The organism is Porticoccus sp., assembly GCF_041592135.1.
GTDB lineage: Bacteria > Pseudomonadota > Gammaproteobacteria > Pseudomonadales > Porticoccaceae > Porticoccus.
The window spans coordinates 1-57,070 of the sequence record NZ_JBFHQR010000001.1 but is presented as its reverse complement, the minus strand read 5'-3'; the positions used below and the strand labels follow the sequence as shown (position 1 = coordinate 57,070).

The following is a 57,070-nucleotide window of genomic DNA, read 5'->3' as shown; positions in this document are numbered from 1 at the left end:
ACAATCTTGTCGAGTTCGCGTTTCTGCAAATCCCGGGGAATGGCGTAGATGGTGCGGGCATCGAGCAGCGGTACCACCGCGCGCTCTTCCACGTTGGTGAACAGGGCAATCTTCTTGCGCTGTCCTTCGTCCAGCTCCACTTCGGAACGACACAGCAGAATATCCGGCATCAGGCCAATAGAGCGCAGTTCCTTGACGGAGTGCTGGGTCGGCTTGGTCTTGGTCTCACCGGCGGTGGCAATGTAGGGCACCAGGGTGAGGTGAATCAGGATGGAACGGCTGGAACCCAGTTCCAGTTTCAACTGGCGCACCGCCTCCAGAAAGGGCTGGGATTCAATATCCCCCACCGTGCCGCCGATTTCGACGATGGCCACATCGTAGCCCTCGCCACCGGCCAGCACCCGACGTTTGATTTCGTCGGTCACATGGGGAATCACCTGCACGGTGCCGCCCAGGTAATCGCCGCGGCGCTCTTTGCGCAAAATGGTTTCGTAAATCTTGCCACTGGTGAAATTATTGAGCTTGCTCATCTTCGATGAGAGGAAGCGCTCGTAGTGGCCCAGGTCGAGATCCGTTTCAGCACCGTCTTCCGTCACGAACACTTCACCGTGCTGGAAAGGACTCATGGTGCCCGGATCGACATTCAGATACGGATCCAGTTTGAGGATGGTAACACTCAGTCCGTGGGCCTCAAGAATCGTGCCGAGTGAGGCCGAAGCGATACCCTTCCCCAAAGAAGATACAACACCGCCCGTAACAAAAATATAACGCGTCATCTAGACCCTTCCGAACACTTTGAAGACTACTTTGAAAAATGCCGAACCCACACCTCATGAAAGGTATGTTATTGATAAATCATGCAAACTTGGCTACGGGTTAGAACAACTGCAGACCGGCGCCCATCCACTTCAAGATGGGATGTCAGACTACCAGAAAGCTGCTGTGCGCTCAATGCGAATTACTCGGGAAATGACCATTCAATGACAGTGCCGGACTGAGCCGGAGCGGCGGCAAAACCTTCACAAATCCACAGATCCGCCACGACAGCCAACGCGCCATCAACGTAAATCAGCGGCACCCGATCCCGCAACCAGGGTTCCAGACCGTATTCCAGGAATAACTTTTTCAGTGTGTTGGAGCCACTGCGCCCCAGTGGTTTGCAGCGCTCACCGCCCCGCCGATAACGAATTTCCACCTTGGCGTCGGCGGGGAAAAACACCCCCCTTCCGGGCACAACACTGACCTCCAGTCGACTGCCATCCGGCAACACAAGCGGCCCGGAGGGGTCCCAGGCAATCGTTTCGGAAGGCGGCATTGGCGTCTCACCAGACCTCGGCAGCAAGTAAAGGCGCCGCCGGAACCGCCGCAGCTGTGCCCCACTCCAGCTGACCAGCGGTTCAGCATCCTCCCTGGCGGGTAACAACTCATTCAGGATTGCATCCACCGCCCGATGTCCCGGACGGGGCAGATGGTGATGGCCGGGCCAATAATGCAGCAGATTGGCCTGACGCAGTTCGTCGAGCCCCTGCAATGCCTCCAGGTCGACACTCCAGCCGAGCCGCTCGGGGCGCTCGCAGACCCCCATCAGGTCCTGTGCCGCCAGCATGGCCACCAACTGTTCATTGTCCCGGCATCGCGAAGCGCTGTGGGCAATCCGGCTGGCGTAATCGGGCCAGCGCTCTGCCAGCGGAGGCAGCAGCCGATGGCGAATGAAATTGCGATCAAATGCCGTTTCGTCGTTGCTTTCATCCTCCACCCAGACCAACTCATGTTGTTCGGCATAGGCTTGTAATTCCCGGCGCGTGAAATTGAGCAACGGGCGCAGCAGTTCGCCCGCGCCCAGCGCACGGCTGACGGGAATACCGGCAAGGCCGCGGGGTCCACTGCCCCGCAACAGCCGGTAGAGGACTGTTTCCGCCTGGTCATCGGCGTGGTGCCCCAGCAACAACAGTGAAGAGGGCTGCAGGTATTGTTCAAACACCTGGTAACGGGCCGCCCTGGCCGCGTCTTCGAGACCTCGCCCCGCAACGTTGACTGACACCTTTTCCAGCGACAGATCGACGCCCAGATCCCGACAGCGCGCCAGGCAGTGCTGTTGCCATTGCTCGGCATGGGGAGATAATTGATGATTGATATGGATAGGCGTTACGCCCCCTGACCCCAGTAACCTCACCAGGGCGTGCAGCAGCACATGGGAATCGAGACCTCCGCTATACCCCACATAACAGCGCTCTGCGCAGTGCAACCTGGGGAGGAACGGAGCCAGAGAGTCGGGAGTAAAGGCCATAAATACCGGTGGAGCAGAGATGCTGGTAAAGTACCGGTTAACACCACCTATGGCAAGGAAACGCTCCAGGCAAAATGTCGTCCGGATACTGAGGCCACAAAGTCAAAACAAGTCGCCAACCGGTGCCGCCATATAATGGCCAATCGGTCGGAAACACTGATAAACAGTGCGCTTATGAGACGTAATCGACATTTCAGTGTCTATACTTCTAAGCAAAGGGACATGGCGGGAACGCGTTGGTTAGCCTGAAAATCTAACAGCCTATCGGCGCCGTAATAAATGATGTACTCAGCCCGGAGGTGTCGATGTCCACAATTAAGTTCGACACGGTAGAAGATACAACCACCAAGCGTGGCGCGTTAACTCTTGAAGGATTGCAGGAGGAGAACGACTTTTACCGTGGCAAAGGTGGCATCAGTGAAGAAAACCGAGCCTATGGCTTCAAGCCCGCTTTCTACGATATGGAAAGCGGCACTGTCTACGACTCCAAATTCGCCAACGGCCACGAAGCCCCCATGCACGTGCTGGATGGGCTGCCGAACGATGTGGTGGCATCTCGGCTCTCCGACGGCAAGGTAACTGCAGTCCGCCCCGGCATCATTTCCGGTTTTGTACAACGGGGTCATTTTTATACCCGGGAACAGGCGGCGCTGGCTACCGCGCAAATGCGCGACCGCACCCAGATGCTCAGCAACCCACAGCAACACAACCAGTTGCTGGCCGCCTGGGAAAAATTTCTGGTAGACGAGGAATACCCGGGCGACTTCATCAGGCCGGTAGTGGGGGATTCCTGGCGCAGGTGTTACGAATCCCAGACCGACCCGGAATTGCAATATGCGCCCCTTCTCTCCGACTCGGATCAACTGGAACATCGCCGGGTTATTCAGGCGGACTTACTGAAAGCCGCCCACCCGATATTACAGAGGGCGTCACAGGTCCTGTTTCGTACCGACAGCCTGATCCTGCTGGCCGATGCAGAGGGTCTGATTCTCGATGTCAAGGCAGATGAAGGGGTGCTCAGCCAAGCCCGGGACATCAACCTTGTACAGGGGGGCGTATGGGATGAGAAAACCGCCGGCACCAACGCTGTCGGTACCGCCCTGGCAGCGGCCGAACCGGTGCAACTCTACGGTGCGGAACACTTTTGCGCCGGGATCAAGCACTGGACCTGCTCCGCGGATGTAATCCGCGATCCCCACGACGGCAAGGTGCTGGGCGCCGTGGATCTGTCGGGCCTGACAGACACCTACCAAAGCAATGCGCTCGATTTTGCCATCATGGCAGCCAGGTTGATTGAATCCAATCTGGCCAAAGACTATTTCCATTCGCGCCAACAGGTGATCGAAGCCACCCGCACCATGTTCCTCGGCTGGAAAACAGAGGGGCTGCTGGCTTTCGATCGTCGGGGCAGACTGGTGCGCGCCAACCAACAGGCCCACCCCACCCTCAAACTACTGGGCGCCGATTTGGTGTTGAGTCCACAGTGCCGACTGCCGGCGCTGGATCTGGAACTGCCCCTGTCCAAAGCCAATATGCCAGTCTGGCTCGAAAAACAACTGACGCTGCCCATCGAGCTGCACCACAACATAGTGGGAACTCTGGTGGTCTTGTCCGCGCAGCACTGAAATGGTTGGGCCCCGTGGAAGCGCCCTGGGCAAGGGTTAACCTATCAGGAATTGCCGTAATTCATCAGCCGCTGATAGCGCTTCTCAAGCAATTCATCAAGGGGCACCGCCTGCAGTTGGTCAAGCTGAGCTGACAAGCGCTCGCGCAGGGTGGCGGCCATGGCATCAATATCCCGGTGGGCGCCGCCGAGGGGTTCCGGGATAGTCTCATCGATAATGCCCAAATCCAGCAGCACGGAAGAGGTCACGCCCATGGCTTCAGCGGCATCCGGTGCTTTTTCCGTGGTCTTCCAGATGATATTGGCACAGCCCTCCGGCGAGATCACAAAATACGTGGCGTACTGCAGCATATTCAGATAGTCACCCACGCCAATGGCCAGTGCGCCACCGGAACTGCCTTCACCGATCACCGTACAGATAATGGGGGTTCTGAGCCGCGACATCACCGCCAGGTTCTGAGCAATCGCCTCGCTGATGCCCCGCTCCTCGGAATCGATGCCGGGATAAGCCCCGGGCGTGTCGATCAGGGTCAACACCGGCATTTTGAAGCGCTCGGCCATTTCCATCAGGCGCATGGCCTTGCGATAACCTTCCGGCTTGGGCATACCGAAATTGCGAAAGACTTTTTCGTTAACCCCACGGCCCTTTTCCTCGCCGATGATCATCACCGGCTTGCCATTGAGTCGGGCAACGCCACCGACGATGGCCCTGTCATCGCCAAAGTGACGATCGCCGTGCAGCTCTTCGAAATCCGTGAACACTCGTCTGATGTAATCCATTGAATACGGGCGTTGCGGGTGGCGGGCCACCTGGACAATTTGCCAGGGCGTCAGGTCAGAATAGAGTTTTTCTGTCAGCTTTTGACTCTTATCCCGCAGTTTCACCACCTCGTCGGTAATATTCACTTCATTGTCGTTACCGACCAGTTGCAGTTCTTCGATCTTGGCTTCGAGTTCTGCAATGGGTTGCTCGAAATCGAGATAATTCAGATTCATAGGGCCCGCTTTTCCATGGTGTTCAAGATGAGTTCGACTCCGCTCTGGAGGATTGTCAATTGTACTGACAGCACAGGGTAATTCCTACCCGGATTAAAATCTCAACTGTACGCCGCCGTTGCCAAACAGGTCGCGCAATTTGTGCAGCAGGTCGTCCTCCGGTGCCACAGCCCACTGCTCACCGAGGGCAATTTCACCCGCCGCCGAATCCGAACGGTAGTGGATTCGCACCGGACAGCTACCCTCGCGATAGGGGGACATGATATCCGCCAATTGCTCCAGGCAGGCTCCGCTCAATCTATCCCGATGGAGCTGGATAGCGATCCCCTTGAGGTAATTGGCCCGCGCCTCAACTAAATTGCGCACCGATTCAGCGCGCATTTTCAGACCACCGGTGTAGTCGTCCTCGGACACCTGCCCTTCCAACACCAACAGGGCATCCTTGTCGATCTTCTCCCGATGCGCGCGGAAAATATCCGCAAAGATGGCCACTTCAATGCGACCGCTGCGGTCATCCAGCGTAATCACCGCCATATTGTCACCGCGCTTGGTTTTGATGATGCGCATGCCCACCACCAGGCCGGCCACCAGCTGCGCTTTTTTATCCGGCTTCAGGTCCGCGATGCGAGCACCGACAAAATGTTTGAGTTCATCCAGGTATTCATCTACCGGATGGCCGGTCAGGTACAGGCCGAGGGTATCCTTCTCACCCCGCAACCGCTCTTTGGCGCTCAGGCTGCGCTGGTTGCGAAAGGCCTGATACCCTATTTCGGGGGCACTCTCCTTCGGCGTGGCACCAAACAGATCGGACATGCCGCAATCGGCATTGCGGGAGTGCTGTTCTGCCATTTTCACCGCTTCCTCCATCGCCCCGAGCATCACGGCGCGGCGGTAGCCTATCTCGCCTTCCGGGCCAATGGTGTCCAACGCCCCGGAGTGAATCAGCGCCTCCAGGGCTCGTTTGTTGACCCGGCGCGCATCCACCCGGGCACAGAAATCAAACAGATCCCGGAATGGGCCACCCTCCTCCCTGGCCGCCATGATGCTGTTCACGGGGCCCTCGCCGAGCCCCTTGATCGCGCCCAGGCCGTAGATCACTTCCTCGGCATCCGACACGGTAAACATAAAGTGACCGCGGTTCACATCCGGGGGCAGCACCGCGAGTTTCATTGAGCGGCACTCCTCGATCAGGGTGACCACTTTGTCGGTGTTCTGCATATCCGCCGACAACACCGCGGCCATGAACTCGGCAGGATGATGCTGTTTCAACCAGGCGGTCTGATAGGCCAGCAGCGCATAGGCGGCGGAATGGGACTTGTTAAAACCGTAACCGGCAAACTTTTCCACCAGATCAAAAATTTTAATAGCGAGGTCGGGATCTATGCCCTGCTTCCTGGCACCCTCTTCAAAAATCTCCCGCTGCTTGGCCATTTCCTCTGGCTTTTTCTTGCCCATGGCGCGGCGCAGCATATCCGCGCCACCGAGGGTGTAGCCGGCCAGCACCTGGGCGATTTGCATCACCTGTTCCTGGTAGACAATGACGCCGTAGGTCGGCTCCAGCACCGGTTTCAGGCTCTGGTGCTGGAACTTGGAATCCGGGTAGGCCACCTCCGCCCGGCCGTGCTTGCGATTGATGAAGTCGTCCACCATGCCCGATTGCAGCGGACCCGGGCGGAACAGCGCCACCAGGGCGACAATATCTTCAAAACAGTTCGGTTCCACCCGCTTGATCAGGTCTTTCATGCCGCGGGATTCCAACTGGAATACCGCCGTCGTTTCCGCCCGCTGCATCAGTCCGTAGGTGGCGGGATCATCGAGGGGGATCGCCCCAATCGCCACCGCCGGGTCACCGGCCGCCAGACGCCGCTGATTCACCATTTTCACGGCCCAGTCGATGATGGTCAGGGTGCGCAGGCCGAGAAAGTCAAACTTCACCAACCCCACCTGTTCCACATCATCCTTGTCGAACTGTGTCACCAGCCCGTCCCCGGCTTCGTCGCAGTAGAGCGGCGCAAAATCCGTCAGGGTGGTGGGGGCGATCACCACGCCACCGGCGTGTTTGCCGACGTTGCGGGTAACACCCTCCAGCTGCAGGGCCATTTCCCAGATTTCCTGGGCCTCCTCGTCGTTGTCGAGGAATTCTCTCAGCACCTCTTCCTGGGCAACGGCTTTCTCCAGGGTCATGCCGATATCGGGCGGAATCATTTTTGACAGCTTGTCCGCCAGGCCGTAGGACTTGCCCTGTACCCGGGCCACATCCCTGACCACCGCCTTGGCGGCCATGGTGCCGAAGGTAATGATCTGGGACACCGCGTCGCGACCGTAGCGGTCCGCCACGTAGGCAATCACCCGGTCGCGATTATCCATGCAAAAGTCGATATCGAAGTCCGGCATCGATACCCGTTCCGGATTGAGAAAGCGTTCAAACAGCAGGTCGTATTCGAGCGGATCCAGATCGGTAATTCCCAGCGCGTAGGCCACCAGGGAGCCGGCGCCGGAACCCCGGCCGGGCCCCACGGGAATATCGTTGTCCTTCGCCCAGCGAATGAAATCCATCACGATCAGGAAGTAGCCCGGAAAGCCCATCTGGATAATGATGTCCAGTTCGAACCGCAGACGATCCAGATAGACTTGCCGCTGTTGCTGGTAATCCGTAGCGCTGCTGTCGAGCAAAGTCGACAGTCGCTCATCCAGCCCATCCCAGGAGACTTTTTCAAAGTAGCCGTCAGTGGTCATGCCCTCGGGAATCGGGTATTCGGGCAAAAAATACTCGCCGAACTTCAGCTCCAGGCTGCAGCGCCGGGCAATTTCCACGGAGTTTTCCAGCGCCTCGGGGATGTCGCTGAACAGCTCCATCATTTCCGCCGCTGAGCGCAGGTATTGCTGCTCGCTGTAACGGCGTTCCCGACGGGGGTCGTTCAGCACCCGCCCCTCGCCGATACAGACCCGCGCTTCATGGGCGTCAAAGTGTTCAGCCTCGAGAAAACGCACATCATTGGTCGCCACCACCGGGCAGTCAAAAGCGGCTGCCAGCGCCACGGCCCGGTGCAGGTAATCCTCCTCGCCGCCGCGACCGGTGCGGGTCAATTCCAGATACAGCCGATCCGGGAATTCACGCTGCCATTCGCTCAGCAATTGTTTGGCCTGGTCGTCCTTAGCGCTCAGAAGCGCCTGGCCGACATCGCCAAAACGACCGATCAAGACAATCAGCCCTTCCGCGGCCTCACTGATCCAGTGGCGCTGCACAAAGGGTTTTCCCTGCACCTGGCCCTCCTGAAAGGCGCGGGAGATGATGCGCGTGAGATTGCGGTAGCCCTGATGATTCATCACCAGCAGGGTGACCGTGAAGGGATTGCCATCGGGCACGACACTGGCGACCTGCAGGTCGGCGCCGCAGATAGGCTTCACGCCCGCCCCCTGAGCGGCCTTGTAAAACTTGACCAAGCCGTAAAAATTACAGACATCGGTGAGTGCGACAGCCGGCATGGCCAGCTCCGCCACGCGCTTTACCAGGGGTTTGAGACGTACCATGCCATCGACCAGGGAATATTCACTGTGCAAACGGAGGTGGACGAACGACGGTTCCATAAATTCTGTTTTCTCTAGCGCGGATCAGGGGTGCAGGCCCAGGGGCACTGCGAGTTGATTAGTCTATGCTTGCCCCGTTTGCCTGGCGCGTCCGCGACTGGCTCCCGGTGTGCGCTTGGCGGTTTTCGGGATCCGCACCTTGTGAATCACCTCGCCTTCAGCGTCTTCACACTGATTGGTGGCGGCGCATTTCAGTTCACTAAAAGAGCGCTCCCAGCACTGCTCCATAAACTCCGGGTCCGGCAATACATCCCGGTCGGACTGGAAGGACACGCTGATCCGGCCATTGTAACTGACCGCGTTGAACATCAGTGTCAGCCCCTCTACCAGCGGCGCCAGGGCAGACACATACACCAGTTTGGCACCGCGCATGTACAGGGGTATCTGCGGCCCCGGCACATTGGTCAACACACAGTTGCCGATGGCCGCCAGGGTCTTGCGGGACAAATGACTGTGGGTGGCGACCCCAATCCCCAGCGCCATGGTAAAGGAGGGCATATGCTTGGTGATATCGGTCATGTCCTTGGCGCCATGGGCATGTTCCAGTGCCGCGCTGGTGGAAGTGTCCCATTGAATGGCTTCCAGGCGCTCCAGGGGATCGGACACCTGGGTGTGCAAGGGTGGCGTCATCAAGGCCAGCTTATCCGCATGATTGTTGCCGTTGTCATTCTGGCGAACGGGAACAATGGCGCGCAGCGAGTGGTAGGGTAATTCTTCCTTGGCCTGGAGATAGTAGTGCAGTGCACCGCCACAGAGCGCCAGCAATACGTCGTTGATGGTCGCCCCACTCACCGCATTCTTGATCGCCTTGATATCATCCAGACTCCATTCCACACCGCCAAATACCCGATGGGGTGAAACATGATCGTGGTTAAAACGGGTTTCCGGTCTCACCACGGTTTCCTCTGGCTCCATATCCCGCCTGCGGGTTTTTTCGAGCAACATCTTGCCGAGCGAGGGAATGGCATTGATCAGATCAAAAGCGGTTTCAAAGTTGTGCTTAACGTTATTCAGCAGGGTGTTGATCACCAGGTTCTTCACCGGCGGTTTGGGACTGGGGGTCCAGCTCTGCTCCTCAACTCCGCCAGCTGCTTCTGCACTCTTGTCGTGGAATAGACTCGCCAGGTCAATGGCAGCGGCGCCGTCGATGGCACAGTGGTGCACCTTGGTATAAATGGCAAAGGACCCTTTCGGCAGCCAGGGGATGTTGTCCAGCCCCTCAATGACGTACATCTCCCAGAGGGGTTTTGACATATCCAGTGGCCGCGAATGAAGTCGCGAAACCAGTATTGAAAACTGTCGCCAATCACCGGGCTTGGGCAGTGCCAGATGGCGCACATGGTATTCCAGATCAAAATTTTCATCGTCGACCCAATAGGGATGATCGACATCAAAGGGCATACGCATCAATTTGGAGCGGAACACATGGGAAATGTGCAAACGCTCCCGGATGTGCTCCAGAATGCTTTTGAATCTGACCCGGTTCTGCGGCGCCGTGGATTGGTCGTAGACGTAGAGCAAGCCTAGATGTCCCGGGGTGGAAGGTGTCTCGGCATATAAGTAGACTGCATCGTGACCGTTAAGCTGTTTCATGGGGCGTTCCTTGAGTGCGCTGGAAAGACCACAGGCCGCAGGTCGATGATCATGCGACCAGGAAGCAACAGAGGCAAAGGCATCCCGCTATTTCGGGGGTCTTACACAGCCATCGCCAGAAAACCAACTGCACACAGCAAAGCAATTGCCGTGTGCTCCGGAGCGGTACCCACCTAGCATAGCAAACTATTGCGCCGGAAATACCCGGGGCCGGCTCAAAAGGCCGGATCAATTCAGCGAAGTTGCCGTTGGCTGGCCGCCAGCATGCTCCGAACGGGGTCGAAGGATCGCCGATGAATGGGACAGGGCCCGAGCTGCGCTATCGCCTCCCGGTGCTGCGCAGTACCGTAACCCTTGTGAGCGGCAAACCCATAGCCCGGGTACTGTTGATCAAACTGGCACATTTCAGCATCGCGACAAACCTTAGCCAGTATCGACGCGGCACTGATTGCTGGAACCAGTGCATCACCTTTTATCACCGTTTCACTGGTATAGCGCCAGCGCGGCATGCGATTGCCGTCCACCGCCACATATTCTGGCTCGACGGCCAGCCCGTCAACCGCGCGCGCCATGGCCATCAGGGTCGCCTGGAGGATGTTATAGCTATCGATTTCCGCTACAGAAGCCCTGGCAATATGCCAGTACAACGCCTTCTCACGAATCTGCTCGGCCAACTGTTCACGGCGGGTCTCGGAGAGCTGTTTGGAATCGGCCAATCCCTGAATAGGCTGGCGGGGATCGAGAATAACCGCCGCCGTCACCACATCTCCCGCCAGCGGTCCCCTGCCCACCTCATCGACACCGGCCAGCAGTTCACCGCGGTATGCCAATTGAAACCCAGCCATCACCGAGGTGCCCCGATCAGCTCACTGAGTGCGGCGGCGGCGGCGTCACTGCCACCGTGACGCAACGATTGATGCAGCTCACAAAAGCGCTGTTGCAGGTGCGACACCTGGTCTGGCGCCAGAAACAACTGATTAACGGTCGCAACGAGATTTTCCACGGTGGCCTGATCCTGCAGCAACTCGGGCACCAGGGTTTCCTGGGCGAGCAGATTGGGCAATGACACCCAATCCACCTTCAGCATTCGGGAAATCAGGGCGTAAGTCCACTTGCCGATGCGATAACTCACCACCATCGGTTTTTTCAGCAACATCGCCTCCAGCGCGGATGTCCCCGAGGACAGCAACACCACATCTGCGGCACTCATGGCCAGATGTGATTGTCCCGACAACAATTGGCAATTCAGGTCGGGGTATTGCGTCAAAAGCTGTTGCAGCTGAACTTTTCGCTCGTCGTTGGCCGCCGGAATAAGTAGTTGCAAATCAGTCACAGCGTCGCGACAGCGGTTGGCCGTGTCCAGAAAGAGTCGGCCCATGGCATCCACCTCCGAGGCGCGACTGCCCGGCATCAGGGTGAGCACCCTGGCGCCCTCAGCAATACCCAGCTGCTGCCGGGCCTGCTGGCTATCCGGTCGCAACGGGATTTCTTCCGCCAGGGGGTGGCCGACACAGGTCACCGGCACGGCGTGCTCGCGATAGAAATCCGCCTCAAAGGGAAACAGGGTAACCATCAGATCCACGGCGCGGGCAATCTTCCTGATTCTGCCCTGACGCCACGCCCACACGGAGGGGCTGACATAGTGGGCTGTCTTGACACCCCGCTTGCGGAGCTTCAGCTCCAACCCGAGATTGAAATCGGGCGAGTCAATGCCGATAACCAGATCAAAATGATGGTTGAGAAAGTGATGGAATAGCGCCCGGCGGATGCCAAGCAGTTCCGGCAATCGTTTTAGTGGCTCGACCAGGCCCATTACAGACAGGCGATCCATGGGAAACAGTGAATGAAATCCCTCGGCCAGCATTTTGGGCCCACCGATGCCCTCGAACAGGGCCTCGGGGTAGCGGGCGCGCAGCGCCTTCAGTAAACCGGCGCCGAGCTGATCACCGGAAGCTTCACCGGCGACCACCCCTATTTTGATTTGCCGGCTCATGGAAGCTGGCGTGGCTAGCGCAGCAGTCCGCGGGAGGACGCGCGGACAGTGTCAATCATGAGCTGAACGGCCGGTTGCTCTGCGGCAAGCAATGCCATTTTCTCCAAAGCTTCGTCCAGCGGCAGGCCCTGCCGATAGAGAATCTTGTAGGCCTTTTTAATGGCAGCGATTTGGCCTTTGTCGAAGCCCCTGCGCCGCAACCCTTCACTGTTGATGGTTTTCGGTTCACTGGGGGTTCCGGCGGCCATCACGTAGGCCGGCAAGTCCTGGGTCAAATAAGCGCCAGCGCCAATAAAACTGTGGGCGCCGATGGAAACATACTGGTGGATCAGAGCATAGCCCGAAATGATGGCCCAATCCCCCACCTGAACATGACCGGCCAGGGAGGCATTGTTCACCAGGATACAATTGCTGCCCACATTGCAGTCATGGCCGATATGGACATAGGCCATTAGCAGGTTGTCATCGCCGATGGCGGTCAGGCCGTTGTCCTGAACCGTGCCCCGATGGATCGTCACCCCCTCCCTGATGGTGTTGTTATTCCCGATTTCGAGACGGGTGGGTTCACCATGATATTTCAGGTCGGGAGTATCTTCACCGATGGTGGAAAATTGAAAAATGCGGTTGTTCTGGCCGATGGTGGTCAATGCCCTGACCACCACGTGGGAGTGAATGACAGTGCCCTCACCAATTTTGACGTCGGGACCAATCAGGGTCCAGGGGCCGATAACCACATCCTTTCCCAGTTCGGCACTGGGGTCGATAATCGCACGGGGATCAATTTGAGACATAGACTCAGGAAACTTTTAGCGCACAGAGGATGGTCGCTTCGCAAGCCAGCTCACCGTCCACGGTGGCGCGGCACTTGAAGCGCCAGATGGTGCGTTTGACGGAATCGATTTCCGCCTCGAGCATCAGCCGGTCACCGGGTATCACCTGACGCTTGAAACGTACGCCATCCACACCGGCAAACAGGTAGAGTGCGTTGTCATCAGCATATTTGTCTGCCGTGACGAAACCCAGTACGCCGGCAGCCTGGGCCATGGCCTCAATAATCATCACGCCGGGGAAAATGGGTGTATTGGGAAAATGGCCATTAAAGACATCTTCATTTCCAGTGATATTTTTATAGGCAAGAATACGTTTACCCGGATCCAGCTCAACCACACGGTCAACCAGTAAAAAAGGGTAACGGTGCGGCAAGCGCTGTTTAATTTCATTAATATCCATCGGCTTTTCTCAAATCCAGCAAAGTTCGAAACAGCGTTAGTTACAATTTTTTTTCCAGTTCCCTGATCCGGTTGGCCAGCTCATCGAGTTGGTTAAAACGAACAGCATTTTTCTTCCAGTCCTTGGTCTTGCTGAACATGGTGCCTGATGAATAGGATCCAGGTTCTGTCAGTGACTTGGTCAGAACCGCTGCAGCCGTCAGATGGACGCCGTCGCACAGGGTCACATGCCCTACGGAACCCGCTCTAGCCGCAAAAATACAGTTCTTGCCGACCACGGTACTTCCAGCCACCCCGGCATAACTCGCCATGGCGGTATTTTCGCCGATATGCACGTTATGGGCGATCTGCACATGGTTGTCGAGAATGACTCCATCCTCAATCAGGGTATTACCCAGTGCGCCGCGATCGACCGTGGTACAGGCACCGATTTCAACCCGATTGCCGATCACCACCGATCCCAACTGGTGAATTTTCACCCAGCTCCCTTGATGCGGGGCAAAACCAAATCCGTCGGCACCAATGACGGCACCGCTGTGGATAGTGACACCATTCCCAATCAGGATTCCGTGGTAAATACTGACGTTGGCGGCAATACGGCAATCGGCACCAATAATCGAGTCATCACCTATGGCCGTACCAGCGCCGATGCGGCTGTTGGGACCAATAACAACCCTTTCCCCGATGACCGCCTGTGGACCAATGGATGCAGTGTCATCGATTTTGGCAGTGGACGCCACCACAGCGCTGTCGTGGATACCGACCGGCATGACAGGAGCGCTGTCAAACAATGCGGTAGCCAGTGCGTAGCCCAAATAGGGGTTTTCCATCAGCAAGGCGTTGCCGGCAAACTCTTCCGCCATGCGCGGCTGCAGGATAACGGCAGCCGCGGAGGTGGTATCGAGATAGCGCCGATAAACCGGGTTGGCCAGGAAACTTAGTTGATTGTCCCCGGCCTCGCCCAGGCTGTTCAACCCCGTCACGGTAAGGGTTGGATCGCCGCGCACTTCGGCACCGATCCGATCAGCCACTTCTGCCAGCCTGTAACTGACCATCTCCCCTCGCCCGCTGCGATCCGAAATTACTGGGTTTTCTTGTTCAGGCGATCGGTCAGCTTTGCAGTGACGTCAAGGCTCGGCGCCGCCGTGACGACAGCCTCGGCACTGATCAGCAGTACAATCCCCTCCTCGTCTATCAGCTCCTGGAGCGCTTCGCCGGCTTTGGGACGCAGTTCCTGAACGATACTGTTTTGCAGCGCCTGCTGGTCGGTCTGAATTTTACGGGTAGTCAACTCCAGGTCTGCGCGCAGGAACTCCATTTTTTTCTGCGCTTCCGTCGCCTGTTCTGTAGACCAGGTCATACCCTTGGTATCAATTTCCTGCTTCAGCGCCTTCATATCCGCTACAGTTGACTCGTATTTTGCCGACAGCGCAGCATAACCAGACTCGCCTTTCTTCTGTTTCAGACGGTTTTTTGCCACCTCAGTAGCGAAAATGGCCTTGCCAAAATCAACTACCGCAATATTACCCTCTGCGGCCAGCACAGATGAGGTGAAGCTGACAGCCAGAGTAATCAACAACAATTTTGCTATACGCACACTAGGTCTCCGTTCGGTTTAACTGATGGTCTAAAAAGTCTGCCCAAATTGAAATTGGAATATTTCTTCTTCGTCTTCATCTCCGGCATTCAAGGGCTTGGCAAAGCTGACGGTAATGGGACCAAAGCCACTGATCCAGGTTCCACCTATGCCGACGGAATAACGGAGTTCGCCCAGGTCCGGTTCCTGACAGAGAGCCTCGTCCTTATCGCCACAATCGGTATCAAATACGTTTCCGGCATCCAGGAAAACGGCGAACTGCATGCTTCTTTGATCCCGAATAAAGGGCAGGGGAAACAACATTTCGACACTGCCCTCAACCAGCACGTTGCCACCAAATGGATCGTCGTCGTTGTCAAAGGGATTGTCGGGGTCGGGGGTTTCGTGTGGGCCCAGGGTATTCTTCTTGAAGCCGCGAACCGAACCCCATCCGCCGCCAAAGAAGTTCTTGAAGAAGGGCAGGCGATCTCCGGAGCCGTAACTGTCGCCATAGCCCAGGTCCGTTCTCATCCGCAGGGTATAGTCATCTGTCAGCGGGCGGAAATATTGTCCCGCATAGGAGGTTTTGAAGTATTCCAGGTCACTCCCGGGCACCGCAACTTCCAGGCTGACACGATGCGATACGCCAGCGGTGGCCATGGTGCCCCGGTTCAGCGTGGAATAGCCCCAGTTGATACTGGTGGTAAGGGTGGTGTAATCCTCACCATTCTGGTCCACAAAATCGAGAATTTCCTCAGACGGAAAGGAGCCAACATCGAGTGAGAGGGCTTCCAGGCCCAGGCCCATACCAATACTGGAAAATTCCGAGATGGGATAAGCGAACGTCAAACTGCCGCCCATACTGTCAGTCGTGTAATTGGAAACGTTCACTTCCTCGTAATCGGTACTGCGGGCAAAGATGGAAAAACCGGCACTGATGCCGTCCCGGGTGAAGTAGGGATCGGTGGCGCTTAACGAGATATTGGTCTGATAGGCACTGCGATTCAAGGCGATGCCAACGTTGTTACCCGTGCCCAGAAAGTTCTGTTCACGGATGCTTCCCCCCAGTGTCAGGCCATAGGTTTGCGCAAAGCCGACGCTGGCGCCGATGCTGCCGGACGGTTGTTCCTCGACGGTATAGATCACATCCACCTGGTCATTGGTACCGGGGACCTGCTGGGTATCCACTTCCACTTCCTTGAAAAACCCCAGTCGATTGAGGCGGTTTTTCGAGTGCTCGATTTTCGCGGTGGAAGCGGAAGCACCTTCCATCTGGCGCATTTCGCGGCGCAGTACTTCATCCATGGTTTTGGTATTGCCGCGGAATTCAATGCGCCGCACATAGGCCCGTTTGCCGGGGTTGACGAAGAAGGTTACGTTGGCCGTTTTATCTTCTTCATTGACCTCCGGAATGCCTTTCACCTCGGCAAAGGTGTAACCCTCATTACCGAGACGCTGGGTGATCAGCTCAGAGGTATTGGTCATCAACAGCTGGGAAAAGGTCTGATCTTCCTTCAGCACGATCAGCCGACGGATTTCCGCTTCCGAAACCACCAGGTCTCCCGCCAGCTGAATCTGGTCAACCTTGTAGGCATCCCCTTCGTTCAGGTTCACGGTCACAAACACCGACTTGCGATCGGGACTGATCGCCACCTGGGTGGAATCGATGGCAAATTTCAGGTAACCGCGATTCAAATAAAAGGATTCGATCCGCTCCAGATCACCGGACAGCTTTTCCCGCGAATACTTGTCATCGTTGAAAATCCAGGACAGCAGGCCGGTGGTCTTCAATTCAAACAGGGACAGAATGTCGTCGCGACTAAAGGCGTGGTTGCCCACCACGTTGATGTGCTTGATGGAGGCGACCTCACCCTCATCAACCACAATACGTACCGCCACGCGGTTGCGGGGCAGCTCCTCGATATTGGGTGTTACGGTGGCACCATAACGGCCCTGGGCAACGTATTGGCGCTCCAGCTCCTGGGACATTCCCTCCAGGATTGACTGGCGGAAGATCTGTCCTTCGGCCAGGCCGTTGTCACGCAATGCCTTGAGCAAATCCTCTTCGGGGATGGCCTTGTTTCCCGACAGGGTAATCTCGGCCACGGCGGGGCGCTCTTTGAGCGCGACGATCAGAATACCCCCGTCCCGGGAAATGCGAATATCTTCAAAATAACCGGTTCGAAACAATGCCCGGGTTGCTCTGCGGATGGTATCTTCATCAATCAGGTCTCCCACACTGAGGGGCATGGAAGCGAACACCGTGCCGGAAGAAACCCGCTGCAGGCCATCGATGCGAATATCCTCGACCTGAAACACATCCGCCCGAGCGGCTAAAGCAAACAAAAAAAGGCACAGCAACAGATAAAAGTGTTTCATTGGAAACCGGTATTCTCTCGATTCTTGTTCGTTGTGGCAGTTACAGTCGCATCAGGTCATTGTATAGAGCGAGCAACATCAACCCAATTACCAAAAACATCCCGATCCGAAAACCCATCATCTGGATTTTTTCGGATACAGGCCTGCCTTTCACTGCCTCGATGATGTAATACATCAGGTGGCCGCCATCCAGAACCGGGATGGGCAGCAAATTCAAAACGCCCAGGCTGACGCTCAAGAAAGCCAGAAATCCCAGATAGGCCGTCAGTCCATATTGAGCAGAAGCGCCCGCCACTTTAGCAATGGTGATGGGTCCACTCAAGTGTTTTGCGGAAATCAGCCCCACCAACATCTTCTTGACAGAATCGAGGATTAATACCGAGGTGTTCCAGGTCTGGGAAAGCCCCTGCCCCAGGGCTTCGAACAGGTTGTAGTCAGATTGGCGAATCATTTCTTTGGGCCATTCGGGAACGCGCACGCTCATCCCGACCTGGCCAATTTTGGCCCCGTCCTCGGCGACGGAAGCCTTCGGCACCACGGTGGTTTCAATACGATCCTCACCCCGCTTGACCAGCAAGCCGATCTTCTGCCCGGGTCTGGCACGCACATAATTCACCCAGGTCGACCAATCGGGCATGGGTTCACCATCGGCGCTCAGAATCTGGTCGCCGGACAACAACCCGGCGCGGTCAGCCGGATCGCCCGGAACGATCTCTGCGGCGACGGGCAGGATTTGTGGTGAATAGAGGACAATGCCCAGGCCGGCAATGGGATCGGGCTGTTCCGCGTCATTCAGCCAGTCACGCAATTCCCCCTGATATTCGTACTGCAGACTGTCCTCAGGCAATTTGACCCTGAAGCTGATGGGGCCGCTCTCCCCTATACGCCTGACCAATCGCTCATTGAGCGCCTGCCAGGTGGGAGTCGGTTCACCGTCCACCGCGACGATTTCCTGTCCGGCTTCAAGTCCCGCCCGTTCCGCCACCGAATTGGGTTTGAGCGAGCCGATTACCGGGGCTATGCCGGTAACCCCCAAGGCATAGACAACCCAGTACAGCAGTACGGCGAGGATAAAATTGGCCAGCGGGCCCGCTGCCACCACGGCCATCCGCTGCCACACAGGCTTGCGGGTGAAGGCGTAGGGCAAATCGGCCTCTGGCACATTGCCCTCGCGCTCATCGACCATGCGCACATAGCCGCCAAGGGGCAGGGCAGCCAAAACGAACTCGGTGCCCAAACGGTCGCGCCAGCGGAATAGCGGTGTGCCAAACCCCACGGAAAATCGCAGCACTTTGATGCCACAGCGGCGCGCAACCCAGAAGTGACCAAATTCGTGAAAAGTCACCAGCACACCCAGTGCCACCAGGGTGAAAAATACTGTCTGTAGTAACGCCATTAACCCTTCCCGGTCAGCTGCACAATAACCTCTTCAGCGCTTCGACGCGCCATTTGATCGCACGATTGGACAGCCTCGAGCGAGTCCGGTTCAGTGATTTCCACCCGATCGAGTACCGCTGAGACCACCTCGGCAATACCGGTGAAAGGCAATCGACCTCCGAGGAAAGCCGCAACGGCCACTTCGTTGGCCGCATTCAGCAGTGCCGGGGCACTGCCACCGCGGCGCGCGGCTTCCATCGCCAGTTGCAAACAGGGAAAACGTTGCAGATCCGGTGCGGCAAAATCCAGCCGCGCTGTCCGGATAATATCGAGACTGGCGACCCCGGATACCACGCGCTCAGGCCAGGCCATGGCATGGGCGATGGGTGTGCGCATATCGGGGTTGCCGAGCTGGGCGAGGATTGAACCGTCCACATACTCCACCATGGAGTGGATAACGCTCTGGGGATGAATCACCACTTCTATTTCTTCGGGGCGCAAATCGAACAGCCAGCAGGCTTCGATCAGCTCCAGCCCCTTGTTCATCATGGTGGCGGAGTCCACCGAAATTTTTCGACCCATTTGCCAGTTGGGATGAGCACAGGCCTGATCGGGGGTCATGGCGGCAAGACTGTCCAGCGGCACACTGAGAAATGGGCCGCCGGAGGCTGTCAACAATACCCTGCGCACCCCGCCCCGCTGCCCCGGGCCGTAGGTGGTCGGCAAACATTGGAAAATGGCATTGTGCTCACTGTCGATGGGCAGCAGTGTGGCTTGCGCAGAGCGCACGGCATCCATAAACAGGCCGCCGGCCATCACCAGGGATTCCTTGTTTGCCAACAGCACCTTTTTTCCCGCCTGCGCGGCGGCGAGGGTCGGCCGCAAACCCACCGCACCGACAATGGCCGCCATGACCATGTCGACCTCTGGCGCAGCCGCCAGGTCGCACAGGGCCTGCTGGCCAAAAACCACTTCGGTAGCGAGGCTCAGGGAGCGCAATTTCCCGCTGAGTAGCGCAGCAGATTCCCGGTCAGCCACCACCGCGTAGTTCGGCTTGAACTGACCACACTGGCGGGCCAGCTTATCCAGTTGGCTGTGACCACTGAGGGCGAACACCCGGAAGCGATCCGGATGCCGCGCCACCACATCCAGCGTATTTTCACCGATGGAGCCGGTGGCCCCTAAAACTGTCAGGTACTGCATGGATTAAAGCTGTACCCCACTGACAATATAAATGAGCGCAAACACCGGCAATGCGGCAGTCAGGCTGTCCATGCGATCCAGCACCCCCCCGTGACCGGGCAAAATACTGCCACTGTCCTTGAGGCCCCGGTGTCGCTTCACCATACTTTCAAGCAAATCGCCGAGCACCGACACCAACACCGTCACCATCACCACCCCGCCAAACAGCGCCCATTCCCGGGCCGGTAGTTGCAACCAGAGGCCCAGGACAGCCACCAATAACACATTGGCCAGCACGCCCCCGAACAGACCTTCCAGGGTCTTCTTAGGACTGACGCTGGAGGCCAGGCTGTGGCGGCCAAAACGGCGCCCGCTGAAATAGGCACCGATATCTGCCAGGGCAACAATCGCCACCACCAGCAGAATTATCCAAGGACCATTGCCGCCATGAATCAGCAACACCGCAGCCACCCAGGTGGGCAGCAGCACCAACAGGCCCATCAGTGCACGCACCGCGCGACTGCCCCACAGAATGGCGCTGGAGGGATAACCCTGTACCCAGAGCAGTGCCAGTGCCCACCAGGGAGTGGTGAGAACCAACAGGTCATGCCCTTTATCTATCAGGGGCGTGCTCCCCGGCGCGAGCCCCAGGCGGACGGCGGCGGCCAACAGGCATCCCGCCACGGCGGCGACATAGGCCAGGCGAAGCGACTGGCGGGACAACCCGGCGAGATCGGACCACTCCCAGGCGGCGTAAACCACCACCAGTCCGATCGCCAGGGAAAATCCGAACGGACTGAGCAGAAACAGCGTCGCCAGAAACAGCACTGCCATCAGCAATGCCGTCATAATTCGTTCCTTAAGCACGTCGGCTGCGCTCCTCGTGCTGGTCGTCCCGCTTGCCAAAGCGGCGCTGGCGCTGGTAGTAGTTAGCAATGGCGGCATCGAAGGCGGGGCCATCGAAATCGGGCCAATAGCAGTCGGCAAAATAAAACTCAGTGTACGCCATATGCCAGAGCAGGAAATTGCTGATGCGCTGTTCACCCGCGGTGCGTATGCACAGATCGGGGGGCGGCAGGTCCTTGAGGCACATTTGTTGCTGCATCAACTGCTCCGTAATATCCTCTGGACGCAGTCGACCGGTCTGCACCTGGCGGGCAATGTTGCGGGCCGCCTCGGTAATTTCCCAGCGCCCGCCATAATCCACGGCCAGCACCAGGGTCCGCTCCCCACCGGCTGTCGACGCCTCGCTGTCGGCGATCAGTGACTTTAATTTGTCAGTGAAATTATCCCGGCGACCGATAAACCTCAGGCTGATCCCCCGCTCCACCAATTGCGGGACTTCCTTGCGCAGGTAGGAGCCGAGCAGCGACATCAGCGCTCTCACTTCGAGCTCAGGCCGTTTCCAATTTTCACTACTGAAAGCAAACAGGGTGACGACGTCAATGTCGTGTCGCTGACAGGCATCGAGCACATCCCTGACTCGCTCGACACCAACTTCGTGGCCGGCTGTACCCGGCAGGCCACGCTCGGTGGCCCAGCGGTTGTTGCCATCCATAATGATCGCCACATGGCGCAGTGGATGGCAGGGTACTGACTGGTCAGGTGATTGGCTCATGGTGGCGCGGCTTTTCGTCAAACGGGATCAGATTTCCATCAAATCCACTTCTTTAACGGACAGCGCCTTGTCGACCTGCTGGATATATTTGTCGGTAATTTTTTGTATGCTTTCCCCGGCGCGGCGTTCATCGTCCTCACTGATGTCCTTTTCCTTGAGCAGTTCCTTGATGTCGGACAGCACATCCCGGCGAATGTTGCGGATGGCGATGCGGGCGTTTTCCGCTTCGGCCTTGGCCTGCTTGATGAAACCTTTACGGGTCTCCTCCGTCAGGGCGGGCATCGGCACGCGTATCAGCTCACCGGTGGTGACCGGGTTTAGCCCCAGGTCGGATTTCATGATGGCCTTCTCAACCTCGGGCACCATGCTTTTCTCCCACACGGAAATGGACAGGGTGCGGGCATCCAGCACGTTGACGTTGCCCACCTGATTGAGGGGCATATCCGAACCGTAGTAGCTCACCATCAGGCCATCCAGCAGGCTGGGGTGCGCCCGGCCGGTGCGGATTTTGTTAAAGGCATGTCCAAGGGCTTCAATGCTCTTGGCCATACGCTGTTCTGCATCTTTTTTAAGATCTTCAATCATCAAAACTCTCCTCGATCAGGGTGCCCTCGTCACCGCCGACCACGATATGCAGCAACGCGCCGGGTTTCGACATGCGAAATACCCGCAATGGCATGTCGTGCTCTCGACACAGGCAGATGGCAGTCAGGTCCATGACACCCAGTTTTTGCTGCAGCGCGTCGTCGTAGGTCAACCGGGTATACATGGTCGCGCTGGGATCTTTCATCGGGTCGGCGGAGTATACACCGTCCACCTTGGTCGCCTTCAGAACGATTTCGGCACCGACTTCTATGCCGCGCAGGCAGGCGGCAGAGTCGGTGGTGAAAAAGGGATTGCCGGTTCCGGCGGAGAAAATCACCACGTCGCCGCCAGCCAGGTAGCGAACCGCGGTGCGGCGATCATAGTGCTCCACCACCCCACTCATGGGGATGGCTGACATCACCCGGGCGGAAATATTATTGCGATCCAGGGCATCGCGCATGGCCAGGCCATTCATCATGGTGGCCAACATACCCATGTGGTCACCGGTAACCCGCTCCATGCCGGCGGCGTGCAATGCCGCACCGCGAAACAAATTGCCACCGCCGATCACCAGCCCCACTTGCACTCCGATGCCGACCAGTTGGCCAATCTCCAGCGCCATGCGATCGAGCACTTTGGGATCAATGCCAAAACCCTCTTCACCCATCAACTCTTCGCCACTCAGCTTGAGCAGAATCCGTTTGTACTTTTTATCTTTGATACTGGGCATGTAATCGGTACTCCGGAATGGGAAAAAATTCGGCGTATATAATAACGGGGGCCGCAGCCCCCGTCTTCAGGTCATTTGGCCGCGCCGACCTGGGCCGCCACCTCAGCGGCAAAATCCACTTCCTCTTTCTCGATACCCTCTCCCACCTCAAAGCGGGTGAATGACAGCACGTCGGCACCGGCATCCTTGACCAGTTTGCCCACCTTGACGTCCGGGTCTTTGACAAAGGGCTGTGCCACCAGGCTGGATTCTGCCAGGAACTTGCTGATACGGCCTTCGATCATCTTGGCGATGATCTCTTCCGGCTTGCCACTTTCGCGGGCTTGCACCGAGAAGATTTCGCGCTCCTTGATCAGCAGCTCTTCCGGCATATCTTCCGGCTTGACCACCTGGGGATTGACCGCCGCCACATGCATGGCGACATCTTTGGCCAATTCGGCATCGCCAGCGGTCAACGCAGCAAGCACCCCAATACGGTTGTTGCTGTGCACGTAGCTGCCAACCAGCGGGGCTTCCAGCAGCACCACGCGGCGCACGGAAATATTCTCACCAATCTTCTGCACCAGCGCCTGGCGCGCTTCTTCCACGTCTGCTGCCAGCACCGCGGCATCCGCTTGCTTGTCGGCAAACGCTTTTTCCACCACGGCATTTACAAACGCCATGAAGTTATCATCCCGCGCGACGAAGTCGGTTTCGCTATTCACTTCCACCAACACGCCGTAGCTGTTGTCAGCGGCCACTTTGACGGCGACCACGCCTTCAGCAGCGGTGCGACCGGCTTTTTTGGCGGCCTTCATACCACTGGACTTGCGCAGATCATCAATCGCTTTTTCGATATCGCCATCAGCCTCAACCAGGGCCTTCTTACATTCCATCATGCCGAGGCCAGTGCGCTCGCGCAGTTCTTTTACCAGAGATGCAGAAATTGCTGCCATCTGTGAATTCCTCTCGATCGTTCTGTTTAGCTGGAAAAAAGGGGGCATCGCCCCCTTTTGATTTCAATGACACCCACAGAGATGTGGCTGCTGATAATTACTCGGCGGCCGCTTCACTGTTGCTGTTGTCGCCTTCCTCCACCACCTCGACAAATTCATCTTTGTTCGGGGTGTTGCCAGACTGCGACTTGCCTTCAAGAATGGCGTCAGCAATGGCCGTGGTGTACAGCTTGATGGCGCGAATTGCATCATCGTTGCCGGGGATAACGTAGTCGACACCTTCGGGATTGCTGTTGGTATCCACCACACCGATGACCGGAATGCCAAGCTTGTTGGCTTCCTGAATAGCGATGCGCTCGTGATCCACGTCGATCACAAACAGCATATCCGGCAGGCCGCCCATATCCTTGATACCACCGATAGAGCGCTCGAGCTTCTCCATCAGACGGGTTCTCATCAGCGCTTCTTTCTTGGTCAGCTTTTCGAAGGTGTCATCCTGGCTCTGGGCTTCCAGCTCGCGGAAGCGGCGGATTGAGGCGCGGATGGTTTTGTAGTTGGTCAACATACCGCCCAGCCAGCGATGGCTGACGAAAGGCATACCGGCGCGCTGCGCCTGTTCGACGATGGCTTTCTGCGCGGCACGCTTGGTGCCAACCATCAATACCTTGTTGCCATTGGCCGCAACCTGACGGACCACTTCCAGCGCGTCATTGAACGCGGGGACGGTGTATTCCAGGTTGAGGATATGAATTTTGTTGCGGGCCCCAAAGATGTATTGATCCATTTTGGGATTCCAGAAGCGGGTCTGGTGACCAAAATGCACACCAGCCTGCAACATGTCACGCATGCTTACACTTGCCATTTTTAATGTCCTGTTTAAGGGTTAAACCTCCACATACCCCACCCATCAACCCCTTTCAGGGCACCCAGACAAGCGTGACGGTACGTGTGTGTCGTTAAAGATACGAATTGCCACGGGGCGGAGTGCCGCGAAGCGGTGCGCTTTATACCATATCGGCGGCTTTTATTGAAGCAAAAATCACCTTTATGCGACGGATGCCACTACCCCGGACAATCCGTTACAATGGCCCGTTTTTAGCAGTGTAACCGGGATCCACGCTATGGCAGTCTCCATCAAAACCGCCGCCGAACTTGAGAAAATGCGCATTGCCGGCAGGCTGGCGGCCGAAGTACTCGAAATGATCGAGCCCTACGTAGTGCCCGGTGTGACCACCGGCGAACTCGACAGGATCTGCCACGAATACATGGTCAACCAGCAGCAGGGCATTCCCGCGCCACTCAATTATCGCGGTTTCCCGAAATCCATCTGCGCTTCCGTCAACCAGGTGGTCTGCCATGGCATTCCCTCGGAGAAGAAGAAACTGAACGACGGCGACATCGTCAATCTCGATATCACCGTCATCAAGGATGGCTACTACGGTGACACCAGCATGATGTTTTATGTCGGCAATGTGCCGGAACACGCCCAGCGGCTGTGCCAGGTCGCCCAGGAGTGCCTCTATAAGGGCATCAGCGTGGTGCGCCCGGGCGCCCGTTTGGGCGACATCGGCCACATCATCCAGCAGCACGCGGAAAGTCATTTTTACAGTGTGGTGCGAGACTACTGCGGCCATGGCATCGGCACCGAGTTCCACCAGGACCCGCAAGTACTCCATTTTGGCAAACCCGACACTGGCCTGGTACTGCGGGAAGGCATGACCTTCACCATTGAACCCATGGTGAATGCGGGCCGCTATCAGACCAAGCTGAAAAAAGATGGCTGGACAGTAGAAACCAAGGATGGCCGCCTTTCCGCCCAGTGGGAGCACACCCTGGCGGTCACCGCGGATGGCGTGGAAGTCCTCACCGCGCGCAGGGAAGAACAGTTTTAATGGAAGACGAGTCAAAATACCTGCTGTTCTTTGACCGGCGCCGCTTCCGTGAGGATCTGGCGACGCGCAATCCCATCCACGTGTTCAAAAATGCCATCGGCGCGGCCAACCATCACTTTAATGCCCGTTTTCACGAGGGGGAGCAAACCGCCAACATCATCCACGATCGCGCCAAGTTCATGGATATGATGCTGCGCCAGGCCTGGAACCGCTTTGACTGGAGCAAGAATATCTCCCTGCTGGCTGTGGGTGGGTATGGCCGGGAAGAGCTTCACCCGCAGTCCGATATCGACCTGCTGATATTGATTCGCTGGGGCAATCCCCGTCGCCACCAGAAAAATATTGAGGCGTTCCTGACGTTCCTCTGGGATATCCAGCTGAAGATCGGCCACAGTGTCCGCACCCTGTCCCATTGTGTGGCCGAGGCAAAAATCGATATCACCGTGGCCACCAACCTGATGGAGACCCGCACCATCGCCGGCGACGAATGCCTGCGCCAGGCGATGATCAAGAAAACGGGGCCCAGGAAGATCTGGCCGGACAAGGCCTTTTTCCGCGCCAAACTGGACGAGCAGATTGAACGGCACCGGAAACACGGCAATACCGAGTACAACCTGGAGCCCAACGTCAAGGAAGCCCCCGGGGGACTGCGCGACATCCAGATGATCAACTGGGTGGCCAAGCGGCACTTCAACGTTGAATCCCTCGATGAACTGGTGGGCAAGGAATTTCTGAATACCGAGGAATTCCTGCAGTTAAAGCGCGGCGAGGCCTTCCTGTGGAAAGTCCGCTACGGCTTGCACCTGCTCGCCGAACGCCCTGAAGAGCGGTTGCTGTTTGACTACCAGCGCAAACTGGCGGCCATGTTTGGCTACCACGACAGCGAAGAGCGCCTCGGCGTGGAAAAATTCATGCAGCACTACTATCAGGTGGTGCTGTCGATGCGGGAACTCAATGATGTGATGCTGCAATACCTGGATGAAGTCATTCTGCGCAAGGACAAGGCTAAAAACGTCTATGCCCTGAATGAGCGCTTCCAGGTGCGCGACAAACACATCGAAACCGTCGGCGAGTATGTCTTCGCCAAATACCCCTCCGCCCTGCTGGAAATTTTCTGCCTGCTGGGGGAGAACGAAAACATAGAGGGCATCCGCGCGGCCACCATCCGGCAGATCCGCCAGCACCGCAAGTTGATCGACGACGATTTCCGCAACGAACCCCAGAACAAGGCGCTGTTCCTGCGGCTGTTGCGCAGCCCCCACAAGATGAGCACCCAGCTGCAGCGCATGACCCGTTACGGCATCCTCGGTCGCTACCTGCCCGAGTTCGGCCGCATCATCGGCCAGACCCAGCACGACCTGTTCCACCGCTATCCCGTGGACGCCCACACCCTGCAACTGATCAAGAACATGCGGGTGCTGGACCGCCCGGAGATGGCCGAACGCTACCCGCTGTGCTCGCACATTTATAAAAACCTGCCCAAACCGGAACTGGTCTTTGTTGCGGGCCTCTACCACGATATCGCCAAGGGCCGCGGTGGCGACCACTCTTCCCTCGGGGCTCACGATGCGGAGGAATTTTGCCGCCGCCACGGTTTCAGCGCCGAGGAAACCCGGCTGATATCCTGGCTGGTGGGGCACCACCTGATCATGTCCAACACCTCACAGCGGGCGGACATCTCGGATCCGGACGTGATCTACAAATTCGCCAAGCTAATGGGCAATCAGCTGCACCTCGACTACCTGTTCGTACTGACAGTCGCCGACATCACCGCCACCAACCCGACCCTGTGGAATACCTGGAAGGCGTCCTTGATGCGCCAGCTTTATTCCGAAACCAAACGCGCCCTGTTGCGCGGTCTGGAAAACCCCTTCGACCGGGATGCCTGGGTTGAAAGCACCAAACAGGCCGCCATCGAAACCCTGGCTGAATACGGTATCAGCCAGCCCCGGGCACTCGATATCTGGGGTAATGTGGATGATGAATTTTTTCTGCGGGAGAAGTCGGACGATATTGCCATGTACACCGCGGCCATCGCCAAACAGGAGGGCAGCTCTGATCCGGTGATTTTGATCCAGAATGCCGGGGTGGAAATCCCCATCGCTACCCAGATCTTCATCCACACCAAGGGTATCGACAATGTGTTTCCCACCACTGCCGCCACCCTCGACCACCTGCAACTGAACATTATGGATGCGCGGCTGCACCGGGATACAGAGGGACACACCTTTGACACCTTCTATGTGTTGGATGAAAACAACCAGCCCTTTGGCCACAACACCGAGATGCTGGCAAAAATTCAGCGCACCCTGGCGGAAGCGCTGAAGAATCCCAACCCGGCAATATTCGAGGTACAGCGCCGCACACCGCGCCACCTCAAGCAGTTCACCCTGCGCACCATTGCCAGCATCAGCAACGACATTGAGAAAAGCGCCACCATTCTCGAAGTGATCACCCCGGATCGCCCCGGCCTGCTGGCTCACCTGGGCCGCATTTTCATGCGTTTCGAGCTGCGCCTGTTGAGTGCGAAAATTGCCACCCTCGGCGAGCGGGTGGAAGACGTTTTCTACCTGGTAAACACCGATTACCAGCCTCTCAGCGACGCCGCTTTCTGCGAGGAATTGAGCGACACCATCTGCAAGGAGCTGGATGCCCGCAACAAGGAAGACGTCGAGGGTGAACCGTTACAGCAGATGAAACTCTGGCAATAGCGTCCGCGCCAGCGAGCCGTTGACCCACACAACCCTATAGCGACAGCCATGAACACCGATCTCGACAAGCTGCATCCCTACCCGTTCGAAAAACTCAATGCCCTGAAGTCGGGCATTGTGCCGCCGACCCATCTGCAGCACATCGCCCTGTCCATTGGCGAACCCAAGCACCCTACCCCGGCATTTGTAAAGCAGGTGCTGATGGAATCCCTGGAAAAACTGTCCGCCTACCCCCTCACCAAGGGGATTCCCGAACTCCGGGAAACCATCGCCAGCTGGTTGTGCCGCCGCTTCCAGTTGGCACAGCTGGACCCTGAAACCCAGGTGTTGCCGGTCAATGGCACCCGCGAGGCACTGTTTGCCTTTGCCCAGGCGGTGGTCGAGCGCGACAAAAAACCGCTGGTACTCAGCCCCAATCCCTTCTACCAGATCTACGAGGGCGCAGCGCTGCTGGCCGGCGCAGAGCTGCAGTTTCTCAACTGTACCGAGGCAACGGGCTTTGCCCCCGACTTTGCGGCGGTGTCGGAAGACACCTGGCAGCGCTGCCAGCTGCTCTATCTGTGCAGCCCCGGCAACCCGACCGGAGCAGTTGCCGACCTGCCGACGTTGCAGGCACTGATCGCCCTGGCAGACCGCTACGATTTCATCATTGCCAGCGACGAGTGTTACTCGGAAATCTATCCCGATGAAGCCAACCCGCCGCCGGGACTGCTGCAGGCCTGCGCCGCTATGGGCCGCAGCGACTACCGCCGCTGTGTGGTGTTTCACAGCCTCTCCAAGCGCTCCAATCTGCCCGGACTGCGCTCCGGTTTCGTGGCGGGGGATGCCCAGGTGCTAAAAGCCTTTCTGCGCTACCGCACCTACCACGGCTGCGCCATGCCGGTACCCACCCAACTGGCCAGTGTTGCCGCCTGGAACGATGAACAGCACGTGCGGGAAAACCGCGCACTGTACCGGCAAAAGTTCCAGGTGTTCCAGGAAATTCTCGGCGATATCCTGCCGCTGAGCACGCCCGATGCGGGCTTTTATTTCTGGGCGGATACCCGTCCGGCACAGCTGGGCAGTGACGAAGACTTCGCCCGGGAACTGTTCGCCCGGCAGCACATCACCGTGCTGCCCGGTCGCTACCTGGCGCGCGATTGCGACGGCATCAATCCCGGCGAGAACCGGGTGCGCATGGCGCTGGTGGCCCCGACTGAAGAGTGCCGGGAAGCGGCATTGCGCATCCGTCAATTTATCAAAACCGCCCCCGCGGCACGCTGATACCATGCTCAAGCAAGCACGGGCTGAGTATATTCGCCAACGGCTCGAGGAACTGTACCCGGAGCCGCCGATCCCACTGGCCCACCGGGACGCCTACACCCTGCTGGTGGCGGTATTGCTGTCGGCCCAGTGTACCGATGAGCGGGTCAACCAGGTCACACCAACCTTGTTTGCCCTGGCGGACAACCCCCGGGACATGAGCCGGGTTGCCGTGGAACAGGTGTACGACATCATTCGCCCCTGCGGCCTGGCGCCGCAAAAATCGAAGGCAATTGTCAGGCTCTCGCAGATTCTGGTGGAGCAGTACGGCGGCGAAGTGCCGGAGGATATGGCGGCACTGGAAACCCTTCCCGGGGTCGGCCACAAGACCGCCAGCGTGGTGATGTCCCAAGCCTTTGGTCAGCCCGCCTTTCCCGTGGACACCCATATTCACCGGCTGGCCCAGCGCTGGGGGCTGAGCAACGGCAGCAGCGTGACGCAAACAGAGAAGGACCTGAAACGACTGTTCCCCAAACAGAGCTGGAACGCCCTGCACTTGCAGATCATCTACTACGGCCGCGAATTCTGTCCGGCCCGCAGCTGCAACGGCTTGAGCTGTGAAATATGCCGAACCTGCTTTCCCAACCGCAAGCGCCCGCTGCAAACCCGCAAAGCCTGAACCGCTCAGCGGCGGTCACCCCACCGCTTTCCGCCAGCGCCGTGCAAACCAATGGCCATAGGCAGCGGGACTTCTCGGGAACAGCCCCTTGGCCAATTTGAGAGTCTGGCGAGACCACCGGGCCTGTTGCGCCGACAGGCTTTCCAGCAACCACCGGTTGCCCTGCCGGGGCGTTACCCAGCGGCTGGCCAGCACCGCCAGATCATGGTGTTCCCCCAACAGATCACACAAGCTATCCAGGTCGGCCATCGCTGTTTTGGGCAGCGGACACAGCGATGTGACCAACTGCATCTGATAGCAGTGGTACTTGGCGTGTTTGCGCCAGTAGTGGTAATCCTCATCCTCGCCGCTGCGGCGAGCCAGCTTCCAGCCGCGCCGGGCGGCAGCATAGGTTGTGGATATACCGAGGGACAGCGCCCGAAAATCAAAGGGGATCGGCCCCGCCTGGCCCTGCTGGCGAATAAAATGTTTCAGCCGGTCCGCCACCGGTACCACCTGCAGCGAGGCCTGGGCGGCTGCCTCACGCTCCCGCCGGGACAACAGCCCGACCAATTCCGCGGTTAGAGGATCCACAACCAGAGCGGCATCCACCTTGCAAAGCCTGGCCAGGGTAGCCCCCATCACCTGATGGTCACGCAGCCCAGACAACTGCCCTGAGAGATCGCGAAAAAACTGGTTGCCCTGTCGAAAGGTCAGCTTATCCGAGGGTTTGAGCAAGCGATAGCAGGCGCGCAGGCGCTTGAAGCACTTGCGCGCCTCGTGGATACCGTCGAGCTGGGATGCCGTCACGGATTGCAACTGATCCAGTGCCAGCGATGATTGCTGGCGAATAATCCGGTTGAACTCGCCCTGTAAATCCCAGCTATTGAAGGCGAAGGTGTCCACGGCTGTTTCCATTCCTCCACCGCTATTGGTGATCAATCAATTCCCAGGGAAATCTTCTTGCCGGTCACACTTTTCGGGAAATCGAAATAGGTCAGTTCCGCCATGCCGGCGCCCAGGTCATGCCACTGGCCGATACGCACGCGCAACAGCACCAGCCCGGAGGTGGGAATTTTCTCAATTTGCGACAACGTCAGAAAATTCACCAGATCGGTCATGGCCGGGTTGTGACAAATCACCACAAACTTGTCGGCCACGCTGTCCAGCGAGCGCAACCAGGCCAATATCTCCTCATAATTGAAAGTATAGAGTGCCGGGACCACTTCCAGGCTGGCGTCACTCAACCCCAGGTTGGGCATCAGCCACTCAGCCGTTTCAGTGGCCCTGACCGCCGGACTGGAGAAGACGCGTTTCAATGAAACCGGCTGTTCCTGCAAGCGCCGCCCCATCTCCGGCGCATCCACGCGGCCGCGGCGGTTGAGGGGTCGATCCAGATCGGGCATGGTCGCATCTTTCCAGCTGGATTTAGCGTGGCGAATCAGCGCAATCGTCTTCATGGCAGTCTCCCGTGAATGCATGGCTCAAGTTTGCTATCCTTCGCCGCTGTCTATAAATGAGTATGAGATTGGCTGGTTGATACCGCCAATCCGTGACAAACACGTGACAAACCCATGAATGACGTCATTCTTTACGGCATCAAGAACTGCGACACCGTCAAAAAAGCCCGCCGCTGGCTGGAGGAGCATCAGGTAATCTACCGTTTTCACGACGTGCGCAGCGACGGCCTGGAACTGGATTTGCTCAACCGCTGGATAGCCGCCGCCGGCTGGGGGAAAGTGCTCAACAAGGCCGGCACCACCTGGCGCAAGCTGGACCCAGCGACCCAGAAAGCAGTCTCTGCCGACAATGTCGCGGCACTGTTGCTGGAACACCCCGCCATGATCAAGCGCCCGGTGCTGGATCAGCAGGGCAACATCACGATCGGCTTCAAGCCGGCGTTATACGCATCACGCTTTAATCTGTAATTTTTTTGGAGATACATCGAGACATGACCGCACTCTACAGCTTTGGCCTGGGCATCGGCACCCAGAATAAAAACGGCGACTGGCTGGAGGTTTTCTACCCCAAGCCGTTGCTGACACCCAGCGATGCTGTACTCAAGGCAGTACAATCAGTTCTCGGCTATCAGGGTGGCAACCAGGCTGTTGCCCTCAACGCAGAGCAACTGGATAAACTTGCAGCAGCACTTGCCCATGCAGGAGCGCCGGAACAGGCAGCCATCGCCGTTCAGTTCCAAGAATGTGCCCGCCCTGCTGTCTTAACACTGCTGGCCGGTGACGACTCTCCTGGCTCCGTCCCCGAGGGCTACCTGAAACTGCACCTGCTTTCGCATCGACTGGTGAAGCCCAACAGTATCAACCTCACGGGACTGTTTGGCGTTCTGAAGAATGTGGCCTGGACCAGCGATGGCGCGATTGATCTGGAAGAACTCCCCGCCCGACAGCTACAAGCACGATTGAGCAACAAGGCCCTGTCAGTGGACAGCGTCGACAAATTCCCCAAGATGGTGGACTACGTGGTGCCCGCAGGCGTGCGCATCGCCGACACCGCCCGGGTGCGCCTGGGCGCCTACATCGGCGAGGGCACCACCATCATGCACGAGGGTTTCGTCAACTTTAATGCCGGCACCGAGGGCACCAGCATGGTGGAAGGCCGCATCTCCCAAGGCGTGTTCGTCAAGTCAGGTTCCGACCTGGGCGGCGGCAGCTCTACCATGGGCACCCTCTCGGGTGGCGGCAACATCATCATCACCATCGGCAACCAGTGCCTGCTGGGTGCCAACTCCGGACTCGGCATTCCCCTCGGCGATCGCTGCACGGTGGAAGCCGGCCTGTATATCACCGCCGGCACCAAGGTGGCCCTGCTGGATGACCGGAATCAGGTGGTCAGGCAGACGAAAGCCCGGGAGCTGGCCGGCAAGGATGACCTGCTGTTCCGTCGCAACTCCACTACCGGTGCGGTGGAGTGCCTGACCAACAAGTCCGCCGTTGAGCTCAACGAAGCCCTGCACGCCTCCAACTAGGACGCTGTACCGCCATCCAAAAAGCCCGGCCAATGGCTGGGCTTTTTTGTATCTGGGTCTGATTTTTCCGCTGGACGTCTGGCTATCGACCCTATTGCAGTTATCCATTTCTGGTTAAGCTGCGCAGGCGCTAATATCGACACTACCCGGCAGATGACAGGAGAACATATGAACTACGCTGAATACGGCCCACTGGCCAGCATCATCGGCACCTGGAAAGGCGACAGCGGTATGGATGTCGCCCCCGAATCCGATGGTATCGAGCAGAACCCCTATTACGAAACCCTGATTTGCGAGGCGGCCGGCGACCTCAAGAATGCCGAAACCCAGCAACTCTGGGTAGTTCGCTACCATCAGGAAGTGCGCCGCAAATCCAACCATGAGGTATTCCACGACCAGGTGGGTTACTGGATGTGGGACGCTGCCGCACAACAGGTCATCCAGTCGCTGACCATTCCCCGCGCAGTCTGTGTACTGGCAGGCGGGACGGCAACCACCACAGCGGAAGGCGCCACCCAGATTGACGTCAGCGCCAGTCTGGACGACCCGCACTGGAACATCCTGCAGTCCCCCTTCATGGCCAACAATGCCAAAACCACCCACTACAGCCACAGTATTACGGTCAAAGGTGACGTCATGGAATACACCGAGTCCACCATGCTGGATATCTATGGCCGGGAATTCGATCACACCGATGGCGATACGCTGTATCGCATCGCCTAATCCACCGGCGACCGCCCGTAGCGGTAGCCTATCCCCCGACAGCTCGCTAAACTTACGACCTCACTTCGAGGGCGTTTATCCATGACCACTGCTTCCCCCACGCTGGACCTGACCTGTGAACTGATCAGGCGCCGCTCAGTCACCCCGGCGGATGATGGCTGCCAAGAACTGATGATCGAGCGGCTACAGGCCCTGGGCTTTTGTATCGTCAGGCTGCCCTTTGGCGAGGTGGAAAACTTCTGGGCAGTGCGCGGGGAAACCGGCCCGACCCTGTGCTTTGCCGGTCATACCGATGTGGTGCCCACCGGGCCGGAGGGCGACTGGCAGCGGCCTCCCTTTGAGCCGCACATCGACAACGGCATTCTCTACGGTCGCGGTGCCGCCGACATGAAAGGCTCCCTGGCGGCCATGATCACGGCGGTGGAACAGTTCGTCGCCGAACACCCGGACCATCATGGCCAGATCGCTTTCCTGATCACCAGTGATGAGGAAGGCATTGCCGTCGACGGCACGATCAAGGTAGTGGAGTGGCTGCGGGAGCGCGATGCCATCCCAGAGTGGTGTCTGGTGGGCGAGCCTTCCAGCTCAAAACAGGTGGGCGATGTCATCAAAAATGGTCGCCGCGGTTCACTGGGTGCCGAACTGGTGGTCAAGGGTATACAGGGGCACGTGGCCTATCCCCAGCTGGCAGATAACCCCATCCACCGTATTGCCCCGGTACTGGCTGAACTGGCTGAAGAGTGCTGGGATAACGGCAATGACTTTTTCCCGGCCACCAGCTTCCAGATCTCCAACATTCAGGGCGGCACCGGCGCCACCAATGTCATTCCGGGCGCTGTGAAGGTGCTGTTCAATTTCCGCTTCTCTACCGAGGTCACGGCGGAGCAACTAAAAGCTCGAACCAAAGCCATTCTCGACAAGCACGGTTTGAACTATGAGATGCAGTGGAGCCTCAGTGGCCAGCCATTCCTGACCGCCGAGGGACCGCTGGTGGAGGCCACCGTCGCCAGTATCCGCGAGATCACCGGACAACAAACGGAGCTATCCACTGCCGGCGGCACCTCCGATGGGCGCTTCATCGCCCCCTACGGCTGCCAGGTGGTGGAGCTGGGTCCGGTCAATGCCACCATCCACAAGGTGGACGAGTGCGTCAGTGTGACGGACATCGAGCAACTCAGTGTCATCTACAGGCGCATACTGGACAAACTCCTAAGCTGAACATCGCCATAAGGAACTCAATGGACATTCCCCTTTACCAGATTGATGCTTTCAGCGATCAGCTATTTTCCGGCAACCCGGCAGCCGTCTGCCCCCTGCAGGCCTGGTTGCCGGATGACAAGCTCCAGGCTATTGCCGCCGAGAACACTCTGTCCGAGACCGCTTTTTTTGTCCCCCTGGAGCATACCGAAAATACCTATCAGCTGCGCTGGTTTACACCGACCACCGAAGTCGACCTCTGCGGTCACGCCACCCTCGCCAGTGCCCATGTGCTGTTTGAATTGCTGGGAATTGAGGGCGACCGCATCTGCTTTCACAGCCGCAGTGGCCCCCTCTATGTGATGAAAACCCCTCGGGGCCTGACGCTGGATTTCCCCGCCACGGCACAGACAGCGGCTGCGATCCCCGAGCATATCGAGCAGGGACTGGGACAAATACCCATTGCAGCCTTTGCCGCCAGCTACCTGATGCTGGTGTTTGCCTCGGAACAACAAATTATCGATCTGGAGCCGGATTTCAGATGGCTGGCACAGCTGCCCTATCGCGGCATTATCGCCACTGCACCCGGTACAGCATGCGACTTCGTCAGCCGCTTCTTTGCGCCTGCCAGCGGCATCGATGAAGATCCTGTCACCGGATCGGCGCACTGCGCCCTCACACCCTATTGGGCAGCTCAACTGGGAAAACAACAGCTTTCGGCTCGACAGCTTTCCCGACGCGGGGGTGCTATCACCTGTGAGCTAGCCGGAAATCGGGTATTGCTCTCTGGAACCGCCATCTGCTACCTGAGCGGCCACATCCACTGCTAGCTTCAGCCGCGTCGGTGCCTGTTGTGGTGTTCATCAACTTTGGCCGTTTACGGCAGCTTTTTTAATGGATAGACATCAAAACGGGTGGACTTGCCCTTCAGGGAATAACCGGGCTCCCGGCCATTGAGGTATGGGGCCTGAGCCGGCCGCTTGACCACCACCCGATAGCGGGCGCGGGCCAGTGCCAAAGGCAGTAAGTGATCGGCATCCTCATTGGCGCCGACCAATTGGTGAAATAGCTGCATATCCTTTTTCACCTTGCCGGACTTTTCCCGAGGGGGGAACATCGGGTCCAGGTAGATGACATCCGGCTGCTGTGAAGGCTCCAGCTCACTGAGGAACGCTTCGGCACTGTTCTGCACAGCACTCAAGCGCGCCAGAATGGACCGTAGGTCGGGATCGGCAAGCCCCCGCTCACGGGCTCGTTCCAGCCCATCGGCCAGCAGCGCGAACACCACCGGGTGGCGCTCAACCATCACCACTGTCGCTCCCAGGCTGGCCAGTACAAAACTGTCCCGGCCTAGTCCTGCGGTCAAGTCCAGCAAGCGGGGTTTGAAGCCCTTGTGACCCAGGCCAACGGCCTTGGCGATATCCTGCCCCTTGCCGCCACCATAGAGCCTGCGATGACGCAGTGCCCCGCCGGCGAAATCACAATAAACGGGACCCGGTTCTCCCGGCCCCATCAGCTGGAGCCCCACCCCCTGTGCATCGATAGACAGCGCCAGACCGACATACTGGTCAGCCCGGGATGGATCCAACAGCGCAATGCCCAGCTCGGCAGATAGCAAACCGGCCCGCTGTTCAAAGCCGGGCCGGGCAAGGATGGCGAGCTGGTCTAGCGCGTTACTGGAGGGGAACCAGTTCAAGCTCTACCCTTCTGTTCGCCTGGCGGCCGTATTCCGTACCGTTATCGGCAATCGCATAGCGCTCACCATAGCCTGTGGTCCAGACGCGACCGCTGGGGATGCCATAGCTGATCAGCAATTGACCGACACTGGCAGCCCGGCGCTCACTCAGGGTCTGGTTGTATTCAGAGCTACCCGTTGAGTCTGTATGGCCGGCAATGCGGATATTGGTCTTGTTGAATTCTTTCAGGACGATGGCGACGGATTCCAGGGTGCTGTAGAAGTCCGGCCGCACTTCATAGCGGTCGACACCAAAGGTGATGTTGCTGGGCATCACCAGGCGAATGTTGTCGCCCTCGCGCACCACCCTGACACCGGTACCTTCCAGCTTGGCCCGCAGGGCCGCTTCCTGGCGGTCCATGTAATAACCAATACCACCACCTACTGCGGCACCTGCCACGGCCCCGGTGAGGACGCCTTTCTTGCGGTCGTCATGACTGGACGTCGCTGCACCAATGACGGCACCTGCCACTGCGCCGATACCCGCGCCCTTGGCAGTATTACTGGTTTTTTGCTGGCCGGTATAAGGATCGGTGGACATACAGGCCGTCAATGTCACAACCAGCACGGCTAACAGAAGTTTTTTCATGGTTATTCCTCATTCCTGAACATAAAATCCCGGGCTTTGACACCCATATCCTAAAATTGCTTTATCCTTAATTGTGAGAAAAGAAAAAACCTTTTCAAGCGGCTTTCACGCCCCTCACTACAACTGGTTCACAGCTTTATGAAAAATCTAGCCCCACTGTTCCTCATGGTTTCTGCCCTGGCCCTGACCGGTTGCGAGAATTACACTTACACCCTCAACGAGCAACCGGTTTTTACGCCGCCGGGATTGTTCAGCAACTACCAGGTTGCCGACCAGGGGCTCGCCGGCTGTCTCAAGCAGGCCATTCTCGACCAGCAGGTCAGTAAAGCGCGCGATCTCATCCAGCTCAATTGCTCCAATGCCGGCATTACCAACCTGACAGGACTGGAGATCTTCACCGGCCTGACCCATGTCAACCTGGGCAATAATGCCCTCACCGAGATCAAACCGTTGCTGTTCCTGCCTCACCTCGACACGGTGTTGCTTGGAGGCAACGAGGCACTCAACTGTGGCGATGCCAAACTGCTCACCGATCAGGCCAGCGGTGCAGTCAGTCTACCCACTCACTGCTCTCAGTAAACGTTCTAACCCTAAAAAGGTTGACAAAATATTCGCAGCCACCCCCGAAAGTTACCCACAAATTCTGTGGATAACTTTGTGCATTACTTTCGTAAAACTCAGCTAACTCCGCAGAATTTGGGCTATATAAACAAAGTGTCTATTTTTTGATCACTTCAATTTATTCTTATTTTTCATATAGTTAACAAAATCAAAAGCAGATATCAATGACTTAGGAGGAGTTCCAAAGAATTCTGTAAAGTTATAGTGGTAATTGTGGACAACGGCCTACCAAAAACCCCTGATTACTGCACAAATGCTCTACAAACTGTGTCAGTTTCGATCAGTCGACAGCGACTGTGTGAGCTGTAACCAGTCAAACCCCTGTTGCTGACAGGCATAGTGGACCGAGCTAACAGATTGCTCAATGTCACCCATCACCTGTCGGACAATATCGACATCGTTGTTTTGCTGACTGATGTGCCCCAATACCAGGTGCTGCATCTGCTGCAGCTCGATACTGTCCAGTAACGACCGGGATTGCTGATTGTTGAGATGCCCCCAGCTGCTGGCAATACGCCGCTTCAATGCCGGTGGATAGCTGCCGTTTTGCAGCATGTTCAGATCGTGATTGCACTCCAGTAACAGGCCGTCACAGCGTGAGAAGTGCTCGATCACATGGGGGGTGACGCTGCCGAGATCGGTGAGCACGCCGAGGGTCAGGGCACCGCTCCTGAAAACGTACTGAACCGGCTCACGAGCGTCGTGGGGAACAGAGACGGGGGTAATCTCAATACCATCCTGAACGAAGGGAGAATGGCTCTCAATCAGCCTCAGATGGGGTTGTCCGTCAGCTTGTACAGCCTTGCTGGTACCGGCGGTCATCACAACCGGCAGACGGTACTTTTTGGCCAGGGGCAGCACCCCGCGCACATGGTCCGAATGCTCGTGGGTGACCAGAATGGCGTTGATATCCTGACCGGCCAGCCCGAGTCGCGCCAGCCGCCGCTCCGTCTCGCGAACAGAAAAGCCGCAATCGACCAGGAAGCGGGCAGTGCCGCAATCGACAACGGTGGCGTTGCCCTTGCTGCCGCTGCCCAGGGAGGCAAAGCGCATCGCTAGCTGAGGTTGCTGCGAATCACTTTAAGCAGTTTCATGGCAACAGCGCGATCGAGGTTTTTTTGCTCATCATCCAGAATACGCACTTCAACCACCTGCTCCTGTTGGGAAAGGTTAACCTGATATTGAACCGGCGGGACTTCTTCCACCTTGTGTCCGAAGTTGAGCAGTATTTCCATCAGGGTTCGCTCCTCTTCATCGGGGACGAGCTCCTTGAACTCAACCATTACCTTACCGGCGGTGCGGTTCTGGTCGATGACGCTAAAGCCGCCGCGCGACAAGGAGTTGATCATCGAGGTCCAAACCCTGTCGTAGCCCAGGTTAACGCGTATATAGGGCTCGACACCGTTGTCGGAAACGACCTGAACGCGCTCGTCACCACCGATTGTCTGGGCCAGCAGGGAAACACTGCCACTGGTGATATCGCTGGCCAGGGCATCGGAGGTAATCTGGACAAATTCCATTTCCCTGGCGTCATTCATCGACGTCTCCGGCCAGCCGGCAACCTCCGTCTCCTTCCCCAGGGGGGCGGCCATTTCCAGGATGCCGACTTCCGTGCTGTTGACCCCGACGCCAGGGGTGATGGTGAAGCGGAATCGGTGGCTGTTGGCCGTATCATCCTTGAACTGTAGCCACGAGGTTTCAATTTCACCGGCAATGGCATCAACCCGGGTAGTCGGCACCCGGCTGCGAGAGAGGATATTGCGAATTCTCGGCCAGACCTCGGCGGGCGGTTTGTTGATGGCTATCCAGCGCTTATCGCCAAAACTGTCGATTTTAACGGTTTGCTCAAAGAGGTTTTCCGACAGCGGTTGGGGTCTGGGCAACGAGAAGCGTGTGGCTTCAGCGGCGGTGTCGGGAATGACGGGAATGTCATAAAGCTGGCCGATCGCCGCACTGCTTTTTTCTTCGGGGACGACCAGGGGCGGAATCTCTCCCGCCCGCAGATAATCGTTGCTGCGATCCCTCACCCCGTTGTTACCACAGCCTGCCACGGCCAGAGTTAATACCGCGATAGAAAACTGTTTCAGGCTAGGCTTCATTAGGACTCCGCTTTCATTTCATTGCTGTTGAGCAAACCTGCCTGCCGCAGGGCTGCCAACACTATGTGGTGGTGTTCCGCAGACAATTCCGTGAGCGGTAAACGAATGCCATGCTGCATCAATCCCATCTCGGCAACGGCCCACTTCACCGGGATAGGGTTGGATTCGACAAACAGGGCCTGGTGGACGGGCTGTAACAACTGGTTAATGGCCCGCGCCTCCTCTGCCTGACCCGCCAGGGCCAGGCGACACATTTCTGACATCAATTTGGGGGCGACGTTCGCCGTGACGGAGATATCGCCGTGACCGCCCATCAAAATGAGTTCCGCCGCCGTCAGGTCATCGCCGGAATAAATGGCAAAACCCGGGGGGCAAATATCAATCAACTGGCGGCCCCTGGCGAGATCGCCGGTAGCATCCTTGATGCCCACAATATTGGGAATTTCGGCCAGCCTGGCCACGGTGTCGGGGAGCATATCACAGGCGGTACGGCCCGGCACATTGTAGAGAATCTGCGGGATGTCCACCGCCTCCGCGATGGCCTTGTGGTGCAGGTACAGCCCCTGCTGGGTTGGCTTGTTGTAATAGGGTGTCACCAACAGGCAGGCATCGGCTCCGGCCTGGAGGGCGCGCCGGGTACACTCGATGGCTTCTCGGGTACAATTTGCACCCGTCCCGGCAATCACGGGTACGCGACCATCCACATCCTCAACAATGGCGGCAATGGTGGCCATGTGCTCCTGCACATCCAGGGTCGGCGACTCACCGGTGGTGCCCACGGCAACAATGGCATCAGTGCCCTGTTCAATATGCCATTCCACCAGACGTTTCAGTCCGTCCCAGTCCACTTCCAGGTTATTGCGAATCATGGGAGTGACCAGGGCAACAATACTTCCGGTGATCATCGAGGGCCTCAAAAAGTCTGTGGAAAAATCAAAGGCGTAATGGTACTGACCCGCTGGAGGGGGCACAAGCACTTGCAGAAGAATTAAATTCTCCCCCCAAGCGCCATCTGCTGCGGTTTATTTGCTCTTCGGATAGGGTCGTGGTTCGCCGGCGGGCCGGGTCTTGAAACGGCGGTGAATCCACATGTACTGATCCGGCTGCCGAAGAATCAACTCCTCGATTTTGCGATTGATGGTCTCGGCATCGGCGACATCGTCACCCACGGGGAAATTTTCCAGGGGCGGGTGAATCGTCACCCGGTAGCCGCGATTACCGGGCAATCTGACCTGGGAAAACGGCAATACCGCAGCATGACCGGTTTTGGCAAAACGCGCCGTGGCCGTGACCGACGCGGCGGGCACGCCAAAAAACGTGGCAAACACACTCTGCTTGCGCCCGTAGTCCTGATCCGGCGCATACCAGATGACACGCCCCTGGCGCAGCGCCTTGAACAACCCGCGCACATCCTCCCTGGGGTAAACCACGCCCGCCGGGTCACGGCTGCGCCGCCCCCGACTCTGCACATAGTCGTAAACCGGGTTTTTATGCGCCCGGTACATACCGTCGATGGAGCAGCGTGCCGACAGTGCCGCTGCGCCGATTTCCAGGGTACTGTAGTGAATGGCCATCAGCAGCGCGCCCTGCCCCCGCAACCCCTCGATATGCTCCAGCCCTTCCAGCTGTACCAGTCGGTTCAGGCGTTTTGTCGGCCACCACCAGGCCATGCCAATTTCAAAAAAGGCGATGCCATAGTTGCGGAAGTTGTCGCGCAACAGCTTTTCCCGCTGTTGCGGGTTCATCTCGGGGAAGCAGAGTTTGAGATTGATCTCCGCCACCTTGCGACGATAGCCCCCCAGCAGGTACATCAGGGTCCCCAATCTGCCCCCAAGCCAGGTGATCATCGGGTAGGGCAATTGCACCAGCAACCACCAGCAGGCCAGTCCCAGCCAGGTCAACCAGTAGCGGGGCTGCAAAAATTGCCTCTGAAATTGTTGATTGTCGTACATGACAGGTCCGAACAGCGGGGGAAGGCATTATACGGGCAAAGCCGACGAGCGGTGAACCATACAGGTGTGCTTGGCGGGGGCAGCTACGCTCTGAGCAGAGCGTCGAGCTGGTCGACCTGTTCCGCCCAATCGGAATCGTCGACGATGGCCTCGATCAGAAAGGCGCGCTGGGCACTGCTCCAGAAAGCCGCCTCCGGCAGCAGGACCTGATCGGGCAACGGACGGTGATTCGCCACGAATTGCTCAATGGCGAGCTGGCCGGACGGCAGGCCCAGCTGGTCGAACAGGTCAGATAGTGTGTGAATGTCGGTATCCATGGTGTTTAGTTGCTCTCCTTAGCTTCTATATAGAAGCCGCCGCGGGAATTAGCAATGTCGGAACTACTTTTATCTGCCGGACAACACCCAGTGTTCCTCCCCGAGAGCCCAATGGCTGGCGATGCGTTTGCAGGCCCGGCCCTCTTTTTCCAGCTTCAGCAGGTGCGCCCAGAGCGACAGCCTGGCCATGGGCAAAAGCTCGGGGATAATCTCGCTGTAGACCTCGGGCAACAATCGGTCAAGACCGGATTCTCCCAGCCTGATCAGCGCCCCGAGCACCCGCTGCTCCCGCTCCAGGCGATGGGCGACAATCTGCTGCAACACCTGCCGGGGCCTGTCGAGCAACTCACCGTGCCCCGGAGCGATAACCTGAATCGGGTAATCCATCAAGGTTTCTGTGGCGTGGATGTAGTCGGCCATATCCCCACTGGGCGGGATAATCACCACGGACGATCCCTGCATGATGTGATCCCCCGAAAACAGCATCCCCTCCTCCCGCAACAGGAAACAGAACTGATTGGCCACATGGCCGGGGGTGTGGATGGCCTCCAGGGTAAATTCCGGCGTTGCCAACAATTGGCCATGGCTGAGGTTTTCCTTGACCTGAAAGCTGCGGTCCTGGTGACCATCGTCTTCCATCACACAGCCAAGCAACCGGGCACCGGTGCGCTCGGCAAGGATGCTCGCCGCGGGGGAGTGATCCGGGTGGGTGTGGGTGACCAGAATCCAGTGCAACCGCTCGCCACAGGCGACCAGGAGTTGCTCAATGTGGTCGTCAATGAGCGGACCCGGATCGATCAGCGCCAACCGCTCCCGTCCCACCAGGTAACTGTTGGTGCCGGGACCGGTCATCAGATTGCCGTTGGGCGCGGTGAGGCGCCCCACCAGCGGGGACAGTTGTTTCAAGCCGACGGTCCCGCGCCGGCATGCAATCCGTACCTCACCGGGCATTACACCAGGTTTTTGATGGGCACAACCGGGTCCACCTCGGCCTCGTAATCAACGCCGTCGATCTCAAAACCGAACAGTTTCAGGAACTCGTGCTGGTAGCCCTTGAAATCAGTCAGCTCGGGAATGTTCTCGGAGGTGATGCGCGACCAGTCATCGGCCACCCGCTGCTGAATTTCCGGACGCAGTTCCAGTTCGTCGACGCGGATGCGCCCTTCGCTGTCCATGCGCGGGCTGTCGCTGTACAGGCACTCCGTGTAGAGGCGGTACAGCTGCTCGATGCAGCCTTCGTGACTGCCATCCTCCTTCATCGCCTTGAACAGCAGAGACAGGTACAGGGGCATGATCGGAATGGCCGAGCTGGCCTGGGTGACCACCGCTTTCAATACGGCCACCCGGGCATCGCCGCCGATAGCGGCCAGTTTCTCGCGGATGCCGATCACTTTTTTGTCCAGGTCTTTCTTCGCCTGGCCGATGGTGCCGTCCCAGTACAGATCCCAGGTGACTTTTTCGCCCACATAGGTGAAGGCCGCGGTCTTGGCGCCTGCCGCCAGCACGCCGGCCTCATTGAGGGCATCCATCCACATCTGCCAGTCCTCACCACCCATGACGGCCACGGTGTTGGCGATTTCCTCGTTGGTGGCGGCCTCCAGGGAGAATTCCTGGATTTCCTGCTTGTCGGTATTAATGCCGCGCAAGGTGACGTTTTTGCCGACCGGCTTCAGGGTGGAGTTGAACAGCTCCCCGGTTTTCGGGTGCTGGCGGCGCGGCGATGCCAGGCTGTAGATCACCAGATCCACCTGTCCCAGGTCGGCCTTGATGGTATCGATGGTCTTCTGCTTGATTTCATCGGAAAAGGCGTCGCCGTTGATACTCTTGGCATAGAGCCCTTCCGCCTCGGCAAACTTGTGAAACGCCGCGGAATTATACCAGCCGGCAGTGCCCGGCTTTTTCTCAACACCTTCCTTCTCGAAGAAAATACCCAGGGTAGCGGCACCGCAACCAAAAGCGGCGGTGATTCTGGCCGCCAAGCCATAGCCGGTGGAGGCCCCGATCACCAGCACCCGCTTGGGGCCGTCGATGGCACCCTGGCTTTTGACGTAGTCAATCTGCTGTTGCACATTGGCTTCACAGCCCACCGGATGGGTGGTGATACACATAAAGCCGCGGACTCTCGGTTTGATAATCATTGCCAGTCTCCACTAGTTGCCCCACCGGGCATCGATTCGAAATACGGGCGCCATCATACCTTGAAGGTTGAGACGGACCAAGAAACTGACGGCCATGGATGTCAAAGCACCATGACCACTGCTACTATCCTTCTGCGACTTTTTTTTGCGCCCTGTGGGAGATAAAGGATCATGAGCTATTACCAATCACTGGCAACCCTGATTCTGCGCCTGGGTCTCGGTATACTGGTTTTGCTGCACGGCGTTGCCAAAATTCTCAACCCCGGAATACTGGACTTTATTGCCGACAAACTGGGTCACCTCGGGCTGCCCGGAGAATTGGCTTATCTGGTTTATATCGGAGAGGTGCTCGCCCCCCTGATGATCATCTTCGGCTACTTCAACCGGCTGGGGGCCATCATCATCGTTATCAATATGCTGTTCGCCATGTTGCTGGTGCACATTCCACAGCTGTTCACGCTGACCGACAACGGCGGCTGGGCGCTGGAACTGCAGGGCATGTACCTGCTCGGGGCCGTTGCCATCGCGCTGCTGGGCAGCGGCAAATACGCCCTGCGTCCGGACTGACCACAATTTCACCACAATTACGGCGGCGCATCTGGTGCGGCGCCATTGATCTGGTAGAATTCCCGCCCTTTGGCAACCCCGTATAAACCATCGTACCGGGCTGAATACAGGCGCGCAGGGCCATCGGATCATCCGTTCAGAGACCGCACCACCCTGCCGAAGACAGGACACAACGCCATGAATCTTGCTGACAAAGTGCTGGCCGTCAACAACGACCTGCCCATTCGTACCCATGCCCCGGTTCACAGCGGCAAGGTGCGTTCCGTCTACTGGCTCACCGAAGCCGACAGCCGCCGGTTGATCGAGGAGCGCGGCTACGACGTGGCTGCCGATGCCCCGCTAGCCATCATGGTGATCAGCGACCGCATTTCCGCCTTTGACTGCATCTGGCACGGCGAAGGTGGCATGGATGGTGTGCCCGGCAAGGGCGCGGCGCTGAACGCCATCTCAAACCACTGGTTCCACCTGTTCCGGGAAAAGGGCCTGGCGGACAGCCATATTCTGGACATCCCCCACCCGCTGGTGTGGATTGTGCAAAAGGCGGAACCGGTGATGATCGAGGCCATCTGCCGCCAGTACATCACCGGCTCCATGTGGCGCGCCTACCTGAAGGGCGAGCGGGAATTCTGCGGCATCCAGCTTCCAGACGGCTTGCAGAAAGACCAGAAGCTGCCGGAACTGCTGATCACCCCCTCCACCAAGGGCATCATGACCGATCTGCCGGGCATCCCCGCAGCGGACGATGTGAATATCTCCCGGGCGGATATCGAGAACAACTACCAGGCCTTCAACTTCCGCAGCCTCGGCGATATCGATCGCTATGAAACCCTGCTCAGGGAAGGCTTTGAGGTGATCAGTGAGGCCCTGGCGGCCATCGACCAGATCTTCGTGGACACCAAATTCGAGTTTGGCTACGTCACCGACAGCAGCGGCCAGCGCAAACTGATTTACATGGACGAGGTGGGCACCCCCGACTCATCCCGCATCTGGGACGGCCCCAGTTACCGGGAAGGCCAGGTGGTGGAGAACTCGAAAGAGGGTTTCCGGCAACTGCTGCTCAACCATTTCCCCGACCCGGACATCTTGCTCAACAAGGATCGCATGGAAGAGCGCAAGGCGCTGGCCCAATACAACGACCTGCCCCCCTCCGTACTGATGGCAGTGTCCAACACCTACGTGAGCATCGCCGAGCGCATCACCGGTGCCAAACTGCATCTGCCGGACAACCCCAAAGCTGAAATCATTGAGGTCCTGCGCGACCAGTACGGCCTGATTGACTGATTCAAACCGCGGTGGACATTAACGTGCCCACCGCACCTCTCCCCGCCCCTATCCCTCAGGTTTTTCAACCGGGTTGGAGGAGCGATCCAGCATGCCGATATCGAGAATCGGCGACGCGTCAATGTGCTGCGCATCCATCATCCCGGCAACCCGCTGCAGAGAGGATAAAATCATGCTCTGCTCCCACTCCTGCAAGGCTTCAAACTGCCGGGCAAAGTGCTCCTGCAGCGGCTTCGGCGCATGCCGCAACACCTCCACGGCCCGCTCGGTCAAATGCGCGTGCACCTTGCGCTTATCGGCGGTGGAGCGCTCCCGGTAAACCAGTCCCCGCTTTTCCAGCCGATCGATAATGGTGGTCACCGTCGCCTGACTGAGACTGATATCCCCCGCCAGCTCGCCGATGGTCACCTGGCCGCGGTCGCGAATGGCCTGCAACAGCAGAATCTGCGGCGCCGTCAAGCCACTGGTCTTTGCCAGATGCTTTGAATACAAATCGGTCGCCCTGATCACCCGGCGCAGGGCAATCAGTACCTGTTCGATGGATTCCAATACGTTCCCCCGGTGTTGCGGACGGGCCAGTATAGCCCAATGTTGCCAGGGCTCATTTGGACTGGTTGCCGATATCCTGTACAATGTTTCGATCTCTAAACATTTAAATTCGGATATGGAAACAATATATCAATCACATATTGAAACTAAAATGAATATTTGCTGACTCCATAAACAATAATAATTTGAGCTGTATATATTATTTAACCGGGAGCTTAATCAGCATGAGTCACGAAATAACACTTCGCCCACCCCTGGCGGAGGACGGCGCACAGGTACATCAATTGATCGCCCAGTGCCCCCCCTTGGACCAGAATTCCGTCTACTGCAATCTGCTGCAGTGCACCCATTTTCACAGCACCTCGGTCGCCGCCGAACAAGAGGGGGTACTGGTGGGCTTTATTTCCGGCTATCTGGTGCCGGAGCGGCCCGACACCCTGTTTATCTGGCAGGTGGCCGTCCACGAGCGCGCCAGAGGTCTCGGCCTGGCCGGTCAAATGTTGCAGGAAATACTCCTGCGCCCCCAGTGCCAGCAGGTTACCCACCTGGAAACCACCATCACGGCATCAAACGACGCCTCCTGGTCACTGTTTCGGCGCCTGGCCGAGCGTCTCGGTACGACCCTTAAAAGTACGCCACTGTTTGACCGAGACAAACATTTTCACGGCCAGCACGACACGGAAATCCTCGTCAGGATTGGCCCCTTTACGCAAGCGGAAGTCGGCAAGACTTCGTCCATCACTCAGGGAGAGGAAACCCCATCATGAAAATTTTTGAAGAAATCGAATCCGAAGTTCAGAGTTATGCCCGCTCCTTTCCCCGCATCTTCAACAAGGCGCAGGGCGAGTTTCTCTACGATGAGGAAGGCAACCAGTACCTGGACTTCCTGGCCGGCGCCGGCACACTCAATTACGGCCACAACAATCCGCTGTTCAAGGAAAAATTACTGGACTACATCCATCGGGATGGGATTACCCACGGTCTCGACCTGCACACCAAAGCCAAGGGCGAATTTCTGGAGAGCTTTAATGAGAAGATTCTCAAGCCCCGCAAGCTGGACTATGTGATGCAGTTTACCGGCCCCACCGGCACCAATGCTGTGGAAGCGGCCCTGAAACTGGCTCGCAACATCACCGGCCGCGAAAATATTATTGCCTTTACCAACGGCTTTCACGGCGTCAGCCTCGGCTCACTGGCGGCCACCGGCAACTCCCACCACCGCGGAGCCGCCGGCGTCAGTCTCAGCGGCACCAGTCGCCTGCCCTACGACGGCTATCTGGGCGACCACATCGACACCACCGTCTACCTGGACAAGGTATTGACCGATTCCAGCAGCGGTATCGACAAGCCCGCTGCCGTCATCGTGGAAACGGTACAGGGCGAAGGCGGCATTAACGCCGCCAGCTTCGACTGGCTGCGCAATCTGGAAAAGGTCTGCCGCAAACACGACGTGCTGCTGATCGTGGACGACATCCAGGCGGGCTGCGGCCGCACCGGCACCTACTTCAGCTTTGAAGAGGCCGGCATCTACCCGGACATCATCACCCTGTCCAAGTCCCTCGGCGGCTACGGCCTGCCCTTCGCGGTGGTGCTGTTCCGCCCGGAGCTGGACCACTGGAAGCCAGGCGAGCACAACGGCACCTTTCGCGGCAACAACTTTGCTTTTGTCACCGCCAAGGCCGCCATCGACCACTACTGGTCCGACGACGAGTTCTCCAAGTCGGTGAAAAAGAAAGGGGAATACGTCGCCCAGCGGCTGCAGGCCATCGTCGACCGGTACGGCGACGGCAACTTCACCACCCGCGGCCGCGGCATGTTCCGGGGTATCAATTGCGTCAATGGCGAGCTGGCGGAGAAAATTACCCGTCGCGCCTTTAAACAGGGGCTCATCATCGAAACCAGCGGTGCCGACGATCAGGTGGTCAAACTGCTCTGCCCATTGATCATTGGCGAGGAGAACCTCAAGCGCGGCATCGACATTATCGAAAATGCCATTTGCGAGGTCTGCGCGGGAGAAGATTCCATTCCACCCCAAAAGAAATATTTTAACGTCAAGCAGATCGCCAGCTAACCCTACCCTGCTTTCCATACCGACACCCACACCAGCGATGGCGGGTATCGGCCAATTTATTTGAGATTGAGACCAACATGATCGTCAGACACCTGCAATACGCCGAACAAAGCAACCGCCGCATCGTCTCCCCCGACGGCAACTGGGAAAGTACCCGGATGCTGCTGAAGGACGACAACATGGGCTTTTCCTTTCACATCACCACCATCTATGCCGGTGCAGATTTCAATATGCACTACCAAAACCATCTTGAATCCGTCTATTGCCTATCCGGTGAAGGGGAAGTGGAAACCCTCGATGACGGCAAGGTTCACTCTATTACCCCCGGCACACTCTACGTGCTCGACAAACACGACCGCCACACCCTGAGAGCCTTTTCAGAGATGAAAATGGCCTGTGTGTTCAACCCGCCCCTGAACGGCAAGGAAGTACACAACGCCGACGGCGCCTATGAGCTGGAAGCGGAGACCATCGGCGCGTAAGCACGGGACAAGCAACGTATTCCAGCGATACCAGCCCGAAAAAAGGAGACAGTTTTTAATGGGTTTTCACAGTGTGGAAAAAATCGGCGGCACCTCCATGAGCAACTACGCCGCCGTCAGGGACAATATCATCCTGAGGCCCGCAGGCAAGGACCGCTACCAACGCATCTTTGTGGTATCCGCCTATGGTGGCATCACCGACCAACTGCTCGAGCACAAGAAAACCGGGCAACCCGGGGTGTTCGCGTCCTTTGCCAATGGCGTCAAAGACGACAGCTGGCAGGAGCTGCTGGCCGCCTTGAAAGAACAGTTGTTTGCCATCAACCAAGCGTTGTTCCCCGAACAGCCACTGCTGACGGCTGCCAATCAGTTCATTGGCAATCGGCTGGAAGAGGCGGAGCGCTGCCTCACCGATCTCAAGAAACTCTGCCAGCACGGCCACTTTGCCCTGGAGGTCCACCTGGACACGGTGCGGGAGATGCTCGCCAGTATCGGCGAGGCCCACAGCACCTGGAATACCGCCCAGCTATTGCAGCGGGATGGTATCAACGCCCGTTTTGTGGACCTGACCGGCTGGCAGAGCAGCCGCCACATGTCTCTGGACGAGCGCATTGAAACGGTATTTCAAGGGGTGGACCTGGCGTCTGAACTGCCCATTGTCACCGGCTATGCCCACACCGGTGAGGGGCTGATGTCCACCTTCGACCGGGGTTACAGTGAAATGACCTTCAGTCGCCTGGCGGTGATGACGGGCGCCCGCGAGGCCGTCATCCACAAGGAGTTCCACCTCAGCAGCGCCGACCCACGGGTGGTGGGCGATGAAAAAGCGGTGCCGATTGGCCGCACCAACTACGACGTGGCCGACCAGCTGGCCAACCTCGGCATGGAGGCCATTCACCCCAAGGCCGCCAAGGGCTTGCGCCAGAAGCAGATTCCGCTGCGGGTGAAAAACACCTTTGAACCGGAGCACAGTGGCACCCTGATCACCAGCGATTATGTCAGCGACACCCCCTGCGTGGAGATCATCGCCGGCTGCCGCGGCGTGTTCGCCATCGAGCTGTTCAACCAGGATATGGCCGGCAACTACAGCCGCTGCGACAGCGCCATCCTGGACGTGATCGAGCGTTTCCGCGCCCATGTCATCTCGAAGGACATCAACGCCAACACCATCACCCACTACCTCTCCACCAACCTGAAGACGGTGAAGCGCATCTGCCGGGCACTGGAAGAAACCTTTCCCGAGGCGGAAATCAACCAGCAGGAAGTGGCCATTGTCTCCGCCATCGGCAGCGACATGCAGGTTCCCGGCCTGCTGGCGAAAACCGTGGCGGCGCTGGCGGAACAGGACATCAGCGTACTGGCCATGCACCAGTCCATGCGCCAGGTGGACATGCAGTTCGTGATCAATGAGGCGCACTGGGAAGACGCCATCAAGAGCCTGCACCAATGCCTGGTTGAGGTCCACGATCACGGCCGCGCCATCTGCCTGGCGGTGTAGCGGGCAATGCATTCCGTCACCGAAACCCTCAAGGGTCCGCACAAGCAGTTCTACGTACAGGGCGTAAAGGCCCTCAAACCCAATCATCCTGAGGTGCTGGAACTGCGCGAGCAGGGTCACACACCCTGTGAGTTCGGCTCCCGCATCTGGCGATCCAGCTATCTGTTGATCCACTATCTGGCGAACTATCTGGACGCCCGGATTGCCCGTGCAATCGAATTAGGCTGCGGCTGGGGACTCGGGGGGCTCTACCTGCAAAAACACTGCGGGGTGGAGGTCGCCGCCACGGATATCGACAGCAACGTGTTTGCCTATCAGGAACTCCTGTGCCGACACAACGCCACCCGCGTGCCGATCCACCATTGCAGCGTGCAGGAGCTTGGAAGCTGGGACTTGCAACCGGTGGACCTGCTGATCGGGGCGGATATCTGCTACACGGCGGAAATAGCCCGCCACATCGAAACACTCTGCCTGCAACTGGCACACCAGGGCGGCGGGCAACTGGTGCTGGCCGATAGCGGACGGGCGCCCTTTCTGGCACTGAGCAAACAGCTGGCACGGCGTTATCCACTGGAAATGACCCATCTCACCCTCGACCTGCCCACCCGTGTACGTGGCCAGGTACTCCATGTGGAGATGCCCGGTTGATCGTCTCATTTATCGGCTTTCTGCTGATGTTTACCCTGGTCGGGCTGCTGTCCGCCAGGCGCAGTCGCGGCACCAAACAGGATTACTATCTCGCCAGCAACAGTGTGCAGCCCTGGCTGGTGGGGCTGTCCGCCGTGGCCACCAACAACAGTGGCTACATGTTTATCGGTGTGATCGGCTACACCTACACCGCCGGTCTCTCCGCCGTCTGGCTGATGCTGGGCTGGATTGCCGGCGATTTCCTGGCCTCGCAATTTGTGCACCGACGCCTGCGGGAACAGGCGCCGAAAACGGCAGAAGTCAGCTATGCGGGCGTCCTCAGCAACTGGTATGGCGGCAGCCATAACGGCTTGCAGCGCAGCATGGGCATCATTTCGCTGGTCTTTCTGCTGGCCTACGCCAGCGCCCAGCTGGTGGCCGGCAGCAAGGCCTTACAGGTATTGTTCGAGTGGCCAGCCTGGGCCGGCGCCACGCTATCCGCCAGCCTGGTCTGCCTATACTGCTATGCTGGTGGCATTCGCGCCTCCATCTGGACCGATGCCGCCCAGTCCATGGTGATGCTGGTTGCCATGGGCCTGCTGCTCATCGCCGCCACGACCGCGCTGGGGGGCAGTGCGGGGGCCTATGCGGCGATGTCCGACGTACAGGGGTTCCTCAACTGGTTCCCCTCCGACCTCGCCCTGCCAGGTTTGGCCGGTGGATTGTTATTTGCCGCCAGCTGGATGTTCGCCGGCTTGTCGGTGATAGGCCAGCCCCACATCATGATCCGTTTCATGAGCCTGAAGGACAGCGCGCAGATGAACCGGGCGCGCTGCTGGTACTACCTCTGGTATCTGCTGTTCTACGCCATGGCCACCGCCGTCGGCATGCTGTCCCGGGTCTACCTCAGTGATAGCGGCAGTTTCGACGCCGAGCTGGCACTGCCCACCATGGCTCTGGCGCTGTTCCCGCCAGTGTTGGTGGGGCTGGTACTGGCGGGCATCTTCGCCGCCACCATGTCCACCGCCGATTCGCTGGTACTGGGCTGCTCGGCGGCCATCACCCACGACCTGCTACCTCACCGGATCGAGCACACCAGCTTCATGAAAGCTGTCACCGTCCTGGTGACACTGGCGGCACTACTGTGGGCCCTGGGCAATAGTCAAAGCGTGTTCAGCCTGGTGGTGCTGGCCTGGTCGGGACTGGCCAGTGCCTTTGCGCCGCTGCTGTTAGCGCTTTGTGTGGGCGCCAGGCCCTCGCCCCGGCTGAGCCTGGCGGCAATTATGGGCGGCCTGGCCAGCGCTTTGCTGTGGCGTCAACTGGGTTGGCACCATGCCGCCTACGAGGGTATGGCGGGGATTCTGACAGGCTTGCTGATCCTGACGGCGGGCCTCCAGCTGGGTTTTCGCCAGCCACGGCGGGAAAGTGACTCGGAATAAAAGTGACTGGGAATACAAGTGACTGGGAATAAAAGCTACGCGGAATAAATGCGTGGCACCCGCCGGGGCATACGGGTCAGCAGTTCATAGCTGATGGTTCCGGCGCTGTCGGCCACTTCGTTGACCGACAACCCCCTGCCCCACAGCACCACTTCATCCCCCAGCGTCACCTCGGACAGCTGCGTCACATCCACGGTGATCATATCCATGGACACTCTGCCCACCAGCGGACAGCGCTGCCCCTTGACCAGCACAGGGGTGCCATCCGGGGCGTGCACGGGATAGCCATCGCCGTAACCGATGGCCACCGTGGCGATGCGGCTGGGCCGGGCGGCACGCCAGCGCGCCGCATACCCCACCGACTCGCCGACCGGCACATCCCGGAGGGCTATAACTGAAGACACCAGGGTCATCACCGGCTGTAACTTGTCCGCCTCCGGGTGGGACTGGGGAAAGGGTGAGCTGCCGTAGAGCATGATGCCGGGGCGATTCCAGTCGGCACGGCACTCGGGCCAGGCCAGCAGCGCGGCGGAATTGGCCAGACTGAGGGGCACTTTGGGCTGCTCTGGCAGCCCCGCCATGCCCGCTTGCAGACGCGACAGCTGCTGTCGGGTGAAGTCGTTGTGCAGCTCATCGGCACAGGCAAAATGGGTCGCCAGCACAATGCCATCCGCGACATTGCTCGAGGCGTTCAGCGCGGCATGGCTGTCAACAATCTCTTCGGGCCGGATGCCCAGGCGGTGCATGCCGCTGTCCACCCACAGCCAGGCCTTGACCGGTCGGCTCAGTCTGGCGGCGACAAGGGCCTGCAACTGCTCCCGGTTGACCACCGACAGCCAGCAATCATGCTCTGCCGCGACGGCAATTTCATCGGGACAGAAAGCCCCTTCCATCAGGCAGACCGGCTTGGCGATGCCCGCCTCCCGCAACTCCAGCGCCTCCTCGAGACAGGCCACCCCGAACGCCGGCACCATCTCCTCAATCGCCCGCGCCACCGCTACCGCACCGTGGCCATAGGCATTGGCCTTGACGATGGCCATGGTGCCGGAATGGGGGGACAGACCGTTGGCCAGCGCGACGTTGTGGCGCAGGGCATCGAGATCAATCAGGGCTTTCGCAGGTCTGGACATATAGGGTTTCGTCGTTGCTCCGGTAACAGTGTGGCGTGTCAGTAGTCGTACTTACCGGCAGAATAGATCTGCTGGGCCAGCAGCCAGACATCGCCGATCTCGCCATTGCCGACAGGCTTGCCATCCACCTCGATCACCGGCACCACCTCCTTGGAGGAACTGGTGACCCAGACCTCGTCGGCATTGAACACTTCCGCTTTGGTCACCGCCCGCTCTTCCACCGGAATGCGGCCGTCCTTGCGCAGCAGCTCCAGCAAAATGTGACGGGTGATACCCGGCAGCTTGTGGTTGTCCAGCGGCGGGGTGATCACCACCCCATCCTTGACGATATAGGCGTTGCAGGCACTGGCCTCGGTGAGTTCATCCCGCTCGTTGAACAACAGGGTTTCATCGGCCCCCTGCTGGTAGCCCTGCTGGAAATGCAGCACGTTGCCCAGCAGTGCCGTGGATTTGATATGGCAGCGCTCCCAGCGCAGATCCCGATCCGTCACCACCCGATAGGCTGCGCGGGACTTGTCGGCCACCGGCTCCGCGGGGATTTCGAAGGTAAAGGCGAACACCGTCGGCGTGACATTTTCCGGGTAGGCGTGAAAGCGGCGCGTGTCAGCGCCGCGACTGACCTGCAGGTACAGCGCGAGGTTGCCGCCGCCATTGGCATCGATCAGGGTGTCGCACAGCTCCCGCCAGCGGGCATTGCTCCAACCCAGTTCGATGCCAATGGCAGCCAGACCATTGTTCATGCGCGCCAGATGCAGGTCAAAACCGATCATTTTGCCCCGGTAGGAAGGCAGCACCTCGTAAATGCCATCGCCGAACAGGAAGCCCCGGTCCATGGGTGAAATGCGGGCTTCCTCCATGGGCAGGTAATCACCGTTCAAAAATACTGTGCTCATCGTTCACTCAGCTCTCTAAGCTTGCCAACCAGCCCGGCCCGGGAAAAGCGGCTGATCTTAGCAGTGGCCCCGCAGGCAGGCAAAGATAAATCCCGTCTTCTTAAGGAGCCGACCTGGCCTCTGCCACCAGCTGCTGCAAGGCCTCAACCAGTAGCTTGCCACTCTCGCAGGGCAGGCCATCCTCGGACAGGGTGTTTTCACGGGTCACACCGTCGACACTGCCCCTGACCGCCAAATACTCCAGCACAAGGCGATTATCCCAACGGGCCAGATAATCCTCGCCACTCCAGTAACTGAGCATGGCCACCAGGCCGTGGGCCGCCCAATTGGACACATCGGCAATCACCAGCTCATCACAGCAGGTGGCCGCCGGGATAATGTCGAGCCCGGCCAGGCCGCCAACCACGTTGCCCATGCCAATTTCATTGCCGCCGTCGCCGATGGCGACAGAGGGACAGGCCAACACACTGAGAAAATCATCAAAACAGAAGCAGTGTTCACTGATGTCCTCTCCCCTCATATTGTAGTAGCGGCCATCCGCCGCCCGCCCCGGCAGTTCAATACTGATCAGCAATTCGGGGTCGATGCGGCCGACCACTTCCTTGACCTTGTCTATCAGCCCGGGGACTGGCCCCAGGGGCATGGCCTCTACCCGATAGTCTCCTGCCAGGGCATTGGCCAGCTGTTCACCACAGACCAGCACCGGCTCTGACCCCAGCGCCTCCAGAACCCGGTAGAGGGCAATGGCCCCGGCCGGCCCGTCGGTTTCAAAGGTATCCAGCACCGGGAAACCGGTGCCGATCAATGCCGGGCCGCGGCAATCCCGCAGCAACTGTGCCGCTCGCAGGCAGTAACCGGGCTTCAGGTGCGCCCGCAGGTCGGCCATGCCGCGCAGATTGCGCTCCACCAGCAACTGTTCGATACGCTGGCTGAGCAATAGGTCGGCGTCGACGTTCATGACCGGTATGTCCCTTTGAAGTACTTCGCCATCAACACACCTCCGGACTCAGCTGCTGAAACTGCCGGGTCGCCATCATCCTGACCTGGCGGGCCTGCTCCACACTGATCGGCGCAAAATTGACCTTGCCGCCGGGGGGTAACTGTGCCAGCTGGGCCAGATCGACCGAAATCACCGACCCCAGTTTGGGGTAGCCGCCAATGGTCTGCCGGTCGCACATCAACACAATGGGCTGGCCGTCCGGCGGCAACTGGACGGCCCCGAGACAGATGCCTTCGGATAACATGTCCGGCAGTTCACAATGCACAGCGGGCCCCTCCAGGCGATAGCCCATCCGATCGCACTGCCCGGACACCCGGTACTCCGAGGCAAAAAAACGCTGTTGTTGCTCCTCATCGAAAGTCTCGTACTGGTAGCCGGTAACCACCCGCAACAGTACCCGCTTGGTGTAGACCGGGCGGTATCCGGCCGGCACCCGGAGGCAATCGCCCTCCCCCGCATCACCGCAGGGCAGATGATCACCTGCGGCCAGTTTGGTGCCGTGCAATCCGCCCAGGCCCTCGCGCACCACCGTCGCGACACTGCCCAGGGTTGGCGGGAGGTCCAGGCCGCCGGCCACCGCCAGGTAGGCGCGCACCCCCGCACGGGCAAAACCGACTTCGATCCTGTCACCGGGATTAACCTGGTAACTGCACCAGGATGGGAGAATCCGTCCGTTGATACTGAACGGCATATAAGCACCGCACAGGGCGACACGGGTCGCCACCTCGGCACTCAGCGCCAGCCCCCCCACCGACAATTCCAGGGCGGCCGCGCCGGGACCATTGCCACAGAGGCGATTGGCCCAGTCAAAGGCCAGTGGATCGGCGGGACCACCGGTGGTGATCCCCAGGCGCTGGCAACCGCTGCGCCCGGCATCCTGAATCAGGGTCAATACCCCGGGGCGCTCCACCACCAATCCGGAAGTGCTCATAATTCGCCCCCCATGGCCAGAAAATCATCCCGCCCAATCGCCCTGAAGCG

At 58.4% G+C, this 57,070-nt stretch carries 55 protein-coding genes (1 of these 55 cut by a window edge); 19 read left to right on the top strand and 36 right to left on the bottom strand.

Annotated features, from left to right (window positions below; all coding sequences use genetic code 11):
* Positions 1-776 carry the 5' portion of a CTP synthase gene (locus ABY948_RS00275; RefSeq protein WP_461480492.1) on the bottom strand. The gene continues 850 nt to the left of window position 1, outside the view, so the window shows 776 of its 1,626 coding nt (coding positions 1-776); it begins with the start codon at positions 774-776; the stop codon falls past the left edge of the window.
* A 182-nt stretch (positions 777-958) separates the two neighbouring features.
* On the bottom strand, positions 959-2,287 hold the full coding sequence (gene tilS, locus ABY948_RS00270) for a tRNA lysidine(34) synthetase TilS (RefSeq protein WP_461480491.1): 1,329 nt from the start codon (positions 2,285-2,287) through the stop codon (positions 959-961).
* Positions 2,288-2,592: 305 nt separating this feature from the next.
* Here tilS and ABY948_RS00265 point away from each other — a divergent pair, with 305 nt between their 5' ends.
* Complete coding sequence (locus ABY948_RS00265; protein WP_461480490.1) at positions 2,593-3,912, top strand: sigma-54-dependent Fis family transcriptional regulator; 1,320 nt, start codon at positions 2,593-2,595, stop codon at positions 3,910-3,912.
* 44 nt (positions 3,913-3,956) lie between these two features.
* Here the strand turns inward: ABY948_RS00265 and ABY948_RS00260 are convergent, their stop codons facing one another.
* From ABY948_RS00260 to rpsB, 18 genes are all read right to left on the bottom strand, one after another.
* Positions 3,957-4,907 (bottom strand): acetyl-CoA carboxylase carboxyltransferase subunit alpha, encoded by a 951-nt coding sequence (locus ABY948_RS00260; protein ID WP_461480489.1) that lies wholly within the window; start codon positions 4,905-4,907, stop codon positions 3,957-3,959.
* A gap of 93 nt (positions 4,908-5,000) precedes the next feature.
* Entirely contained in the window at positions 5,001-8,495 is a 3,495-nt protein-coding gene (gene dnaE / locus ABY948_RS00255; RefSeq protein ID WP_461480488.1) for a DNA polymerase III subunit alpha, read from the bottom strand.
* 63 nt (positions 8,496-8,558) lie between these two features.
* The gene (locus ABY948_RS00250; RefSeq protein WP_461480487.1) at positions 8,559-10,088 is read right to left on the bottom strand and encodes a wax ester/triacylglycerol synthase family O-acyltransferase; all 1,530 of its coding nucleotides are present in this window, start codon (positions 10,086-10,088) and stop codon (positions 8,559-8,561) included.
* A 233-nt stretch (positions 10,089-10,321) separates the two neighbouring features.
* The gene (gene rnhB / locus ABY948_RS00245; RefSeq protein ID WP_461480486.1) at positions 10,322-10,933 is read right to left on the bottom strand and encodes a ribonuclease HII; all 612 of its coding nucleotides are present in this window, start codon (positions 10,931-10,933) and stop codon (positions 10,322-10,324) included.
* On the bottom strand, positions 10,933-12,081 hold the full coding sequence (gene lpxB / locus ABY948_RS00240; protein ID WP_461480485.1) for a lipid-A-disaccharide synthase: 1,149 nt from the start codon (positions 12,079-12,081) through the stop codon (positions 10,933-10,935). Before lpxB ends, rnhB begins: the two co-directional genes overlap by 1 nt.
* Before the next feature lie 14 nt (positions 12,082-12,095).
* Positions 12,096-12,872 (bottom strand): acyl-ACP--UDP-N-acetylglucosamine O-acyltransferase, encoded by a 777-nt coding sequence (lpxA, locus tag ABY948_RS00235; protein ID WP_461480484.1) that lies wholly within the window; start codon positions 12,870-12,872, stop codon positions 12,096-12,098.
* 4 nt (positions 12,873-12,876) lie between these two features.
* Positions 12,877-13,311 carry a 3-hydroxyacyl-ACP dehydratase FabZ gene (gene fabZ / locus ABY948_RS00230; protein ID WP_461480483.1) on the bottom strand — a complete coding sequence of 145 codons (435 nt, stop codon included), beginning with the start codon at positions 13,309-13,311 and terminating at the stop codon, positions 12,877-12,879.
* 40 nt (positions 13,312-13,351) lie between these two features.
* The gene (lpxD, locus tag ABY948_RS00225; protein WP_461480482.1) at positions 13,352-14,365 is read right to left on the bottom strand and encodes a UDP-3-O-(3-hydroxymyristoyl)glucosamine N-acyltransferase; all 1,014 of its coding nucleotides are present in this window, start codon (positions 14,363-14,365) and stop codon (positions 13,352-13,354) included.
* A 26-nt stretch (positions 14,366-14,391) separates the two neighbouring features.
* Positions 14,392-14,907 (bottom strand): OmpH/Skp family outer membrane protein, encoded by a 516-nt coding sequence (locus ABY948_RS00220; RefSeq protein WP_461480481.1) that lies wholly within the window; start codon positions 14,905-14,907, stop codon positions 14,392-14,394.
* A 30-nt stretch (positions 14,908-14,937) separates the two neighbouring features.
* On the bottom strand, positions 14,938-17,265 hold the full coding sequence (gene bamA / locus ABY948_RS00215) for an outer membrane protein assembly factor BamA (RefSeq protein ID WP_461480480.1): 2,328 nt from the start codon (positions 17,263-17,265) through the stop codon (positions 14,938-14,940).
* Between the two features lie 40 nt (positions 17,266-17,305).
* Positions 17,306-18,661, bottom strand: a complete 1,356-nt coding sequence (gene rseP / locus ABY948_RS00210; RefSeq protein WP_461480479.1) for an RIP metalloprotease RseP — start codon at positions 18,659-18,661, stop codon at positions 17,306-17,308.
* The gene (gene ispC, locus ABY948_RS00205) at positions 18,661-19,845 is read right to left on the bottom strand and encodes a 1-deoxy-D-xylulose-5-phosphate reductoisomerase (RefSeq protein WP_461480478.1); all 1,185 of its coding nucleotides are present in this window, start codon (positions 19,843-19,845) and stop codon (positions 18,661-18,663) included. Before ispC ends, rseP begins: the two co-directional genes overlap by 1 nt.
* Before the next feature lie 3 nt (positions 19,846-19,848).
* Positions 19,849-20,673: a phosphatidate cytidylyltransferase gene (locus ABY948_RS00200; RefSeq protein ID WP_461480477.1), complete on the bottom strand. Its 825-nt coding sequence runs from the start codon at positions 20,671-20,673 to the stop codon at positions 19,849-19,851.
* Positions 20,674-20,683: 10 nt separating this feature from the next.
* A complete protein-coding gene (gene uppS / locus ABY948_RS00195) occupies positions 20,684-21,442 on the bottom strand; it encodes a polyprenyl diphosphate synthase (protein ID WP_461480476.1) in 759 nt (252 codons plus the stop codon).
* 27 nt (positions 21,443-21,469) lie between these two features.
* A complete protein-coding gene (gene frr / locus ABY948_RS00190) occupies positions 21,470-22,027 on the bottom strand; it encodes a ribosome recycling factor (RefSeq protein ID WP_461480475.1) in 558 nt (185 codons plus the stop codon).
* A complete protein-coding gene (gene pyrH, locus ABY948_RS00185; protein ID WP_461480474.1) occupies positions 22,020-22,757 on the bottom strand; it encodes a UMP kinase in 738 nt (245 codons plus the stop codon). Before pyrH ends, frr begins: the two co-directional genes overlap by 8 nt.
* A 71-nt stretch (positions 22,758-22,828) precedes the next feature.
* A complete protein-coding gene (gene tsf / locus ABY948_RS00180; protein ID WP_461480473.1) occupies positions 22,829-23,692 on the bottom strand; it encodes a translation elongation factor Ts in 864 nt (287 codons plus the stop codon).
* Between the two features lie 97 nt (positions 23,693-23,789).
* Entirely contained in the window at positions 23,790-24,554 is a 765-nt protein-coding gene (rpsB, locus tag ABY948_RS00175) for a 30S ribosomal protein S2 (RefSeq protein ID WP_461480472.1), read from the bottom strand.
* A 259-nt stretch (positions 24,555-24,813) separates the two neighbouring features.
* On the opposite strand from rpsB, the gene map reads away from it, so the two are divergent.
* The 4 genes from map to nth are packed head-to-tail and all read left to right on the top strand — an operon-like array spanning position 24,814 to position 30,216.
* Positions 24,814-25,584, top strand: a complete 771-nt coding sequence (gene map / locus ABY948_RS00170; RefSeq protein ID WP_461480471.1) for a type I methionyl aminopeptidase — start codon at positions 24,814-24,816, stop codon at positions 25,582-25,584.
* The gene (locus ABY948_RS00165) at positions 25,584-28,295 is read left to right on the top strand and encodes a [protein-PII] uridylyltransferase (protein ID WP_461480470.1); all 2,712 of its coding nucleotides are present in this window, start codon (positions 25,584-25,586) and stop codon (positions 28,293-28,295) included. The genes map and ABY948_RS00165 overlap by 1 nt, the downstream gene beginning before the upstream one ends.
* A 48-nt stretch (positions 28,296-28,343) precedes the next feature.
* Positions 28,344-29,558 (top strand): succinyldiaminopimelate transaminase, encoded by a 1,215-nt coding sequence (dapC, locus tag ABY948_RS00160; RefSeq protein ID WP_461480469.1) that lies wholly within the window; start codon positions 28,344-28,346, stop codon positions 29,556-29,558.
* Between the two features lie 4 nt (positions 29,559-29,562).
* A complete protein-coding gene (nth, locus tag ABY948_RS00155) occupies positions 29,563-30,216 on the top strand; it encodes an endonuclease III (RefSeq protein WP_461480468.1) in 654 nt (217 codons plus the stop codon).
* A gap of 15 nt (positions 30,217-30,231) precedes the next feature.
* On the opposite strand, the gene ABY948_RS00150 is transcribed toward nth, so the two are convergent.
* A complete protein-coding gene (locus ABY948_RS00150; RefSeq protein ID WP_461480467.1) occupies positions 30,232-31,113 on the bottom strand; it encodes a CHAD domain-containing protein in 882 nt (293 codons plus the stop codon).
* 20 nt (positions 31,114-31,133) lie between these two features.
* Complete coding sequence (locus ABY948_RS00145) at positions 31,134-31,655, bottom strand: SixA phosphatase family protein (RefSeq protein WP_461480466.1); 522 nt, start codon at positions 31,653-31,655, stop codon at positions 31,134-31,136.
* 114 nt (positions 31,656-31,769) lie between these two features.
* Here ABY948_RS00145 and ABY948_RS00140 point away from each other — a divergent pair, with 114 nt between their 5' ends.
* From ABY948_RS00140 to ABY948_RS00120, 5 genes are all read left to right on the top strand, one after another.
* Positions 31,770-32,123, top strand: coding sequence for an ArsC family reductase (locus ABY948_RS00140; protein WP_461480465.1), 354 nt, complete (start codon positions 31,770-31,772; stop codon positions 32,121-32,123).
* Positions 32,124-32,146: 23 nt separating this feature from the next.
* Entirely contained in the window at positions 32,147-33,181 is a 1,035-nt protein-coding gene (gene dapD / locus ABY948_RS00135) for a 2,3,4,5-tetrahydropyridine-2,6-dicarboxylate N-succinyltransferase (RefSeq protein ID WP_461480464.1), read from the top strand.
* 168 nt (positions 33,182-33,349) lie between these two features.
* Complete coding sequence (locus ABY948_RS00130) at positions 33,350-33,904, top strand: heme-binding beta-barrel domain-containing protein (protein WP_461480463.1); 555 nt, start codon at positions 33,350-33,352, stop codon at positions 33,902-33,904.
* A gap of 81 nt (positions 33,905-33,985) precedes the next feature.
* Positions 33,986-35,122, top strand: a complete 1,137-nt coding sequence (gene dapE, locus ABY948_RS00125) for a succinyl-diaminopimelate desuccinylase (protein WP_461480462.1) — start codon at positions 33,986-33,988, stop codon at positions 35,120-35,122.
* A 20-nt stretch (positions 35,123-35,142) separates the two neighbouring features.
* On the top strand, positions 35,143-35,931 hold the full coding sequence (locus ABY948_RS00120; RefSeq protein WP_461480461.1) for a PhzF family phenazine biosynthesis protein: 789 nt from the start codon (positions 35,143-35,145) through the stop codon (positions 35,929-35,931).
* 47 nt (positions 35,932-35,978) lie between these two features.
* Here ABY948_RS00120 and ABY948_RS00115 read toward each other — a convergent pair whose 3' ends face one another.
* Together ABY948_RS00115 and ABY948_RS00110 are read right to left on the bottom strand one after the other, a co-directional pair.
* Complete coding sequence (locus ABY948_RS00115) at positions 35,979-36,797, bottom strand: class I SAM-dependent methyltransferase (protein ID WP_461480460.1); 819 nt, start codon at positions 36,795-36,797, stop codon at positions 35,979-35,981.
* Positions 36,775-37,425 (bottom strand): OmpA family protein, encoded by a 651-nt coding sequence (locus tag ABY948_RS00110; protein ID WP_461480459.1) that lies wholly within the window; start codon positions 37,423-37,425, stop codon positions 36,775-36,777. Before ABY948_RS00110 ends, ABY948_RS00115 begins: the two co-directional genes overlap by 23 nt.
* A gap of 138 nt (positions 37,426-37,563) precedes the next feature.
* On the opposite strand from ABY948_RS00110, the gene ABY948_RS00105 reads away from it, so the two are divergent.
* Complete coding sequence (locus ABY948_RS00105; protein ID WP_461480458.1) at positions 37,564-38,004, top strand: hypothetical protein; 441 nt, start codon at positions 37,564-37,566, stop codon at positions 38,002-38,004.
* A 312-nt stretch (positions 38,005-38,316) separates the two neighbouring features.
* Here the strand turns inward: ABY948_RS00105 and ABY948_RS00100 are convergent, their stop codons facing one another.
* The 7 genes from ABY948_RS00100 to fabV all read right to left on the bottom strand — a co-directional run bounded on the left by ABY948_RS00100 (position 38,317) and on the right by fabV (position 44,552).
* Positions 38,317-39,099, bottom strand: coding sequence for an MBL fold metallo-hydrolase (locus ABY948_RS00100; protein WP_461480457.1), 783 nt, complete (start codon positions 39,097-39,099; stop codon positions 38,317-38,319).
* A gap of 2 nt (positions 39,100-39,101) precedes the next feature.
* Entirely contained in the window at positions 39,102-40,145 is a 1,044-nt protein-coding gene (gene bamC / locus ABY948_RS00095) for an outer membrane protein assembly factor BamC (RefSeq protein WP_461480456.1), read from the bottom strand.
* Positions 40,145-41,050, bottom strand: a complete 906-nt coding sequence (gene dapA / locus ABY948_RS00090) for a 4-hydroxy-tetrahydrodipicolinate synthase (RefSeq protein ID WP_461480455.1) — start codon at positions 41,048-41,050, stop codon at positions 40,145-40,147. The genes bamC and dapA overlap by 1 nt, the downstream gene beginning before the upstream one ends.
* A gap of 117 nt (positions 41,051-41,167) precedes the next feature.
* The gene (gene lpxL, locus ABY948_RS00085) at positions 41,168-42,097 is read right to left on the bottom strand and encodes an LpxL/LpxP family Kdo(2)-lipid IV(A) lauroyl/palmitoleoyl acyltransferase (RefSeq protein WP_461480454.1); all 930 of its coding nucleotides are present in this window, start codon (positions 42,095-42,097) and stop codon (positions 41,168-41,170) included.
* A gap of 83 nt (positions 42,098-42,180) precedes the next feature.
* Positions 42,181-42,414: a DUF2789 domain-containing protein gene (locus ABY948_RS00080; protein WP_461480453.1), complete on the bottom strand. Its 234-nt coding sequence runs from the start codon at positions 42,412-42,414 to the stop codon at positions 42,181-42,183.
* Between the two features lie 69 nt (positions 42,415-42,483).
* Positions 42,484-43,320 carry an MBL fold metallo-hydrolase gene (locus ABY948_RS00075; protein ID WP_461480452.1) on the bottom strand — a complete coding sequence of 279 codons (837 nt, stop codon included), beginning with the start codon at positions 43,318-43,320 and terminating at the stop codon, positions 42,484-42,486.
* A gap of 44 nt (positions 43,321-43,364) precedes the next feature.
* On the bottom strand, positions 43,365-44,552 hold the full coding sequence (fabV, locus tag ABY948_RS00070; protein ID WP_461480451.1) for an enoyl-ACP reductase FabV: 1,188 nt from the start codon (positions 44,550-44,552) through the stop codon (positions 43,365-43,367).
* 171 nt (positions 44,553-44,723) lie between these two features.
* Between fabV and ABY948_RS00065 the strand changes: the two genes are divergently transcribed.
* Together ABY948_RS00065 and ABY948_RS00060 are read left to right on the top strand one after the other, a co-directional pair.
* Complete coding sequence (locus ABY948_RS00065) at positions 44,724-45,119, top strand: DoxX family protein (RefSeq protein ID WP_461480450.1); 396 nt, start codon at positions 44,724-44,726, stop codon at positions 45,117-45,119.
* A gap of 177 nt (positions 45,120-45,296) precedes the next feature.
* Positions 45,297-46,400 carry a phosphoribosylaminoimidazolesuccinocarboxamide synthase gene (locus ABY948_RS00060; protein ID WP_461480449.1) on the top strand — a complete coding sequence of 368 codons (1,104 nt, stop codon included), beginning with the start codon at positions 45,297-45,299 and terminating at the stop codon, positions 46,398-46,400.
* A gap of 48 nt (positions 46,401-46,448) precedes the next feature.
* On the opposite strand, the gene ABY948_RS00055 is transcribed toward ABY948_RS00060, so the two are convergent.
* The gene (locus ABY948_RS00055; RefSeq protein WP_461480448.1) at positions 46,449-46,949 is read right to left on the bottom strand and encodes a MarR family winged helix-turn-helix transcriptional regulator; all 501 of its coding nucleotides are present in this window, start codon (positions 46,947-46,949) and stop codon (positions 46,449-46,451) included.
* A gap of 224 nt (positions 46,950-47,173) precedes the next feature.
* Between ABY948_RS00055 and ectA the strand changes: the two genes are divergently transcribed.
* The 6 genes from ectA to ABY948_RS00025 all read left to right on the top strand — a co-directional run bounded on the left by ectA (position 47,174) and on the right by ABY948_RS00025 (position 53,066).
* Positions 47,174-47,716 (top strand): diaminobutyrate acetyltransferase, encoded by a 543-nt coding sequence (gene ectA / locus ABY948_RS00050; RefSeq protein WP_461480447.1) that lies wholly within the window; start codon positions 47,174-47,176, stop codon positions 47,714-47,716.
* Entirely contained in the window at positions 47,713-49,020 is a 1,308-nt protein-coding gene (ectB, locus tag ABY948_RS00045; RefSeq protein WP_461480446.1) for a diaminobutyrate--2-oxoglutarate transaminase, read from the top strand. The genes ectA and ectB overlap by 4 nt, the downstream gene beginning before the upstream one ends.
* A 77-nt stretch (positions 49,021-49,097) precedes the next feature.
* Positions 49,098-49,502, top strand: coding sequence for an ectoine synthase (locus tag ABY948_RS00040; protein WP_461480445.1), 405 nt, complete (start codon positions 49,098-49,100; stop codon positions 49,500-49,502).
* 58 nt (positions 49,503-49,560) lie between these two features.
* Positions 49,561-51,000, top strand: a complete 1,440-nt coding sequence (locus tag ABY948_RS00035; protein WP_461480444.1) for an aspartate kinase — start codon at positions 49,561-49,563, stop codon at positions 50,998-51,000.
* 6 nt (positions 51,001-51,006) lie between these two features.
* Positions 51,007-51,648 (top strand): class I SAM-dependent methyltransferase, encoded by a 642-nt coding sequence (locus tag ABY948_RS00030; RefSeq protein WP_461480443.1) that lies wholly within the window; start codon positions 51,007-51,009, stop codon positions 51,646-51,648.
* Positions 51,645-53,066, top strand: coding sequence for a sodium/proline symporter (locus ABY948_RS00025; RefSeq protein ID WP_461480442.1), 1,422 nt, complete (start codon positions 51,645-51,647; stop codon positions 53,064-53,066). The genes ABY948_RS00030 and ABY948_RS00025 overlap by 4 nt, the downstream gene beginning before the upstream one ends.
* A gap of 35 nt (positions 53,067-53,101) precedes the next feature.
* Here ABY948_RS00025 and alr read toward each other — a convergent pair whose 3' ends face one another.
* The 4 genes from alr to ABY948_RS00005 all read right to left on the bottom strand — a co-directional run bounded on the left by alr (position 53,102) and on the right by ABY948_RS00005 (position 57,020).
* Positions 53,102-54,196 carry an alanine racemase gene (gene alr / locus ABY948_RS00020; RefSeq protein WP_461480441.1) on the bottom strand — a complete coding sequence of 365 codons (1,095 nt, stop codon included), beginning with the start codon at positions 54,194-54,196 and terminating at the stop codon, positions 53,102-53,104.
* A 38-nt stretch (positions 54,197-54,234) separates the two neighbouring features.
* The gene (locus tag ABY948_RS00015) at positions 54,235-55,089 is read right to left on the bottom strand and encodes a D-amino acid aminotransferase (protein ID WP_461480440.1); all 855 of its coding nucleotides are present in this window, start codon (positions 55,087-55,089) and stop codon (positions 54,235-54,237) included.
* A 100-nt stretch (positions 55,090-55,189) separates the two neighbouring features.
* Entirely contained in the window at positions 55,190-56,047 is an 858-nt protein-coding gene (locus ABY948_RS00010) for a glutamate cyclase domain-containing protein (protein WP_461480439.1), read from the bottom strand.
* 31 nt (positions 56,048-56,078) lie between these two features.
* Complete coding sequence (locus ABY948_RS00005; RefSeq protein WP_461480438.1) at positions 56,079-57,020, bottom strand: 5-oxoprolinase subunit C family protein; 942 nt, start codon at positions 57,018-57,020, stop codon at positions 56,079-56,081.
* Between the last annotated feature and the right edge of the window lie 50 nt (positions 57,021-57,070).

Bases quoted from the DNA above. Each gene is read 5' to 3' on its own strand.
- tilS (WP_461480491.1), bottom strand. From the start codon at position 2,287: ATGGCCTTTACTCCCGACTCTCTGGCTCCGTTCCTCCCCAGGTTGCAC.
- ABY948_RS00265 (WP_461480490.1), top strand. From the start codon at position 2,593: ATGTCCACAATTAAGTTCGACACGGTAGAAGATACAACCACCAAGCGT.
- ABY948_RS00260 (WP_461480489.1), bottom strand. From the start codon at position 4,907: ATGAATCTGAATTATCTCGATTTCGAGCAACCCATTGCAGAACTCGAA.
- dnaE (WP_461480488.1), bottom strand. From the start codon at position 8,495: ATGGAACCGTCGTTCGTCCACCTCCGTTTGCACAGTGAATATTCCCTG.
- ABY948_RS00250 (WP_461480487.1), bottom strand. From the start codon at position 10,088: ATGAAACAGCTTAACGGTCACGATGCAGTCTACTTATATGCCGAGACA.
- rnhB (WP_461480486.1), bottom strand. From the start codon at position 10,933: ATGGCTGGGTTTCAATTGGCATACCGCGGTGAACTGCTGGCCGGTGTC.
- lpxB (WP_461480485.1), bottom strand. From the start codon at position 12,081: ATGAGCCGGCAAATCAAAATAGGGGTGGTCGCCGGTGAAGCTTCCGGT.
- lpxA (WP_461480484.1), bottom strand. From the start codon at position 12,872: ATGTCTCAAATTGATCCCCGTGCGATTATCGACCCCAGTGCCGAACTG.
- fabZ (WP_461480483.1), bottom strand. From the start codon at position 13,311: ATGGATATTAATGAAATTAAACAGCGCTTGCCGCACCGTTACCCTTTT.
- lpxD (WP_461480482.1), bottom strand. From the start codon at position 14,365: ATGGTCAGTTACAGGCTGGCAGAAGTGGCTGATCGGATCGGTGCCGAA.
- bamA (WP_461480480.1), bottom strand. From the start codon at position 17,265: ATGAAACACTTTTATCTGTTGCTGTGCCTTTTTTTGTTTGCTTTAGCC.
- rseP (WP_461480479.1), bottom strand. From the start codon at position 18,661: ATGGCGTTACTACAGACAGTATTTTTCACCCTGGTGGCACTGGGTGTG.
- ispC (WP_461480478.1), bottom strand. From the start codon at position 19,845: ATGCAGTACCTGACAGTTTTAGGGGCCACCGGCTCCATCGGTGAAAAT.
- ABY948_RS00200 (WP_461480477.1), bottom strand. From the start codon at position 20,673: ATGACGGCATTGCTGATGGCAGTGCTGTTTCTGGCGACGCTGTTTCTG.
- uppS (WP_461480476.1), bottom strand. From the start codon at position 21,442: ATGAGCCAATCACCTGACCAGTCAGTACCCTGCCATCCACTGCGCCAT.
- frr (WP_461480475.1), bottom strand. From the start codon at position 22,027: ATGATTGAAGATCTTAAAAAAGATGCAGAACAGCGTATGGCCAAGAGC.
- pyrH (WP_461480474.1), bottom strand. From the start codon at position 22,757: ATGCCCAGTATCAAAGATAAAAAGTACAAACGGATTCTGCTCAAGCTG.
- tsf (WP_461480473.1), bottom strand. From the start codon at position 23,692: ATGGCAGCAATTTCTGCATCTCTGGTAAAAGAACTGCGCGAGCGCACT.
- rpsB (WP_461480472.1), bottom strand. From the start codon at position 24,554: ATGGCAAGTGTAAGCATGCGTGACATGTTGCAGGCTGGTGTGCATTTT.
- map (WP_461480471.1), top strand. From the start codon at position 24,814: ATGGCAGTCTCCATCAAAACCGCCGCCGAACTTGAGAAAATGCGCATT.
- ABY948_RS00165 (WP_461480470.1), top strand. From the start codon at position 25,584: ATGGAAGACGAGTCAAAATACCTGCTGTTCTTTGACCGGCGCCGCTTC.
- dapC (WP_461480469.1), top strand. From the start codon at position 28,344: ATGAACACCGATCTCGACAAGCTGCATCCCTACCCGTTCGAAAAACTC.
- nth (WP_461480468.1), top strand. From the start codon at position 29,563: ATGCTCAAGCAAGCACGGGCTGAGTATATTCGCCAACGGCTCGAGGAA.
- ABY948_RS00150 (WP_461480467.1), bottom strand. From the start codon at position 31,113: ATGGAAACAGCCGTGGACACCTTCGCCTTCAATAGCTGGGATTTACAG.
- ABY948_RS00145 (WP_461480466.1), bottom strand. From the start codon at position 31,655: ATGAAGACGATTGCGCTGATTCGCCACGCTAAATCCAGCTGGAAAGAT.
- ABY948_RS00140 (WP_461480465.1), top strand. From the start codon at position 31,770: ATGAATGACGTCATTCTTTACGGCATCAAGAACTGCGACACCGTCAAA.
- dapD (WP_461480464.1), top strand. From the start codon at position 32,147: ATGACCGCACTCTACAGCTTTGGCCTGGGCATCGGCACCCAGAATAAA.
- ABY948_RS00130 (WP_461480463.1), top strand. From the start codon at position 33,350: ATGAACTACGCTGAATACGGCCCACTGGCCAGCATCATCGGCACCTGG.
- dapE (WP_461480462.1), top strand. From the start codon at position 33,986: ATGACCACTGCTTCCCCCACGCTGGACCTGACCTGTGAACTGATCAGG.
- ABY948_RS00120 (WP_461480461.1), top strand. From the start codon at position 35,143: ATGGACATTCCCCTTTACCAGATTGATGCTTTCAGCGATCAGCTATTT.
- ABY948_RS00110 (WP_461480459.1), bottom strand. From the start codon at position 37,425: ATGAAAAAACTTCTGTTAGCCGTGCTGGTTGTGACATTGACGGCCTGT.
- ABY948_RS00105 (WP_461480458.1), top strand. From the start codon at position 37,564: ATGAAAAATCTAGCCCCACTGTTCCTCATGGTTTCTGCCCTGGCCCTG.
- ABY948_RS00100 (WP_461480457.1), bottom strand. From the start codon at position 39,099: ATGCGCTTTGCCTCCCTGGGCAGCGGCAGCAAGGGCAACGCCACCGTT.
- bamC (WP_461480456.1), bottom strand. From the start codon at position 40,145: ATGAAGCCTAGCCTGAAACAGTTTTCTATCGCGGTATTAACTCTGGCC.
- dapA (WP_461480455.1), bottom strand. From the start codon at position 41,050: ATGATCACCGGAAGTATTGTTGCCCTGGTCACTCCCATGATTCGCAAT.
- lpxL (WP_461480454.1), bottom strand. From the start codon at position 42,097: ATGTACGACAATCAACAATTTCAGAGGCAATTTTTGCAGCCCCGCTAC.
- ABY948_RS00080 (WP_461480453.1), bottom strand. From the start codon at position 42,414: ATGGATACCGACATTCACACACTATCTGACCTGTTCGACCAGCTGGGC.
- fabV (WP_461480451.1), bottom strand. From the start codon at position 44,552: ATGATTATCAAACCGAGAGTCCGCGGCTTTATGTGTATCACCACCCAT.
- ABY948_RS00065 (WP_461480450.1), top strand. From the start codon at position 44,724: ATGAGCTATTACCAATCACTGGCAACCCTGATTCTGCGCCTGGGTCTC.
- ABY948_RS00060 (WP_461480449.1), top strand. From the start codon at position 45,297: ATGAATCTTGCTGACAAAGTGCTGGCCGTCAACAACGACCTGCCCATT.
- ectA (WP_461480447.1), top strand. From the start codon at position 47,174: ATGAGTCACGAAATAACACTTCGCCCACCCCTGGCGGAGGACGGCGCA.
- ectB (WP_461480446.1), top strand. From the start codon at position 47,713: ATGAAAATTTTTGAAGAAATCGAATCCGAAGTTCAGAGTTATGCCCGC.
- ABY948_RS00040 (WP_461480445.1), top strand. From the start codon at position 49,098: ATGATCGTCAGACACCTGCAATACGCCGAACAAAGCAACCGCCGCATC.
- ABY948_RS00035 (WP_461480444.1), top strand. From the start codon at position 49,561: ATGGGTTTTCACAGTGTGGAAAAAATCGGCGGCACCTCCATGAGCAAC.
- ABY948_RS00030 (WP_461480443.1), top strand. From the start codon at position 51,007: ATGCATTCCGTCACCGAAACCCTCAAGGGTCCGCACAAGCAGTTCTAC.
- alr (WP_461480441.1), bottom strand. From the start codon at position 54,196: ATGTCCAGACCTGCGAAAGCCCTGATTGATCTCGATGCCCTGCGCCAC.
- ABY948_RS00015 (WP_461480440.1), bottom strand. From the start codon at position 55,089: ATGAGCACAGTATTTTTGAACGGTGATTACCTGCCCATGGAGGAAGCC.
- ABY948_RS00010 (WP_461480439.1), bottom strand. From the start codon at position 56,047: ATGAACGTCGACGCCGACCTATTGCTCAGCCAGCGTATCGAACAGTTG.
- ABY948_RS00005 (WP_461480438.1), bottom strand. From the start codon at position 57,020: ATGAGCACTTCCGGATTGGTGGTGGAGCGCCCCGGGGTATTGACCCTG.